This is a genomic window from Serratia proteamaculans, from assembly GCF_946227095.1.
Lineage (GTDB): Bacteria > Pseudomonadota > Gammaproteobacteria > Enterobacterales > Enterobacteriaceae > Serratia > Serratia proteamaculans_E.
In genome coordinates this window covers 230,686-286,294 of record NZ_CAMISV010000007.1, presented here as the reverse complement: position 1 = coordinate 286,294, position 55,609 = coordinate 230,686, and the positions used below count along the sequence as shown (strand labels likewise).

Genomic DNA, 55,609 nt, shown 5'->3' with positions numbered 1-55,609 from the left:
ACAAACTTATACTTGGCACTTGTGGGTATACCGGTGCTTTCAGTGATATATGAATATATTTGGGCACAAGCCAGCCCCGGAGCCATGCCAAGCAGTAACAACATCCATTTCAAGTAAACAGGCTGCATTGCGTCATATCCTTTTCCGTGTTGTCGGTTTGCCAATGCCATAAAGGCCCGACAGGTCCATCATTCATATTCCAGATTAAAGGTTGCGATGGCGTGGAAAGCCCCGCGGCCAAGGGTTTTATCGGCGAGAGCATCAGGCTCTCCCTGAATATAGGCCTGCAACCGAATCACGGTGTTGCCGTCCTGAAGTGGATATTTGCCGCTGGCCACATTCAACGGCAAAGGCTCGCCCTGAACGGTTTCCATACCGATGGCGATCCCGCTAGCCTGGCTCCCGGCAGTCAGCGCCAACAACCCCGGTAGCGCAACGCTTTCCGTACCGCTGAAGGTCACCTTCAGGCTCTTGCCCAGACTGAGATCACAATCCGTCAATTGCAGTTGGAACGGAGCCCCCTGCGTGCGGGTGTTCAGGTACAGATACTTGTCAACCAGGGTCCCGAAATCCACCATGATGCTTTCATTTTCCGGCAACAGGGTACAAGGCTCCGCCACCAAATTACCGCGGTACTCGACGCTGAGCTGCGGCGGTGAAGCAGCCAGCGCGTCGTTCAAGAACAGCCCTAGTGGCAAGCCCACCAATAACCTGCACCACGTTTTGTTTATCTTCATCCTTATCTCCTACGGATATTCCAGCTGAAAAGTCGCCGCTGCGCTAAAGGGACCTTCCCGCAAGTTCGCACCGGCTTTTTTGACCGGCGCAGCGATAAGCTGTGTTGATCCCAGATAGGAGGGTATAGTCAGCGTGCTGCCCAATTTAAATGGCGTCACCACCCCGTCTTTTTGGTGTTGCAACCCAATGCCGAAGTCTGCAAGGTTGCTCTGTACCGCCGTAGGGTCAAATGCCGTTGCGATCCCCAAATATCGCAGCAGCTTATCCGTACTGGTGCCTTCGCATTCATAGGTCAGGATGAAGGACCGCTTATAGTTTTCGCCATTCACTTTATTGACCCCGACCTGACCAAAATCGATCTCGATCCCTTCTTCACCGTCGACAGTGATGGTACAGGGGGGGGTATCCAGTAAGGTTCCGCGAAAACTCATATTCTCGGCCGCCGTCGTCGATGCACCAATCAGCGCCATGACCAACGCCCCGGCGACTCTCAACCTGTAGTTGATGTTCATTGATAGTCCACCATCAACGTTGCCATAGCGGAAAAATCACCGCCGCTCAGCACCGCACCGGCTCGCTTTACCGGTACGGCTTGCAGGGTGGGCGTTTTCGGATAAGTGAAATCAATCCACTCATTCACCGCCAATGCATTGTTGTTGGCCTTGAATGCAATGCCCAAATCTGTCTCACTGGTCTGTAACGCTCCGGGTTGAAACGTCGTCGAAAGGCCCTGAATTTTAAGCTTCATCGCCGCATTGCTGCCCTTGCACTCCAGTTCGAACTTCACGTCCTGGATATAATTGTTGCCGCCGATTCGCGGTACGATCACTTCCCCAAAATTCACCTCAATCATCTGTCCGCCGTGGATCACGCAAGGTGAAACTACGACGCTGACTCCCACGCTGATAAGGCTATTCGCCTGCGCCGGTACCGCTGTCAAAATAAACACCCCAAACCCAGCCAGCCAAACTGACGCCCGGCGTTGTTTCATTATGTACGCCATGTCGCCACCTCAGTCATAACTCAGCCGAAAGTCCAGCGTCGCCCGGTAAGCGCCAGCCACTAACGGTGCGGCTGTCCGCTCTGGCGTGACGGTATAGGTCAGCGCATTCTGCCCCGGCATCAGTAATAGCGGCTCACCACGGCTACCGAGGCGAACATCGCGCCCACGAAAGTCCTGCACGCGAAGCCCAAGCCCGGATACGCCCTGCGCCTTCACCAGTTGCGGGTTGTCCAGATCCGACGGTGCGCTAAAGCCTACCGTCACCGCTGGCTGGTTATGCGCCCAACTGACCGCACCGGTGCGGTCATCTCGCTGACGGGTCGAAGAGCGCAGACAGTCACGTAACCTCAGTTCAACCGCCTGCGGCCGGCCGCGATCGCCGGTCTGCTGCAAACGGCCGGTACCGGTGTCCTCCAGCCAGATATCCTGCCGCGCACTGGTCATCTCCAGTCGACAAGCACTTTCCGTCAGCGCGCCATACACCAGCAATACGCCATGGGCACCTTCCACTTGGTCGTTATCCGCCACCATCGCCGTTGCCACCAGGCTCATCGGCATCATTAGCACTACTCCCCCCATAAGGGCGCAATAGCGCCATTCGCGACGATACCGGAGAGGGGCTTTTTTTTGCTTTTGTTGCATCAGAGTGACTCCCATCAGTCAGGTCGGTGAACCCAGGGTTATGAAATCTTTTTCTTTTCCGGAACCACTTTGCAACTGCCGCCGTTGCAGTTGAAGGTCAACTGTGGGCGGCCGCCGTAATCGTTGATGTAGGTCAGCACCGGGCTGCTGCCCAGGCTGGCCGCACTGACGGCCAGCGTCGCCTGCCCCTTTGGCACGATCATAAAAGGTTCAAACCCTTTCACGCCCTCGGTATCCTTTTGGCTGCCGGCATCGATCAGGGTGATGTAGTACGGCGTGGGGTTATTGACCAGATAACGGTCCCCCTGACGTGTCAACGTCAGTTGCTCCTGCCAAGGGGTCGCCATATCCGTCCGACTCGGCATAATCGCCGCCGGACGGTAAAACAGCTTGATACGAGTTTGCAGCGCGATCTGCAGCGTATTCGGTTTCTCGCTTCTCGGTGGGATCTCACGCAGATTAAAGTAGAACAGCGTCTCGCGATCCTGCGGCAGCAGTTTGGCCGCCGGTAACGCCTGTACCTTTATCTGACTGGGTTTACCCGGTTCGATACGCTGCACCGGTGGCAACACCACCAGCGGGCTCTGAATTTTGTTGCCCTGAGCGTCTTCCAGCCAGCCCTGCGCTAAATACGGCAACTGTTTGTTCTGGTTACTGAGGTTCAGGCTGACCGCATTCTGGCTACCGTCAAAAATGACCCGGGTACGATCCAGGGCTATCGCCGCCAAAGTCTGTTGCGACAGTGTTGTGCCCAGCAGGGCAACCGCTATCACCGTTGTTTTTATTGGGGTGTTTTTCATGTTGTGATTACTCCAAAAATTCGGGGCGGCAGATTTATTCAACGGCCGTTGCCCGGGTTACGGTCGTTAGCGGATGGCAAGGCAGTAGCAGCGTGTTCATCAGCATATTGGCCGGCAACAAGGACGGCAGTTGCACCTCACACTGCGCGGCACCATTCCAGTGGACCGTCATGGTTTCGCCGGGGTTGATACCGCTCAGATAGACGCTACCACCGTCGTTAACGATGCCGGTCTCCTGCTGGCGGTGGTTCAACACCGTCGCGCCAAATGGCGGTGCGCTGCCATCCGCCAGTTTGACGATCGCCATCGCCTTTTCACCGGCGATAACGTCAAATTTACGGTAGCCAATCGCCCCTTCGGTGAGGGTAGCCTGCACCACCGAACGCGTTGCCTCAGCGTTGTCACCCAGCTTGTTCAGATCGATACTGGCTTTGTTGCGGTAGTAGCTGTTAACGTCCGATACCACCGCTTTGCCAAATACGTTGGTGTCGATAGTGCTGCCGTAGCCGCGCACCGGTACGTCCGCCACACCGTTGGTATCCAGCAGTAAACGGGTACCGCCCATGATGCCGGCGCGGTGTAGCGCACCGCCTTCCGGCGTTAACGTCACGCCCCCCTGTGCAGACAGGCCCACAGCGCTGTAACGCCCTTCCTGGTAACTGGCATTGGCACTCAGACGAGCCGTGTCGCCATCATGGTTGTAATAACCACTCATGTTAGCGCCGCTGCGCGCGTTGCCGGCACTCAATTGGTAGTTATTGTGCTCATCGACCCGGTTGTAGTAACCCACCCGATGGGTGTTGTCATTACGGTTTACCGTGGTGTTATAACTCAGCGTCGTCCCATTACCCCAAGGCATCGACAGTGACAGGTACATGCCGTCGTCATGAGTTTCGTTATAACGATTGCGATAGGCCGACAGCGAAATGCTCAGATTTTTAAAACGACCGATATCGAAGTAGCGCGACATCGTCAGGTTATAACGATCGTTGGCCGGGCGATCCCAATAGGTCTGGTGGCTGTAATTGAGATAGCTGCTTAACCCCAAATCACGGAATTGTTTGTTAAAAATGATGCTGTACATTTCTTTGTTATTGCCTACCCGTTGGCCGTCGTAACGCGCATCCAGGTATTCGCCCATACTCATAAAATCCTCTTCGGAGAAGCGATACCCGGCAAAGGTCACCTGGCTGTCCAACTCATCGAAAGTTTTTGAATATCTCACCTGATAGGAGCCACCACTCAGCGTCTCACCCTGTTGCGGCATACGCGCCCGCGATTGTGTGGCGTCAAACGATAATGCGCCGAACATCATCAGATCGCGGCCAACCCCAAGCGACAGCGCGTTATAATCACCGCCCAGTAGTGCACCGCCGTACAGCGACCACCCGTTGCTGACCCCCCATGAAAACTCCCCGGTGCCAAACAGCGGTCCGCGGGCATGGTGTTGCCAATCTGAAGGTTTACCGGCGGCCAGTTTGAAACGCAGCGATCCTGGTCGCGTCAGATAAGGAATGCTGGCGGTATTCATCCTGAATTCCTGTACGCTGCCGTCCTGCTCTTCTACCCGCACATCCAGTTCACCGGAGATGGCATCGTTAATGTCCTGAATCCGGAAAGGCCCTGCGGCCACCTGAGTTTCATACAGCACCCTGCCCTGTTGGCTGACGGTGACCTTGGCATTGGTTCTGGCGACTCCGACCACCTCTGGGGCATAGCCGCGCAGGTTAGGTGGCAGCATGTTGTCGTCCGTCACCAGGCTGGCGCCTGAAAAACGAAAGCTGTCAAAGATGCCAGAATCCAGATAATCCTCACCAAACGTCAGGCGCGAGCGCAGTGCGGGGAGAGCTCGGTAGGCATAATAGCGGCTCCAGTCCAACGTTTTGTCCGTGGGTTGACCAGAACCGGTCTGATGATTGAGCTGGCCCTGCCAGTCCGCACGCAGCCGCCAGGCACCGAGATTGGCGCCTGCGGTGCCGTTACCGCTGACGTTATATCCACGACTGCCATCCTTTTGTTGCTGCTGGCTCTGGGCATTAACGTTGTAATCGAACAGCAATCCCGGAATACCTTCATCCCAACGCGACGGTGGGTCCCAGTCTTCCGAACTGTATTCCAGATAAGCCTGCGGTACGCTCAAATAGAGCGCTGACGTCGCCAGGTCGCCCCGTGACTCCATACCCTTCAGGCTGGATACCTCCAGACATTCCCCCTGATGCCACCAGGAGAGGGATGGCATGGCATCCCCCTTCAGACCCAGTTGATCCACCAGTTCTTTTGAGATACAGGCCTGGCTGCCGTCAGGATCATTTTCCGGGGCATAAAACGGAATTTTTTGTTCCGGTAGTTCATTTTTATTGATATGCACTACCATGCTGTAACTCCCCGGCATGATGTATCCACTGCGGGAGAACTGGCTCAGATCAATATTTTCACGGTCGTTTACATCCAAAATATCGCTATTAAACCGAATGCCTGCCTCGGCATACGCCACCGTAGATGAATGCGCCAGTGCCAGCGTGATACATAACTCCAGTATCTGAAAACGAAATAGCTTCCCAGCAGGTGATAACATCATATCCCTAACCTTCTATGGTATAACCCTGGTCATAAAACCAACCAAAAACTATAGCAATCAGTAATAATCCAACTTAAAACGCACAGACGAAAAATACCTTCCTGCGTGCAAAGGCTTATTATTAGAAACCAGTTTAATGGTGTAATTTAGCAGCATGCGTGTGGTGATAATTTCATTAAAAGGCAAAGGCGAACCTGGTATGGCAACATTACCTTGGCTATCGATAATTTTTAGCCCAACGCCCTTGGCTTCGCCGCTCACGCCAAATAAATCACCATCGACATCGCCATCGAAAGTAACCTGGAACTGTTTCCAATCGGGTAAATTTGGCGTAGGACGCTCAAGCGTGCAGTTGGTGAGTTCAATGGTGAATGGACGCGTATTTCCCTGTCCATCGCGTGCGATGTTTCCTACCGGTACCGCATCCATATCAATAGTCTGTTCACGGCTCCCCGCAGAAATAGCGCATGCCGTATCGATAATGGCACCTTGCATATTAACCCGCCCTCCGCCTTGCGCCTTGGCGGCGACCTGTGGTACCGCGGAAATAAAGCAGCTTATTAATATGCAGGGAGGCACTAACAGGTGAGTAAATAGATTCATTGAATATCCCTGACTCATACTTTTCCATCCCAGGAAATGCATGCGGGAAAACCCGCATGCAATAGACACTTCACCAATGATTAGTGCTTATTGGTAGTCGAGCTTAAAGTCAGCGATAGCAGTGAAATCACCCGGTACTACGGCAGTCGATGCGCCATCACCTTGCAGATAAGCAGCAAATCGCAGGGTATTGTTGCCGTCGTTCAGCGTCTGAGGCGGTGTTGCTGTTTGCAATTTAATCAGATTGCTTGCCAGGTCTGTAATAGCAATGCTGGCACCGCTGGCGGTACCGATAATGCCCAGCAGGTCTGGGTTAGCTGCAGAGCTGTCACCGTCAAAGGTGGTGGTGACGGTTTTTAGCGTGGTGGTATCACACTGCTCCAGCTTGATATCAAACTGACGTGGCACTGATTTACCGCCATTTTTCAGAGCGACGTTCGAAATCTGACCCATTTCCACAGTTTGGTCAACGGACTCTGGGGCAATGGAGCAAGGCGCATCAATAATTGAACCGGTAAAGGTCACTGTGCCATGACCCTGATCGGCGGCATGCGCCATAGAACAAACACCAAAAGCCAGAGTTGCTGCCAGCATGATTTTGTTCAGTTTCATATTTAGATTATTCCTTTAATATTGTGTTAAAGCGCAGGTATGCTCCCGTTCTTTTAACAACGATTTGTACATTCCAAAATAAATAGGACTAACATTCGTAACCTAATCAAGTTGCAAAGTTAGTTAAAATAGTTAGAAAAATCTCATGACAATACGATTTCATTTAGTTGACAAATGAAACTCATGCCTTCCATGAACAACAGGAAACAAACACGTTTATATCCACAATAGATATTCATGAGAAATCAATAAAATTAAAACCAACCTCATCACATCTACTTGTTTCGGCTAGAGCATTCTTACAAAAACACTCGCAATTTGAAAAGTGATTTAAGTCAAAATAATAAAATTCGAAACATCCCCCCAAAAAGTCTATTACAAATATACTTTTGCGAGACAACAGATCGTAAAAATAACAGCTACAGAACATTATTCCGAATAATTATATTTTCACAATATTAATGATCGCGATTTTGTAATTTGCGCTATAATAATTCGGAATGGAATGGATATTGTTCCGATCTGGCCTGGTGAGAACCAAAACCGGCGCCGTACCGCAGACAGGGAGATATAATATGAAACGCAGCCACTACTTACAGCAGGCTGAACATCTGGCAACGGAGTTGCACATCCTGAAATTTGAACATAACCGACTGATGCTGCAATATCAGACGGAAGCAGACCTGTGTCGGCAACTCAGAGAAAAACTCGCCGACAGCCGGCCTGGTTCTCTAAAAGTATTTTACCGTTATATCAAATCGCACCTGAAGTTTAAGTGAGGTCGCCATGGTAAAGCACCGGTCAAAACAACAAGAACTGCAAACTCTGCAACAACATTTATTAAAAACGCTGGATATGCTCAGCCCACCCGCCTGCGGAACGCAACTGCCGCCCCCTGCCGAATGGCCCAGTACTCGTCAACTGGCTGAACCTAATGATATTAATATTTATAAAGCACGAGTATTACTGTTGAATCTGGTACAGAGCGGAAAAATTCAGGTCACCGATGGCACAATCAATAAATCGCTGCGCTGGTATCCCTCAAGTAAACCGCTTTAAACGCTTTTATTTCTGCGTCAACACCACTTTAACCCACCGTGCCGGAGCTCTCGGGTTGCCGGCACAGCCTGTCTTCTTAAACAACCTGACGGATAGCTTATCTCTGTTCCAGGGGAAAACATAAATAAATTTTATGTTTAACAGGTATTTTACTCAACGTAATGAAAGGGGCCGTCTGACGACTCATCGTCGAAGGCCCCTGTCAAAGTCACCCTGCTTAATCCCGCCCTGGTGAAGGTTGATAATGAATATATTCCCGCCGCAGAACCATAAACGATCGCTCAAAAGTAATCACCGTCTCGCCGGTGGATTTGATCCCCAGGGTTTCTACCGTGACGATGCCTTTATTCGGTTGGGATTTTGAAGGCCGTTTTGCCAGGATTTTGCTGGTGACATGGCTTTGTTGAATAAATCGAACTTTTGGCCGTAGTCAGGATCAAATCACCACACTCCTGATCCTGCAGCGACATCACGTGGCAAAACAAACGTTCAAAATCACCAACTGGGCTACCTATAACAAGGCACTCATCCATCGGGGCTCACTGACATTCTGGCTTGATGAGTCGGCCATTCAGGCCTGGTATGACAAGCCCAACACGTCTTCACCTGGTCGTCCTCAACGTTATTCTAAGCTCACTATTTCTACGGTACTGATGCTCAAACGCGTTTTTCGCCTCACGCTGCGCGCCGCGCAGGGATTTATCGACTCCATTTTTACCCTGATGAAGCTCCCGCTCAGGTGCCCGGATTACTCCTGTGTCAGCAGGCGGGCTAAGTCCGTCAACATCCCGTTTAAAACCCCCACGCGCGGCGAAATTGCCCATCTGGTTATCGACTCCACCGGATTAAAAGTCTTCGGTGAAGGGGAGTGGAAGGTGAAAAAACACGGTCAGGAAAAGCGTCGCGTCTGGCGGAAACTTCACCTGGCGGTGGATGCCGGTACTCATGAGATTATCTACGCTGACCTGTCCCTGAATAATGTGACTGACGCAGAGGCATTCCCGGGACTTATTCGTCAGACCCACCGGAAAGTTAAGATCGCTTCTGCCGATGGCGCTTATGACACAAAACTTTACCATGACGAGCTGCGGCGAAAAAAATCAAGGCGCTTATCCCGCTGCGAACCCGGGCGGGTTACTGGCCGGCGGAGTATGCGGACAGAAATCAGGCGGTGGCCAGACAGAGGCTTACCGGGAGCAATGCTTACTGGAAATGGAACACGGCTTATAACCGGCGATCGGTGGCCGAAACAGCGATGTACCGGGTTAAACAACTGTTCGGTGGGCACCTGACGCTGCGTGACTACGATGCGCAGGTTGGTGAGGCTATGGTCATGATCCGTGCCTTAAACAAAATGACGTATGCAGGGATGCCAGAAAGTGTGCGGATTGCCTGAGGAGGTCAGTGATGTGAGGCGCTTTTATCTGAATCCGATTAATTCAACAAAGCCTGGTGGCATACAGCGTATCACCGACAAAAAGCGGATCTTTCAAACGTACTTTTTCCCACCCCAGATTAGCCACGGCTCTGGCGGACAAGGCTTGCACGATCATGCCGCTGACCAACGCCAGGGTAATGCTGCTGTTCACCAATACGCGGTCATATTCAACCTGAGCGCCGTAGGCCTTATCGAAATGCAACGGATGCTGGTTCATGGTAAGCTAGGTGTTGTCGGCTTCTGAAAGTGTGCGCCCCGGCCAGTGTTTGATGGTCATGCCAGGCTCGAAGTCCTCGTAGTCGCCACCGTGTTCTTCAATGTACTCATTTTCGCCAACTCGTCTTAGCATGGTCTCTTCTCTGTGGATGGGTAGAGTGCGATCGCGGCGGCCGTGTCTTCAGTCGCCAGCCCCACACTGCGGAACAAGGTTATCTGCCCTTCGCCTGCAGCAGACTCGCCAAGAATGACGGCGCCGAGTTCATTAAGATCTTCAGGCTGGAGGTAACCCTGCGTGAGGGCGGTTCGAACCGCCCCCCGCGTCTTCCCTGGCGGCAGCGGCGGTTTCCACCACCACAAACGCTGTTTTCAGCAAGGTAGGATCAACCTCAATAGCCTCTTCATAGGTGCCGCCGATAATATTCGGATGTGCCCCCGACATTACCCAATCGGCCTCAATCAAGGGTTGGGAAGATGAGGTTGAAGTAGTGGTGCAGATGATACCGACGTTCGGTGATGGTGAACTCCCCCCACCAGTATCCTACTCCTGCCGGCGGATCCATGACTGGAGCGTCTCGGGGAAAACTCATTGTTCTTATCATCCTATTTACCTCTTTCAAGAGGTTTAATCTCCAGGGATACCGGGATGGTTCACTCCGCTGTCGCTACCAAGATGTGCAAGGAAATTCCATCGTATTACCAGCGCAGGGTATATTTGCAGAGCAACGAATCACCCTTAGTCCCACCTCACGCGTTATTATCGGCCAACGTTACAGGCGATCCCAGGCGGTACGTTTTTGTTCCAGAGCCATTCTCCGTGCGTCTAAGTCATCACCAGATCCACTGCCGTGATGCATTCAATACGGTATTCAAGGCAATAAACCCAAAACCCATAAAACCGTCAGCAGCAAAAACTCGTTATGCCATGCACCGTTCTACTCATCGTTAGCTGGCTGTAAATATCCCCCCTACAGTCCTACCCACGACTCGTCCCAATGGAACGATATCCATCGTCATAACATTTGGTATGATCTTTTGCCAGGTAGTCCATACGTTTCAGCAATGAGGTGACTTGCTCCATATAAAGGGGGGAATTTCTGTTCAGGTGAAAACATCCTTTTTCAGTCATGTTTACTAATGTTCTGTATTGCTGCCAGTTTAAGCCTATGGCACTACACCATGCCTGCTGAATTAACGCCGCTAAACTGTCATCTGAATCAAATTTCCCGGCACCATGGTAGAAATCCTTATTCAGCAGGAGTAAGGCGTGATAATGCTTACGGTGATTACACTCACCAATTTCACGCACCCACACATAACGTAATTGATTAATCCAGTTACGCCTCCAGCGTCGATTCTTCTTTTGACAATCCACTTTCAGCTTGGCCTTCAACGACTCGATAAAACGGGTAACCTCTTTATTCGACAATTCATATCGATAACCTTGAGGAAAACGCAAATCAACTCGCAAAGCTAAAGTGCGTGGAAACTCGCTCACAGCATCATGAATAACATCATAAAATGCCTGTTGATATTGAGGATTAAAGGAATACGCGTTCATTTTAAACACCATATTAAGCAACTCTCTCATTTAGCCAGACTGGTTTAATGAGCTATGTCATTTAGTAACCACTCATCCAAAGCATAGGCCTACACCTGCTTCAATGAATATCACACAACTATTTAATCAGACCATATACAGTGAGTATCACCAAGCAGCTGCCATTAACCACATGTCATAGTTAATACATCTACCAATCATACTCACGATACATTTATAGATTACCAACAGAGTAGATTTATAGGGTAAGTGGATAGGGGTATCAAACATATATAACTATACCGGCACCCCATTGTTTATTAATCATCTAATAATATACGCCACCACTGGCAAAAACCATGGAAATATTGAATACACGAAATAATTTCACTCTGAAATTAGTTTTGCGTTATTTTTCTATAATCCTCGGTCCAATCCTGCGACAATCGCAACGGTAGCAACGCATTAGTACACAAAACCCGTCTTTTTTGTAAACGAATTGTTATGGAAGCGACGATATTCACACACAACTCTTGCACCATTGCGTGAATAGTCAATTTCTATTGCCTCTTCCCTTTCAAGACTATCAATCACTCTGTCCAACAACTTTCCTTTCCGTAATGCGTTAGGCCCAAAGCGCCGTATATTATTATACCTGACATGATTTCGTCCTGTTCGTGAATACTCACGATGCAACCACGACAATAGCAACGCTTCATAATAGCCATCTTCATTACCGAAAATATTTACAGCCTGTTGCATGTACCATTCACACAGCAACCCGGCACTCTCCACATAATGCCTTTTTACTGGGCATTCGCCCTCCGAAAAATAACTTAATAGGGCAGCGAGTCGGGCAACGTTATTCGCCAACTTAGACGCAAAATCATTCATATTAGCGTACTCTTCATCTGGACCGATACGGCTCTCTATTTGATTGTAAATGTCTTCCCATGCATACTGAGCTGAAGGTTCGAATGATAGACACATCCGCTGAGTTAACGCATCATGTTCCACACCCTCCGTTAATATTTCATTTATACGCTGATAAAAATCATCTAAAAACCTTCTTTCTCTGGAATACTCTTTAATAAAACGCTCGCCCTGCGTGGTGAGGCGTTCATCAATCAATACCGGTAAGCAGCGCGCAAAAAAACCACTTCCACGCGCTCGTTCCCCCTGCCGTTTTAAATACAGATCAAACGGTTTTTTCTGCACCATAACTGACAGCGTGATACGCCCATTTTCTATCGTAAAGCTTGGTGTCGTTTTACGTTCAACATGAAAGCTGACACCATCCCACATTGAGTTAATAAAACTCAAATCATTCATTACCTTCCTGTCCAGAACATTAGCACCTTCATCAGCAATCAGCCCAGCATGTGGTGAGTGGTTATGCATCGCAATCTGCAAGGCTTCAGGTGTAACATTATTATAAATACGTTTAGGGGTTTTCGGTGGCTCAGGCTTTTCAGCCACTAACATCCGTAAACGCTGTGACAACGCATCGGTGCATTGATCTTTTATGGTTTTCTTCCTGATTAGGTTTAAAATCGCCTTTTGCTTTTCATGCCAGACTTTCTGCTCAATATCATAGTCTTTCCCCTTATCTTCAGATTGATTGATTGAACGCGTGTCATGCTCGTATAAAGGTTTGAGTACCATTCTGTCCACCGTTGTTTTTCTCTCACCAGAGTTCGCTATCACCAATAAAAACAGTGATACCGGAGAAACCACTGTATCATTAACCTTGATATCTATCAGGCCCTGACAAGATAATGACAAAGCACTCACCACCGATGATGCAATTAATGGAATTGGTGCCTGAGTACATTCGTTTACATCTAAGATGGTTTCACGCAATAGCTGCGGGAACGCATTTATTGGGAAGCGATTCATGATATTACCTGTTGGTTACGTTGTTTCAGAAGTTGACAATAAATCGCAATACCGGTCGCAAGTCAATATGAAAAGCAAAGAATCAAACCAATAAGAAAGCGTTGAATTAAATTAGTTCGCCTTATATTTTATTGGCAGATTTCATACGTGATTGGACTGTTCTGGAGTCGCGATTATCGATCATCCTTCTTTCTCATGAGGAAAAGAGACGAAAATCCCACAGGGGTAAATCATTTAAAGAAATCACGGTTATATACCACCTCAACGAATCCCTCCCTCCGTTTACTTCATCAGGCTATCTCCTCCGTATGTTTTTTGTATCGACATCTTTATGAAGCATCCCTCGGGCTATTCCCTTATCCGTCACTATCTGCGGTATTATCCGCACTCACTGCGACAGCAGTATTATTGCGTCCTCCTTATTAAGCGGCATTTTCAAAAAAATCTCACGCCTATATTCCCGGTATGCATATCCTACAGAACCACTGGTTTCTGCCTGTCCGCTGATTTATTTGGAGATATTGTCATGCCTTTCCTTTCTTACCGGATTCTTAAGCAACGGCGTCGGGCTGTCTTTTTTTCCTGGCAAACCCTGCGCAGTATTCTGCGCGCGCTCGGTACGCTGTTGACCCTGGCCGTACGTCTCTGGCTCATGCTACAACCCGGCGGGACATCGTTTCCACCGGCCCCTAAATCGGCCACTTCCCCCCGGCCCGGCCGTACACGGACCTGACAGGAGAGATGGGATGGACGGTACGTATCCTGTTCATCTCTTAGCTACCTGCAGCAGACAAAAGCATGTTAGTTCAAGGCGTTAAACGTTTCGGTATCCACACAGTTGCAGATAAGTGGATTGATCGTTTTCAACGATCGGTTTCGCGTCATTGATCTGCACAACCAATTATCTTTGCCCTTAGCACACCGTTAAGATCGGGCAGTGTGCCGTTTGGGCGCGGTCCGACGCCCAAAGGGCGGGCTGTTGGCCTGCCAACCTTTAGGGAAAGCCCCCCACGCCCCTTCACTGACAAACCTATATTCAGCATTAGCAATCAATGATGGCATCTGTTCATTTCACCCATATAAGGAGAATACGTTTCATGGATACCCCTTCACACAGCTCTGCTTCACGCCTCTCTCCAGCCCTGTTTGGCTGGGGCGTCGGTGCCTTACTTTTTTCCCTCCTGGTAGTGACGCGCAACTCGTCCGCGCAGGTGCTGGGTGCCGGCACCGGAGCGCTAATACTTGCCGTCATCGTCGGTACCCTGTTGGGCAGTCTCGGTGCATTGCTGGGGCAAGCATTACGCAACCTGGCAAGACCCGATGCGGTGTACACCACAGGGGGCTTTTTTAGTCTGGTTGGATTGCGCCTGTTCTGGGCCTGCGGTCCCCAGATTATCGGTCTGGCCGGTGGCGTGTTTTTGGGTATTGCACTGGTCCTGCACTGAAATGAATCAGCAAATGTATACGCGAGTGTTCTGTCTGGCGATGCTCTGCAGTCTGCTGTCGGCCTGTGGCGATGCGCTCAACCGCCTGAAAGGGGATTTTCTGAAAAGCTGTCTGCAATCTAGTGTGCCCGATTCGATTTGTCGTTGTACCTGGGACGGCATAGAGACCCACTACGGTAAAGAGACACTGTTGCGCATTGAACAAACACAACAATGGCCTGAGGGGTTCATGCAAAAAAGCGCCCGTCTCATGGCACGATGCCAAAGAAGTGAGAGCACGTACTCCAATGATGAATAAGGAAAGATAATCATGAAGATAAAAACCTGCCTGATAGGGGCAATCTGTTTCGGGCTCAATGCTTCAACCTGGGCCTTTGGTGAGGTGAACCACTGGTCCAGTGGCTGGGGACAAGGTACGACGGAATATGTCGTCAAGGGCAAGGGGCAGTCACAGTTTTACATCGGCTGTAACCCGGACAAAGCCATGCTTGTGATGTTTACCGACCCGACCGGCCAGTCTGTTGACAACTATGATGGGCTGACCCAAACCAGAACGTTTTCTGTTTCAGTAGATGGCGGTGAACCGATCGCCTTCAATGATGTGGTCTCGCGGGTTGGGGTAGACAACGTATACGTTGCCTGGGAGAAGTTGCGTAAAGGTAAGGCCGTGACGGTTACCGGTGACAAATTGCAGCCCGCCCATTTTACCCTGAACGGAGCCGGTAAGGTGCTCCCGGCCTTTGGGCAATCCGACTGCAAAATCGGTGCGGCTATCCCGGACGACTAAAATTGACAGGATCCGTCAGCAAGATGCTGCACGCTATTGCCGAATAATATTAATCAACGTGATGAACACAGGCCTCAGCCCTGCGAATGCAGGCTGAGGCCTGTGTCGTTATACCGTTGATGCATCCCCTCGTATTACTCCTCTGTTTATCCTCCTCCTACAACGCCGAGATCAGGACGCTACAGGTAAGAATAAAACCTTTAACGTCAAGCATGTAAGAAATTTCTTAGTAACCCTCTATTTTGTAGAGGATTGATCGTTTTCACCGATCGGTGGGATCTTATTGATCTGCACAACCAATTATCTTTGCGTAGCTTCCGCCGTTAAGATCGGGTTGGGTACCGTTCTGATCGCGAAGGTTTTAATAGTCCGGCGAAAAGCACATAACCGCATGGCTGCTTATAAAGACAAAGCCACCGCTATATTATTGGAAATACATCCGCTATCAGGTTTCTGGCTATTAAGGAGGTCATGCTGCGATAAATACCTGAGCGTATTCCCACGCATCATCGGACGTGGTGCACCGTTATTTTTCTCCTCACTGACGATTTCGACACCGGCTCGGAAGGGGATCCTTTGCATTTTTTCTGAGACGACAAGTTATGACAAACGCTCCATACAACACGCGCAACACCCCATCCCAGGCGACATTACCTGACAGCCGTGTTCCCAACGCGCTATTGCATCGGGAAATCGTGCAGCGAATTTTGGTCATTAAACTGCGCCATTTCGGTGACGTGCTGTTGATGACGCCCTTGCTCAGTACGCTGCGCGCTAATTACCCCAACGCGTTGATAGATGTGCTGGTGTATGACGGTACGGAGGCCATGCTGGCCGGCAACCAGGATGTGTACCTGGCCTATACCGTGGACCGTAACCTCAAACATCAGCGTCTCAAGGCACAATACCGCGGTGAGCAGGCGTTGTGGAATAGCTTGCGTACGGGCCACTACGACCTGGTGATTAATCTCTCCGACCAGTGGCGGGCAGCGCTGTACTGCCGTTTTCTCAAACCGACCTTCAGCCTGGGATTTCGGTACCCCAAACGCCACAATCGGCTGTGGCAGGCCTGCCATTCGTTACTGGTTGACGTTGCCGACACCTCGAAACACACCGTGCTGAATAATCTCGACATTCTGGTGCCGCTGGCATTACCCACGATAATCACCACCGTGACGCAGACCTGGCGGCAGCGCGATGTCGATGAGATTGATCGGCTCAGCCGACGCCATCATCTGACGGATTTTGTGCTGATACAGCCCACCGCACGCTGGGCCTTCAAGACCTGGACGGTGGAAGGGTTCAGTGCCGTTATCAATCATCTTACAGCACAGGGCCGAACGGTGGTGATCACCGGCGGACGCTCGCCGGATGAAGCTGCAATGATCAGCGCCATTATGGCCGGTTGCCTGTCACCACAGCGTGTAGTCAATCTGGCCGGGCGTCTGGACCTGCCGGAGCTTGCGGTGTTGATTGACCGGGCCAGGCTGTTTATCGGCGTAGATTCGGTTCCCATGCACATGGCCGCCGCGTTGAAAACGCCCTCGGTAGTGCTGTTTGGGCCGAGCAACCGGGCGCAATGGGCACCCTGGCAGGCACCGCATACCTTGTTGTGGGCAGGCGATTATTGCTCATTGCCACCACCGGACACCGTCGATACCGACACACCTGAACGCTACCTCGCGGCCATTCCGGTCAGCAATGTTATACGGGCGGTGAGCCGGCAACTGATCTTGTCAGCCGCGCCCGTCGTTACGTCGGCATTCCGTTAACTTCATCACGGCGGCCCGCCGTGCTTCGTTCCCCTTCAATGAGTACGTTACAATGATATCAGTCCCTGTGGTTTCCTCTTCTTCACTGACGCAACCTCAGCAACGGTTGTTTGCCTTCACGGCCTTTTTACTGGGGGCGTCACTCCCCACCTCCAATCCCCTGATGAATATCGCGCTGGGGTTGGCCCTGGTCTGTTTGCTCTGGCGGCGCGATACCCGACAGATTGGGGCTCTTGCCAGTCACCCCCTGGTGTGGCTGCCGGCACTGATGTTTGCGCTGCTGGCGTTGTCGCTGCTGACGCATACCCATGACTATGGCCCCAAAATGGTCGGTAAATACCAAAAGCTGCTGTATGTCTTGCCGCTGGCGTTGTTTTTTCTGGCTGACCGTCGGTTGCTCACCCATTTTGTCAGCGGATTTGTGTGGGCGAATGCATTGATACTGGCCATCAGTCTGGCGGGCGGTCTCGGTCATGTCACGCTGGGCGGCCTTAATCCCGATAACCCCACGGTATTTAAACTGCAAATCACCCAGAACGTGTTTATGGCATTTGCCGCCCTGATATGGCTGTCGCGCACATTTGAATACAGAGGTTTGCTGCGATGGGGGTATGCGGGGTTGGTGCTGTTGGCAACAGTGAATGTGTTGCTGATGGTACAGGGACGTACCGGGTATGTCGCGCTGGCGGCCGGTATGGGCACCTGGTTACTGCTTACGCTCCGACGCAAGCAGCTGATTACGGTGCTCGCCTGCGGCACACTGGCCATTGCCATGCTGGTGATGACCCCCAATCGCGCCATGGAACGCCTGACACTGGGGGTACAGCAAATTCAGGGCTGCGTCCTGGCCTCTGCCGAGTCGGCTTATCGGGCCTGCGACAACTCCATGGGACAACGTACCGCTTTCGCCCGCGAAGCTATTCACTTGATTAAACGGGCCCCGCTGCTGGGTAACGGCGCCGGTAGCTTCTGGTACGGCAATGCGGATACCGATTACGGTGTACATAACCCGCACAACGAGTATTTGCTTCAAACAGTGCAAACCGGATTGCTGGGGCTGATGGTGTTTCTCACCTGGATGTGGGGCTGCTATCGCGCGGGCTGGCAGTTGCCGACACACTGCCGCACTCTGTTTGTCGCGGTGCTCAGCAGCTACATGGCCTGTCACCTGTTCAACGCCTTCCTGCTGGACTCATCCGAGGGACACCTGTTTGTCATTATCGCCGCGTTGCTTGCGGGTTTTACCATCGGAACGCCACTGGCTGAGAACGGAAGTGGTTTACATCACCGGGCTGAAGGCCGTGAGTGATCCGCTAAGCGAGTTATAAGTCCCCCTGGACAAGCTCATATCCCAAAAATAACGCCCCTGAGTCAATACAGATTAACGCCCTGCTCACCTGAGTGGGGCGTTGTATTTTATGCCGTTGATCCCTCGCGCCTGGCCTGACAAGCCGGTGCTTTTTATTGAACGTAAGGTAAGGATAATTCCTGTGAAAGATAAGACTGCCAACAGTACACCCTCGACTTCCCCGATAAGTAATCTCCTCACACTGACTGCTACTCTCGTCCCCGACGCTGAGCGTCAGTCATTTTGGCTACAGCATTTTGGCGACATCCCACAATGGCTCCGAATCGAGTCACCGGTATTCGCCTGGCTCGACCTCTTGTGCGAACACTACTGCGGAGATTATTGGGAATTTTACACCCTCAGTAACGGTGGGGCATTTATTATTCCGTCCACCGAAGGCGAGTACGTACTCTTTAACGCACTGAACGGGAATGGTGCCACTGTCGGTCATGAGGCCGCCGGCATCATCGCCTGCCTGATAACCTACAACCACCATGCCTGCAGTACAGAATGTGACGCGATGACGGAACACTACTACCGACTGCGGGATTACGCCCTTACTCATCCTGAGTCTAACGCCATTATGCGCATCATCGACTAACCCTTCATACTCCCTACGGAAACACCGATCATCATGATGAATACAACCCTATCCCCATCAGTGACGGAACTGCCGTTACCCACGCAACGTACCATTCAGCGCGCGTTAGCCTTGCTGGAACAGCATCTAAGGCAACCGGGTGTTTCTTTCACCTCCGCAAATGCCGCTCGCGACTGGCTGCGCCTGCGTATGGCAAGGTTGGAGCGCGAAGTCTTTATGGTGCTTTACCTCGACAATCAACACCGTCTGCTGACCCATGAAACCTTGTTTACCGGCAGCATTAACAGTACCGAAGTCCATCCCCGCGAAATCGTGAAATCGGCGCTGAAGCACAACGCTGCAGCGGTTCTGCTGGCGCACTGTCACCCGTCGGGACATGCAGACCCCAGCGATGCCGATCGAAACATCACCCGCAGGATACAGGAGGCGCTGATGCTGGTTGAAGTCAGGGTATTAGATCACTGTATTGTCGGCGGCATGACGGTGTATTCGTTTGCCGAACACAGCCTGCTATAAGGAGAAACTTGATGACATCAATCAACACCCCAGCCTGGGGACTAAAACGCAACGTCACCCCACAATTTGGTGCCCGTCTCGTGCAGCAAGGTAACCATCTGCACTATCTGGCTGATCGTGCCGGGATCAGCGGTACCTTCAGCGAGGTGCAAACTCGTCATTTGGATGAGGCTTTTCCGCAGTTTATTAACCATCTCGAACTGATGCTGCTGTCCGGTGAGCTCAATCCCCGCTATCAGCACTGCGTCACGCTTTACTGCAATGGACTGACCTGCGAAGCCGACAGCCTGGGGTCACATGGCTATGTGTATATTTCGGTGTATCCAACGCAAATGCCTGTCACGTAAAGCTTGCACTTAAATAAATCCACTACCCACCTTGCTTATTCAAACCTCGAGATAATCCACATGAAGACTTCACCTTTCCCCCCTAAACGGGAGGTTTACTCCTGCCCATCACCCGTTGCCATCTGGCGGGATCTGCTTACGTATCTGCTGGCACAACATTACGGTCTGACTGTGAACGACACTGTGTTCAGTGATGACACAATCATTCAGGAACATATTGAGGCCGGTATATCACTGGCTGATGCCCTGAATTTTATCGTGGAAAAGTTCGACCTGGTACGCACTGACCGTCGGGGATTCTCATGCACGGAACAATCACCGTTTATCACTGCCATCGATATCTTGCGGGCCCGTCACGCCACCGGACTAATGACACGCAACGGATATCAGGTCATCACGCAGGCTATCCAGGGGGAAAAGCGACCATGAACCCACACAGGCTGCTTGCCGGCGTACTGTTCACCGGTATCCAGTGCAGTACGGCCCATATCACCGACGACGATAACAGGGTGCTGTATCACGCTTCACACCAGCAGGGGGACTATGGCGACAGCGAGTGGGTACATTATACAGGCACCGGGTATCTGATAAGACTCATGGCGTGGCGGCATCCGGTGCTACGGCTTAAACGATTGGGACTGTCGAAAGAATTCCGTCGGTTAATGATTACCCTGATGAGACAACACCACATCACCGTCCTGCATCTGGATGCGGCAGGCGAGATCCTGCCGGGCTTTGCCCTATTCGATTGGTAATCCCTGACGCTAACACCGCCATTTCCTCGAGCAACACTCTTAACAACCCCGCATAGAGCCCGCCCTTTAAACCGGCGGGCTTTTGCTTTTATGGAGACAAAACATGCAGACTGAACCTGAAGTATTAACCGACCATACCGATATGATTTGCTCCACCAGCATTGAGCGTATCGTCTCTGGACGAAACACTGCGCTGATGCAAATTGAGACCCTTATCCACCAGCTTGATGAAATATCGACGCTGACCAGCAGCATCGGCGGTGGAACGGCAAAAGAGTGGGCGATGCGACCGGGTCACCGCTACGACTGCTGGTTTACAGAGAAAGTGGAAACCGCCATGAAAGCCATCACCCGCAACATAGATCGTAGCATCTGGCAGGATCTGATGCTGAAATCTGGAATGATTTCGCTGATGGACGCACAAGCCCGTGACGAATGGCACAAGAACCTGGATGAGGAGGAACTACCGGAGATTAGCGAGGCCAATATTCTGGCGACTTTCGAGCAGTTGCATCAGAGCAAAGAAGAAGTGTTTGAGCGGGGCGCTATCAACGTGTTCAAAAATCTTAGTTGGGACTACAAATCGAATAGCCCCTGCATGTTCGGGAAAAAGATTATTGTGGATGGTGTCGTAAAGCACGACCAGTGGGGGTTTGGACTCAACTGGGGCTGGCAACGTGACAGGTTAGCCGACCTTGAACGCATGCTGATGATACTCGATGGTCAACCTATTCCCGACAACCGCGCCGACGTTACTCGCCGTCTGGGCGATCATATCCATGAGGAGCGGCACAGCACCCGCTATGAGGATGAGATGTTTGCGATTAAGTATTTTCAGAAAGGAACGGCGCACATCACATTCAAACGCCACGACTTAGTTCACAAATTGAATGACATAGTAGCAAAGCACTATCCAAATATGCTGGCTAAGTGATAACTTGTTCTGCGGAAAGTTGTCTAATATAGGCCAGAAAGAATCAAAGCAAGCCAGTCATTAATGGCATACTGATTGGCATACTAGAATATGAATCAATTAAAAATAACCATAAAATTCAATGATATAATAAGATTAAGTGGCGGAGAGAGGGGGATTTGAACCCCCGGTAGAGTTGCCCCTACTCCAGTTTTCGAGACTGGTCCGTTCAGCCGCTCCGGCATCTCTCCTTCAAGTACTTGCTATCATGCCCCTTTTTGCGGCATTTTTACAGGGTTAGCCTCCTGCCGAATGTTCAAGTGACGACTTTACGAGCAACGCGATGATTAAATGGCCGTGGAAAACGCATCAACCGCAGGCGGAAACGCTTGCCCAGTGGCAAGACGCGCTGGCAATTCCCCTGCTCTCTCCGCTGGATGAGCGGGAACAACAACGGCTGATCGTCGTTGCTGGGCAGATTTTACAGCAAAAACGCATTGTCCCCTTGCAAGGGCTGGTGCTGACCTCGCAAATGCAGGCGCGCATTGCCCTGCTGTTCGCTTTGCCGGTGCTTGAGCTGGGGGCCGAATGCCTTGACGGTTTCAATGAGATCCTGCTCTACCCTACGCCGTTTGTGGTGGAGGATGAATGGCAGGACGACTTCGGCCTGGTTCACTCCGGGCCGGTGGTGCAATCAGGTCAGAGCTGGGAGCAGGGCCCTATCGTGCTCAACTGGCAGGACGTGCAGGACTCTTTCGATCTCTCCGGCTTTAACCTGGTGATCCACGAAGCGGTGCACAAGCTGGATATGCGCAACGGCGGCAGCGCCACCGGCATCCCCCCTATCCCACTGCGCGATATCGCCGCCTGGGAGCATGACCTGCACGCCGCGATGGAAAACCTGCAGGATGAGATCGACATGGTTGGCGAAGAGGCCGCCAGCATGGATGCCTATGCCGCCACCGACCCGGCCGAGTGTTTTGCGGTGCTGTCTGAGTATTTTTTCAGTGCGCCCGAGCTGCTGGCCAACCGTTTCCCGCTGCTCTACCAACATTTCTGTCGCTTCTATAAACAGGATCCGCTGGCACGCTTGCAGCGGTTGCAGGACGAAGATGGCGTAGAATTGCCATAAGCCGCCCCGCATTGCTCAGATGCTGAGCAGTCGCACCGAATCGACAACTTTAGCGTTGACACATTCTGGGTGGCTGGATATGATGCGCCCCGTTCAGACAATTCCTCTGTAGTTCAGTCGGTAGAACGGCGGACTGTTAATCCGTATGTCACTGGTTCGAGTCCAGTCAGAGGAGCCAAATTCGAAAGACCCGCTTAAGGAGACTTAGGCGGGTCTTTTGCTATCCAACGTTTACGCCTGCCATTTTTGTCTTCTCTCATCCTGTTGATCTTCCATTTTTTCTCACCTATAGTTAGGCGCCATACTACATGCAGGTCCCATCGTGAAACTCGAAAAAAAATACCTGTCTCTGCTCCAGGAGGCTCAGCGACGTCAGCTTCCTAACCAGGATAATATCCGGCTGTGTTTTCAGACACTTTCACTCGCCTCCGCCATCGACCGTGACTGCGCCTCACTACTGGCACCTCATGCCCTGTCTGAAGGCCGCTTCGTCATGCTGTTCTTGCTTGATGCAGCCTCAGAAGGGTTGGCCCCCAATGAGCTGGCCGAAAAAGCAGGAGTCACCCGTGCTACGGTCACGGGTCTGCTAAACGGCCTGGAACGTGAGTGCCTGATTGAGCGCCAGACCGATGCCAGTGACGGCCGTGCATTACGGATCCAATTGACGCCTCATGGACAACAGGTTGCCAGGACGGTTTTCGAACAACATAGCCACTGGATCGCTGGCCTGTTCGGAAACCTCTCCACTGCAGAGCGAACTCAGTTGGCTCTGTTACTCGATAAAGTCGCCGCCAATGTAACGTCTGCCAAAAAGGAATAATCGATATGAGCCATTCTGTCACTCGTAAAGGGGCAAGCCGAGCTGCAGACATTACTCCCGATATTTTGGATGCGCTATCCCGTGGTGAGCTGCAGAGCGCCACCCTGGTTGAAGTACTGGCGCTTGACCAAAGGTTATTGCTAGGTACCGTTTTCCCAGCGCTGTCACCACAAGCACGGCAAGCCGCCGCAGAAGCTTGTAAGCTGGGTATCGTCAAGCGAATGGAGGGGATTGCCCGCGTTTTGTTGAGCGATCTCGGTACCACTGGCATCAACCCATGTCTGTCGCACAACTCAGACACGGTGCGCGGCTGGGCCTGTTTCATGATCGGGACACAGTCTGGAACATCCTTAACCGAGAGGTTGGATGCCATCCGCCCGCTGGCTGACGATGCCCATTTCGGTGTCCGTGAATGGGCTTGGCTGGCAGTTCGTCCGCATTTGGTGAAAGCGTTAGATGAGGCTATCGAACACTTGGCGACGTGGGCGCGATCCCCCTCTGAGTATCTTCGCCGTTTCTCCAGCGAAGCATTACGGCCCCGCGGCGTCTGGTGTGCCCACATTGCCATACTTAAACAACAGCCTGAACGGGCATTGCCAATACTCTCGCTCTTAAGGGCTGATCCATCCACTTACGTTCAGGATTCAGTGGCTAACTGGCTTAACGATGCTGCCAAGGACAGACCCGAGTGGGTCGCAGATTTGTGTCAACAATGGCTGCAAGACTCTCCGTCCACCGCTACCCGGCGTATCTGCCAACGTGCCATGCGCAATCTGAAATGAAGGCAATTCAGGCACCCCGGATGGTTTCGCGCCAGACAAAATCGGCATGGTACAGCCGGGTTTCACCCGGCATCTCGTGGCCCAACGTCGGCATCATGCTCTCCTCCTTTTTCTCTTCCGCCATCAGCCAGGCAACCGAATCCTGAGCAAATAACGCCACCGGCTGGGTAAAGGTGGTGAGGTTGTAAGAGGACCAGGCCGCCTGGGGAATATCGTCGTAGCCCGCCACGCAAAGATCTTCCGGAATACGTAGCCCAAAGCGGTGGCGCGCCTCATCCATAAAACCGCAGGCCAATAAATCCGTGACGCAGAACACCGCATCGGGGCGCTCGCGACGGGTCAACAGCCGGTGCGCCAGGATCTGACCACTCTCATACGACGTCGTGCCAAAGCGCTCGACGCTTACCTGCAGCCCCGCCGCTTCCGCCGCCTGCAGAAAACCGCGTTCACGCGCCATCAGGCTGGGCGTCCCGGCCAATGAGTTGGCAAAAGCGATGCGTTGGCAGCCCGCTCGGGCAAATGCCATTACCACCCGGCCGGCCGCCTCTTCGTTATCCAGCCGGATACTGAGTGAGCCGGGCAAGGTGTCATTACGGTTGATCAGCACCAGCCGCTGGCCGTGTTTATGGCACAGGCGGGCAATGGCGCTGTCCGGCATGCCGGAAAGCACAAAGGAAGCATCCGCACGGAAGTTGATCGCCTGCTGCAACGCCTGGGAGACGCTATCATCGGAGCGATCGGTGTTAATCAACATGGCGATTTTGCCCGCATCCTGCAAATGCTGGGTCAGCAGGCGCACCAGGCTGGCCCGATAGGGGGTCGCCAGCTCCGAAACGATCAGGCAGACGATGCCGCTGCGGTTACGCACCAATCCCCGCGCCAAATGGTTAACGTGATAACCCAGTTCTTCAGCCGCCCGCATCACCCTTTCGCGGGTGGCCGCCGACACGCTGGCACCGGGCGTATAAGTCCGCGAAACCGCCGAGCGGGAAACTCCGGCCAACTCCGCCACGTCTTTCGCACTGATCATCGCCTTGTCCATCGCCATCTTCACATCCATTCGTTTCGCATTCTGAGAAAAGTTTGCCGCATTTTGCAAAGCTGTGCAAATTTTTGTCGGTCAAAATGTTTCATTTTTGTGACGCGTAGGTTGAATTGTTTCACTGCGCGATTGACAGCGCAATTTATATCCTCTAGTTATTTGCACACACGTGCAAAAAGAATAGGCGACAACGTATCGCCACCCTACACAACCAAGGAGAACACCATGCATCGCGTTACTCTGATGGCGGTCCTCGCCGCCGGCTCTGCACTCTCTGCCCTGCCTGCTCACGCCGCCGGGAAACTGAATATGATCTGCTCCGCCGACGTCGTGGTCTGCGAGCAAATGACCAATCTGTTTGAGAAACAACACCCGGATATCAAAGTCAGTATGGTGCGCCTCTCCGCCGGGGAAGCCTATGCACGTATTCGTACCGAAGCCCGCAACCCACGTACCGACATTTGGTGGGCCGGCACCGGCGATCCGCATATGCAGGCCGCCGACGAAGGGTTAACCCAGGCCTATAAATCCCCGTTGCTTGATCAACAGCACGACTGGGCGCGTAAACAAGCGGAAAGCGCCGGCTACCGCACCGTCGGTGTCTACGCCGGGGCGCTGGGCTGGGGGTACAACACCAAGTTGCTGGCAGAGAAAAAACTCAAGGTTCCGGCCTGCTGGAGTGACCTGCTGGATCCGGCCTACAAAGGCGAGATCCAGATGGCCAACCCGAATTCGTCCGGCACCGCTTACAACACCCTCGCCACGCTGGTGCAAATCATGGGGGAAGAGCCGGCCTTCGACTATCTGAAAAAGCTCAACGCCAATATTTCACAGTACACCAAATCCGGCTCAGCACCGGTGAAAGCGGCCGCACGCGGCGAAACCACCGTCGGTATCGTGTTTATGCATGATGCCGTCGCGATGCAGGTCGATGGCTTCCCGATCAAGGCGGTCGCCCCCTGCGAAGGCACCGGCTTTGAAATTGGCTCGATGTCGATCGTTAAAGGCGCGCGCAATCTCAGCCAGGCCAAGGTGTGGTACGACTGGGCGCTCAGTGCCGATGCCCAGTCACACATGAAAGACGCCAAATCCTTCCAGTTACCGTCCAATCGCAACGCGGCGATTTCCGAATATGCTCCACGCTTCGAGAACATCAAACTGATCGATTACGACTTTAAAACCTACGGCGCGACAGAAAAACGCAAGGCACTGCTCAGCCGCTGGGATAAAGAGATCGGCGCCAGCGCCCAATAATTCACGACCTTTTCCTCCCGTATGTGACGCGCTCTGCAATAAACCGGGCGAGGTAACTCTCGCCTGTGCAAAGCGCGGTAACGGAAATATGAACTCTCGAGGTTACGATGAATGCTCAAAACCGCCGCCTTGACGGGGCCCTCGTGCTGGGCGCACTGGCCGTGTTATTGCTGCCCTGGTACAGCCAGGAAGCCGGGTTCTTCGACTTTGGCTGGCTCGGTACGCTGTGGCAGGATCAGGCCAGCGCACCGGCGCTGTGGCAAATAATCACCTTTCAACGGCCCTGGCTGCTGATTGCTCTGCTGATGCTACTGGTTTGCGCACCGGCTCGTCTGTTGCCGGTAAGCCGCCTGCGTTCGCAATTGCTGATGGGGGCCAGCGTCATCGGCATCCTGTTTTTGCTGTTCGAAGGCCATGCCATTGGTTACAGCGGCTGGAACTGGCAGTGGAGCGAACAGCTGTTTGGCGCGCTCAGCGACGGCCAACCCGCCTTTGGTGCCGGCGCTATTTTGCTGATCACCACCTTTTTGCTGCTGTTCTCTTTTGCGCTGGCCGAACGCGGCGTGCTGAAGGGGGACGCCTTTGTGGTGGCCGCCATTGTGCTGCTGGTCGCGCTGGTGACCACCTTCGTGCTTTATCCGGTGCTGAGCATGTTTGTCGCCTCGGTACAGGACGTGGATGGGTCGTTTAAGCCTGACGGGCTGATCGCCAATATGCAGGATCCGGCCATCTGGAGCCTCGGTTGCCTGAAAGGCGGCAGTTGTGGCACCGCCTGGCGCACCCTGACCCTGGCACTGATGACCGCCAGCGGCTCTACGCTGCTCGGTCTGGCTTTTGCGCTGGCCGCCACCCGCACGCCGCTGCCGTTCAAAAAAGGGCTGCGCCTGCTGACCGTACTGCCGATCATCACGCCACCGTTTGTGATTGGCCTGGCGCTGATGCTGCTGTTTGGGCGCGCCGGGGTGGTCACCGAACTGCTCGCCAGCCTGTTTGGCATCGAGCCCGGCCGTTGGTTATACGGCCTGACCGGTATCTGGATTGCTCAGGTGCTCTCCTTCACCCCGATTGCCTTCCTGGTGTTGATTGGCGTGGTGGAAGGAGTGAGCCCCTCGCTGGAAGAAGCCTCACAGACGCTGCGCGCTAACCGCTGGCGCACCTTCCGCTATGTTTCACTGCCGCTGATGGCGCCCGGCCTGGCCAACGCCTTCCTGATCAGCTTTATCGAAAGCATGGCGGACTTCGGTAATCCGATGGTACTGGGTGGCAGCCACGGCGTACTGTCGACCGAGATCTTCTTCTCAGTGGTCGGGGCGCAGAACGATCCAAGCCGCGCCGCCGTGCTGGCCATCATCCTGCTGTGCTTTACCCTCAGCGCCTTTATTTTGCAGCGCCTGTGGCTGGCAGGGAAAAACTTCGCCACCGTCACCGGCAAAGGGGATTCCGGCACGCACTGCGGGCTGCCACGCGGCTTGCGTTATGGCGTGTACGCGTTGGTGATCCCCTGGGGTCTGTTCACGCTGGTGGTCTACGGCATGATCCTGATCGGCGGCTTTGTCCAGTCATGGGGGTTGGATAACAGCCTGACGCTGGGGCATTACGCCCGCGCCTTCGGTTTCCAGTGGAACAACGGCCAGATAGCCTGGACCGGCGTCGCCTGGAACTCGTTCTGGACCACCCTGGAGATCGCGCTGATCGCCGCGCCGCTTACCGCCATCGTTGGCCTGCTCACCGCCTGGCTGATCGTGCGGCAGAAGTTTGCCGGTCGTCAGACCTTTGAATTTATGCTGATGCTCAGCTTTGCCATCCCCGGCACGGTGATCGGCGTCAGCTACATCATGGCTTATAACCTGCCGCCACTGGAAATCACCGGTACCGCGCTGATCCTGGTGGCCTGCTTTGTGTTCCGCAATATGCCGGTCGGCGTACGCGGAGGGATCGCCGCCATGAGCCAACTGGATCGTAGCCTGGATGAAGCCTCGCTGACGCTGCGCGCCAGCAGTTTCCGCACCCTGCGCAAAGTGATCCTGCCGCTGCTGAAACCCGCCATCAGCGCAGCACTGGTGTATGCCTTCGTGCGGGCCATAACCTCGATCAGTGCGGTGATCTTCCTGGTCAGCGCGCAGTACAACATGGCCACTTCCTACATCGTTGGGTTGGTCGAAAACGGGGAATACGGCGTGGCTATCGCCTACTCCTCGGTGCTTATCGTGGTGATGCTGGCGGTGATCCTCACCTTCCAGCTGCTGGTTGGCGAACGTCGCCTACGCCGCGCCATCACTGCCACTCCGCCGGTGACGCCACCCGCGGCCTTACATCAGGAGAATGCCCTATGACCGCCATTCGTTCCGGCTCGGTGGTGTTTGAAAACGTCACCAAACAGTTCGCCGATTTCACCGCCCTGCCCGGCCTTTCGCTCACCGTCGAACCCGGTACGCTGGTGACGCTGCTCGGCCCTTCGGGCTGTGGCAAAACCACCACCCTGCGCCTGCTGGCCGGTCTGGAGCACCCGACCTCGGGGCGCATTCTGATTGGCGGCAAAGACGTCACCCATCTGCCGGCCAATGAGCGCGACGTCGCCATGGTGTTCCAGTCTTACGCGCTGTTCCCGCATATGAATGCACTGGACAACGTCATGTACGGCCTGCTGGCCAGCGGGCTATCACGCAAAGAGGCGCAGAATCGGGCGCGCGAGGGGTTAAAACTGGTGGGTCTGGAAAATATGGGCCAACGCCTGCCCGCCGAACTGTCAGGCGGCCAGCAGCAACGCATCGCCGTGTCGCGCGCGCTGGTCCTGGAACCCCAGGTGTTGCTGCTCGATGAGCCCTTATCCAACCTTGACGAACGGCTGCGTCGCCGCGTGCGCACCGAGATCCGCGATTTACAACAGCGTCTCGGTTTCACCGCGGTATATGTCACCCACGATCAGGAAGAGGCGCTGGCGGTCTCCGATAAGATTATCGTCATGAAAGAAGGGCATATTGCTCAACAGGGTGTGCCTCAGGAGCTGTATCACTCGCCGGCTTCGGTGTTTATTGCCGACTTTATGGGTGAGGCTAACATCCTGCCCTGCGACATTGAGCGTGTAGACAACGGCGAAGCGCTGATCACCCTCGGCAGCCGTCAGTATCGGGTACCGGGTGCCAAAGCGCGTCCCGGCGCTGCGCAGCTTTCGGTGCGGCCACAGTTTATTACCCTGCAGCCAGAGCAGAGCGGCGCATTAAACGGCGAAGTGACCCACAGCGCCTGGCTGGGGGACCATATCGAATATGAAGTGAAAACCGATCTCGGCGCGCTGTTTATTGTCGATGTGCAGATGGAACGTCAACTGACACCGACCACCCGCGTGGCCATTGATTTCAAATCTCAGGGACTGGCGCTGATTGCCCAGTGAACCTCAATACCTTAAGGAGCAAAGATGAATGAGTCCATTTCCCAGCGTTTGACGCTGGCCGAACAGGCAGCACGTGCAGCGGGCGACAAAGCGCTGGACTATTTCAACCGCCGCGAAAGCCTGGTGATTGAAACCAAACGCGATGCGCAAGACGTGGTATCCATTGCCGACCGCGAAGTTGAACTGCTGATCCGCGAGCAGATAGCCCGCCAGTTCCCGGACGACGGCTTTCTGGGGGAAGAGTTTGGCCTGCAGCCCGGTGATTCTGGCTACACCTGGGTAGTGGATCCGATCGACGGCACCAGCCCCTTTGTTAACGGCATGCCGAACTGGTGCGTGTCGATTGCGGTGATCCATCAGGGTGAGCCGGTGATCGGGGTGATCGTCGCCCCCTGCCAGCAGGAGTGTTTTGTCGCGGCGCGCGGCGCAGGGGCGACCCTCAACGGTAAAACGCTACAGGTGGATCCACAGCGCACCATGCAAAACCACGTCACCGGCTTTGGTGCCAACAGCTATGTGAAACCGGAACGTGTTGGCGAGATCGCTGCCCAGATCACCGCCGTGGGCGGCAATTTCTTCCGCAACGGTTCTGGGGCCATGATGTTGGCCTGGGTGGCCGCAGGACGACTGGTGGGTTATTACGAACCTTATATGCATGCCTGGGATTGTCTGGCGGGTTACTGCCTGGTCAACGAAGCCGGCGGCTGGACCCATGCGTTTAATACCGAGGGGGAACATTTGCTGCACGGCGGGCCGGTGCTGGCGGTCGCGCCTGGGGCCAAACAAGATTTAATGCGCATCGCGCAGCTGTAAATTGGCTGGATTTCAACATCGGGGCGCAGCCTGCAGCGCCCCTGCTCTTTATCGTTTATAAGCCGCGTTTATCCATCAGTACCGCCAGATCCACCAGCCGGTTAGAAAAGCCCCACTCGTTGTCATACCAGGCCAGGATCTTGACCAGCTTGCCGCCAATGACCAGCGTGGAAAGCCCATCAATCACCGAAGAGCGTGGATCGCCTCTGTAGTCGCTCGACACCAACGGCTCATCGCTGTAACCAAGAATATCCTTGAGAGGGCCGGATTCGGCTGCCTGGCGGAAAGCGGCGTTGATCTCTTCCACCGTCACCTCACGTTTCAGCGTGACCGTCAGGTCAACGATAGACACCACAGGTACCGGCACCCGCAGCGAGTAACCGGTCAAACGGCCTTCCAGCTCCGGGATCACCTTGCCGAGCGCTTTGGCCGCGCCGCTGGAGTAAGGCACAATCGACTCTGCTGCGGCGCGGGCACCGCGTAAGTCTTTTTCCGGTTGGTCATGCAATGCCTGACTGTTGGTGTAAGCATGGGTGGTATTCATCAGGCCGTATTCAATGCCGAAAGCCTGGTGCAATACCTGAGCAGCAGGAGCCAGGCCGTTAGTGGTGCAGCTGCCGTTGCTGACGACAAAATGTTTGGCCGGATCGTATTGCTGGTGGTTAACGCCCAGCACCAGGGTAATGTCGTCGCCCTTGGCCGGTGCCGAGATAATGACTCGCTTGGCCCCGCCTTTAGTGATGTGCACTTCAGCCTTGGCTTTGTCGGTAAAGAACCCCGTCGCCTCAATCACCACCTCGACACCCACGCTACTCCATGGGATGGCCGCCGGGTCTCTTTCGGAGAAAACATGAATCGGACGACCATCGAGCAGTAACTGGTTTTCACCGGCTTCAACCTGGGCGGCCAGAGTGCCCGAAAGCGAATCGTATTTGAGCAGGTGCGCCAGGGTTTTGCTGTCGGTCAAATCGTTAATCGCCACGACTTCAAAGTCATCGCGACCTAGCGCCGCACGCAAAACATTCCTGCCGATCCTGCCGAATCCATTAATGCCTACTTTGACCATGATCTACTCCTTCGTTATTGGCTCTGCTGCCAATTTAAGCCTGAGGGATGCGTGTCGTAAATGACGTTTACAGATCAATTTAGGCCAAAGTACGCGAATGAAAACGTTCGCGGTACTCGGTCGGGGTCAGCTGCAAATGCCGTTCGAAGACACGTCGCAGATTGAGGCTATTGCCGAAACCGCTGGTGAGGGCAATTTGCTCAATGCCTGCCGAGCTCTGTTCCAGACGCTGTCGGGCGCTGTGCAAACGCCCTTCTTCGACAAATTTGGCCGGAGGAATACCGGCCTCACGCGTGAACACGCGGGTAAAGTTGCGCGGACTCATGGCAACCCGTTCGGCCAGTTTCTCAACGGAAAGGTCTTCCGCCAGATTTTCCAGGATCCAACACTGGAGATCGCGGATGGGGCCGGGGGTTTTAGCCTGATTTAGCGGGTAACGGCTGAACTGCGCCTGGCCGCCGGGCCGACGCAAAAACATCACCAGGTCCTGCGCCACTTCGCGGGCCTGAGTAAAGCCGTAATCGTCTTCCACCAGCGCCAGCGTCAGATCGAACCCGGAGCTGACGCCGCCGGAGGTCCAGACACTGCCGTCCTGCACATAGATCGGCCCATTTTCGACCAGCACTTTGGGGAAACGAGATTGCAAGGTGTCCAGCAATCGCCAATGCGTGGTGGCACGGCGTCCATCCAGCAACCCGGCTTCGGCAAGCAACAAGGCTCCGCCGCAAACGGAGGCCATTCGGCGCGCTTGGGGTGCGGCACGACACAGCCAATCCACCACAAAGGCACTTTCTTCCTCGGTCGCCCCTTTGCCGGTGACGATAATGGTGTCGCGCGGTTGTTCTGGATCCAGATCGCAAAGGCGGTGGTCGGCCAACAGGTTCAAGCCAGAGGATCCATGCACCACCCGGTGAGACTGGGTGGTCACTATCGCCATCTGGTAAAGCGGCGCGTCATCGGGCCTCAAGCGGTTGGCTTGCATCAGGATGTCGGCGATCCCCGCCGACTCAAACAACATGCCCCCTTCAGGGACGATAATTAGAAATGTATGCATGTCGTTAAAATACAAATTGAGCAAAATAAGTCAAGCCCGCCGCAGAAACCTCAGGCGGGCTTTTGGCTATGGCCGGATTAGCGCCAGTCCAGCGCCGGGGCGATATGGGTCAGGATCGACTCAATCACATGGACGTTATAATCAACACCCAGCTGGTTTGGCACGGTCAGCAGCAGGGTGTCCGCCTCGGCAATTGCTTCGTCCTGCGCCAGTTGTTTGATCAACAGCTCCGGCTCGGCGGCATAGCTGCGGCCGAATATCGCCCGGGTCTGATCGCCGATATACCCCACCTGATCGCCGTCCTGCCCGCTATTGCCAAAGTAGTTGCGATCCCGCTGGTCCATCAATGCAAAGATGCTGCGGCTGACCGACACGCGGGGTTCCCGTTTATGCCCGGCGACTTTCCAGGCTTCGCGATACGCGCGGATCTGCTTCGCTTGCTGTACGTGGAACGGCTCGCCGGTTTCATCGTTTTTCAGCGTCGAGCTTTGCAGGTTCATCCCCAGCTTCGCCGCCCAAACGGCCGTAGCATCTGAGCTGGCACCCCACCAGATGCGATCCCGCAGCCCGGCGGAGAATGGCTCCACCCGCAGCAGGCCCGGTGGATTCGGGAACATCGGCTGCGGGCTAGGTTCGGCGAACCCTTCACCGCGCAGCGCATCAAGCAGTACTTCGGTGTGGCGGCGCGCCATATCGGCTTCTGTCTCGCCTTCGGCCGGGGTATAGCCAAAGTAACGCCAGCCATCAATCACCTGCTCGGGAGACCCGCGGCTGATGCCAAGCTGCAAGCGCCCGCCTGAAATCAGGTCGGCGGCACCGGCGTCTTCCACCATATACAGCGGGTTTTCATAACGCATGTCGATCACGCCAGTGCCGATCTCAATGCGCTGGGTTTTGGCGCCGATGGCGGCCAACAGCGGGAATGGCGAACCAAGTTGGCGTGCAAAGTGATGTACGCGGAAATAGGCCCCGTCCGCCCCCAGCTCTTCTGCCGCGACGGCCAGGTCGATGGATTGCAACAGTGCATCGCCAGCCGAGCGGGTGCCAGATTGCGACGAAGGCGTCCAGTGACCAAAAGAGAGAAATCCAATTTTCTTCATGGGTAGTGTCCTTAGAGTGGATTATGACCGGATTACAGTGACAAACATGCCCCCCTGCAAGCCAGAAAAATTGTCTCGGACCGCACTAAACGAACCGTTTTTGGCTAGGAAAAACCTTAGTGCCCGGCGCCCGTGGCCACTGCCCGGGCATTGTAATCAAAAAGTAAATATCGTATAACAGGCTCCTCCGAGGGGCGTCCTGTAAAGGGCTGAGATGGCGTAAGCCGAACCCTTTGAACCTGATCTGGGTCATGCCAGCGAAGGGACGGGTCGGCAATAACACCATCAGTTATTGCCCGTTCTTACCTCAGCACGCCCGGATCTCCACTTAACTTTTGGAGGTCCCATGTTTATCCCCCAATTCGACGACGGTCTTTACGGACGGCTGCGCCAACAGGCTGGTAGCCACTGGCAGGACTATGTCGCTCATCCCTTTATTCAGCAACTGGCTGCCGGTACCTTGCCGGAACCCGCTTTCCGTCGCTATCTGACCCAGGATTATCTGTTTCTGATCCACTTTGCCCGCGCCTACGCGCTGCTGGTCAGCAAGCTGCGCACCCTGCCGGAGATGCGCGCAGCCACCGCCTCGCTCAATGCGATTGTCGCCGAACTGCCTTTGCATCTGGCCTATTGCGCCGACTGGGGGCTGAGCGAGCCGCAGATTGCCGCCGAACCCGAGGCAGCGGAAACCCTCAACTATACCCGCTATGTGCTCGATATCGGCCACGCCGGTGATGCTTTGGATCTGCTGGCGGCCCTGCTGCCCTGCGTCGCCGGCTATGCCGAGATTGGCCTGCGCCTGCTCAATGATCCCGCCACGGTGATGGAAGGCAACCCTTACGCCTCGTGGATCCGTAACTATGGCGATCCGGCCTATCTGGCCGGGGTGCAGGCCGCGCTCGACCTACTGGAAAACGTTGGCCGCCAGCGCGGGGCTGAGAGCCGCCTGGCCGAGCTGTCGGTGATTTTCACCACCGCCACCCGGCTGGAGTCCGCCTTCTGGCAAATGGGGCTGAATGCCCAATGAGTATAGGCAATGCTCAGCACGATGGCGTCCGGCCGGGTATTCAGGTGCGGGATTTAACTCTGCGCTTTGGTCAGCAGGTGATTTTCGACCGGCTTAGTTTTGATATCGCAGGCGGCAGTTTTGTCGCCTTGCTCGGTGCCAGCGGCGCGGGAAAAACCAGCCTGTTGAAGATTATTGCCGGGCTGGCGAAACCCACCTCCGGTACGGTCATCGGCAGCGATGGCCAGCCGATTGCCGGGCGCATCGCCTACATGGGGCAAAAAGATTTGCTCTATCCGTGGCTGACCATTGACCAGAACATTAGCCTCGGCGCGCGGCTACGCGGTGAAAAGGCCGATCGCCCCTGGGCGGAGCACCTGCTGGAACGCGTGGGGCTGAGCGGTTATGGCAACGCTCTGCCTGCCGCGCTGTCCGGTGGCATGCGCCAGCGCGCCGCCATCGCCCGTACCCTGTATGAACGCCAGCCGATTGTGCTGATGGATGAACCCTTTTCGGCGCTGGACACCATAACCCGCGCCATGATCCAGACGCTGGCCGCCGACCTGCTGGCGCAGCATACCGTGTTGCTGATTACCCACGATCCGATGGAGGCCTGCCGCCTTAGTCATCGCCTGCTGGTGCTGTCGCGCTACCCCGCCGGTATCGACGATAGCCATATCATCGAAGGCCTGCCGCCGCGCGCACCGGACGATCCTCAACTGCTGAAAAGCCAGAGCGAGTTACTGCTGCAACTGGTGAGGGCTGCCGGATGACGCCGCAGGTAGAAAGCCGCCTGTCACGCATGCGCCGCAGCCTGACGGTGTTTGCCGGTCTGTTACTGCTGTGGGGGCTGGTCACTTTGGGCGATATTCCCGCCTTTTTGCTGCCGTCCCCCTCTGCGGTAGCGCAGGCGCTGTGGAATGACCGGGCCTATCTCGCTTATCACACGCTGATCACCGCCGCCGAGATTGTCTGCGGCCTGCTGGCCGGGGTGTTGCTCGGTGCCGTGCTGGCGCTGTGCATGATTTATTCCCCACGGCTACAACGCTGGCTGATGCCCTTGGTGCTGACCAGCCAGGCAATCCCGGTGTTTGCGCTGGCCCCCCTGCTGGTGTTGTGGTTTGGCTTTGGCATGAGCGCCAAGGTGGTGATGGCAGTGCTGGTGATCTTCTTCCCGGTCACTTCAGCCTTCTTCGATGGGCTGCGCCGGGTCAATAACGATTATCTCGATCTGGCCCGCACCCTGCGCGCCTCCCCCTGGGCCCAACTGCGGCACGTGCGGCTGATGGCGGCGCTGCCGGCCTTTGGTTCCGGGCTGCGGATGGCCGCCGCCGTCGCCCCGATTGGCGCGATTATCGGTGAATGGGTGGGCTCGGCTGAGGGGCTGGGTTACGTGATGCTTAACGCCAACGCGCGCATGCAGACCGACGTCTGTTTCGCCGCGTTGTTTATTCTGGTGCTGATGACCGTCTTGCTTTGGGTGACGGTGGACGCGCTGCTGCTGCGCCTGATCAACTGGGCGCCGGAACATGACTGAAAATAAGGGATCCACCATGATTAAAAATACCCTGTGCGGCCTACTGCTCAGCGCCACGCTGGCCGGGCAAGCCACCGCCGCTGAAAAACTGACGCTGGTGCTCGACTGGTATATCAACCCCGACCACGCGCCGATTATGGTGGCCGAGCAGATCGGTGCCTTCAAGGCCGAAGGGCTGGACGTCAAGATCGTGCCGCCTTCCGATCCGGCGCTGCCACCGCGGCTGGTGGCGGCAAAACAGGCCGATCTGGCGATCACCTATCAGCCACAGCTGCATTTCTTCGCCGATCAGGGCCTGCCGTTGGTGCGCGTAGGCACCCTGATTAATTCACCGCTGAATACCGTGATTACGCTGGATAAAAGTATCACCACCCCGGCGGGTCTTAAGGGCAAAAAAATCGGCTACTCGGTCAGCGGTATCGAACAGGCCACGTTGGCAACCATGTTCAAACATGAACACCTCAAGCCTGACGACGGCAAGTTGATCAACGTTAATTTCCAACTGACCAGCGCCCTGATGGCAGGCCAGGTTGATGCGGTGATTGGCGGTTATCGCAATATTGAAGCGCTGGAACTCAAGCTGCAGGGCAAGGATCCGGTGGTGTTTAACGTGGAAGACTACGGGGTTCCGGCTTACGACGAGCTGATTATTGTCGCCAATCGCGACGCGGTGACCGAGCCGAAAATCAAAAAATTCCTCGTGGCACTGAAAAAAGGCAACGACTACCTGCAGGCCCACCCGCAGGAAAGCTGGTTGGCGTTCGCCAAGGCCCACCCGGAACTGAATACCGAGCTGAACAAACAGGCCTGGCAAGCCAGCCTGCCATTGTTCGCCCGCGATCCAGCCAGGCTGGATAAAGCCCGCTATCAGGCCTACGAACAATTCCTGTTCGACAATAAGCTGATCAAGAAAATCACCCCGGTAGAGCAGTATGCGGTGGAGCTGCACTAAGAGACCCAACCCGCTGCAGAGAACTGCAACGGGTTTCAATTTTTCTCCAACGTGGCGATCTCAGACTTCTCCAGATCGCCACAAGGTATTATCATCAGCTTATTCTGGGAAAAAAACGGTGCCAAGATGGCAACATTCACCCGCACAGAACTTGCTGAACTGAACGTATTTTCCACTATTTGCCGGAAAAAAAGCTTTAGACTCGCAGCAGCCGAGTTAGGCGTGAGTACCTCAGCCTTAAGTCATACCATGCGCTCGCTCGAGGAGCGGCTGGGTGTTAAATTATTGAACCGGACCAATCGCTCAGTGGTCCCTACACCAGCCGGAATAGCTTTGGTCAGCCAACTTGATCAGGGGTTTGAATATATCAGATCCGCCGTTTCCCAGCTGGAAGAGTATCGCAACGAGCCGATTGGACATTTGCGTTTAAATATACCCCGTGATGCACTTGATCTACTCATGACTCCCGTCATGGAAAGCTTCGCAAAAAATTACCCGAAAATCGCCCTGGAAGTGGCCGTTAACAATCATCAAGTTGATATTATTAATGAGGGATTTGACGCAGGTATCAGATATGGCGAAATCATTCCCAAAGACATGATCGCCGTCCCTTTAACGGATAAGCTTAAATGGGTCGTCGTCGCCGCCCCGGAATATATTAAGAAGCATGGTTTACCGACATCTCCAGCAGAATTGAAGACACATCACTGTATTAATATGCGGTTGGGAAACGGTTCTATTTATCATTGGGAACTGGGTAATGATAATGAACGTTGCGAGTTAATGGTACCCGGGCAATATATTTTTAGCGAAACATCTATGATCATCAATGCAGCGCTAGCGGGGTTAGGACTGGCGTACTGTCTGGAAATGCAAATTGCCCCGCATCTGCGTAACGGTACATTGCAAAGCGTTATGCCTCACTGGGCGCACCTCAGCGAACCCTTTATGATGTATTACCCCAGTTGCCGACAGCTGCAACCGGGGTTACGCCCACTAATCGCGCTAATCAAAGCACAACAACATCGGCTGTAGTTGATATAGATTCAACGCCCCGTCAAAAAACATTCAACGCATTTTGTTGTACTCTGGCTGTGTTGCAATTAGAGAGCCTTCGGAACCCATATTATCGCCGTATCTCGATTGTTTTCGATTGAACTCTTATCCCATCCATAATGTACAGGAGACAGTAATGTCTGATCTCAATAAATTAACCCTGATTGATGGAAATGAAATTCCAGCAGTAGGCTTTGGTGTCTGGCAGTCAAAGGGGGATGCGTTGATTACCGCTATTCAATGTGCGATTGAATCCGGCTATCGATTAATTGATACCGCTGCGATTTATGGCAATGAGGCTGAAGTGGGTGATGCAATAAAAATGGCGGGCATAAGCCGTGAAAATCTTTTTGTCACCACCAAACTGTGGAATGACCGACATGACGATGTTGAAAATGCCTTCAATGAGAGCCTTGAGAGACTGAAATGCGATTATGTTGATCTTTACTTAATCCATTGGCCGGTATCCGGACAGGGTAAATTTGTCGACGCCTGGAATAGCATGATAAAGCTCAGAGACAGTGGAAGAGTAAAGAGTATCGGCGTCAGTAACTTCAGCCTGAAACAAATCCGCCAGCTAGAATCTGCAACTGGCGTGATCCCCGCAGTCAATCAATTACAGATTCATCCTTTTAACCAACAAAAAGAGCTTGTCGATTGGCAACGCAGTAAAGGCATAATAACCCAAGCATGGAGCCCACTCGGTCATGGTAATGAAAACTTATTGAGTGACCCTGGCATTGAAGCAATAGCAAAAAAACACCTTAAAAAGCCGGCTCAGATTATATTGCGCTGGCTGTATGAAAATAAAATAGTTCCGCTGCCAAAATCAGGTAACCCAACAAGAATAAAGGAAAATATTGACATATTTAACTTTAGGTTGTCCCCGCAAGAACGGTTGTTCATGGATGAATTAGACCGTGGGTTCAACGTAGGCAACGACCCAGAGTCGTTCAACTAGCGGTAATACTCGCCGTCTGTTTCACGCCGAGGGGGCCAGGGTCACATCCCCCTGCCCGCTGCGCTGCAGGGCCTGCTGCACCAGTCCGTTCGCCTTGCACCGCTCCACAAATTCGCGCACATAGGCCGCTCCGGCTGTTTTTTCTCGCGGCACCGCCATCGCCTGGTGTATCGCGGTGAAATGCCCGGCCAGCACCCGGTAAGCCGGATTTGCCGCGGCGGCGGCGAGCAACGGCTGACGCACGCCTGCCGCCGCATCCAGACCCTGCTCGAGGAACAGGGTTATCGCCTCGGCGGAGGTCTCTGCTCGCACCAATTGCGCATGCTTTAAGGTGCGCGACAAATACAGGTCATAGGCCGCGCCCTTGCCCACCGCGATACGCACCCCGGGCCGATCCAACTCGGACACCTGCTGCCAGGGTGACGTCTGCGCCAGCAAATAAGTGCCTTCAATGATCACATAAGGCGCGCTGAAAGCGATTTGTTCCGCCCGCACCGGCTCGATAGCCATAAAGGCCACATTCCAGGCCGCGGTTGCCAACGCGGCGAAAACCTTGCCCGCCGCGTCGTAAGTCACCAATTCCAATGCCACGCCCAGTTCATGCGCCAATGCGCTGGCCAAAACCACGGATACGCCCTGCGGCTCGCCATCCGGCCCCGTCTGCGCCAAAACCGGATTGCCAAGATTGATAGCCGCACGCAGGACCCCCTGTGGGGCCAGATCATCAAGTACGGCTGCGGGAATAGGGTGCATGCTGTTCTCCTGAACAAAACGTCAATACGCCACAACGACGTGACTCACTAATGTTATAGCCCAACGCCAGATGAGCAACTTTCAGCCGTTGTTACCCCTACAGACGTGATGGATGTCACAGTATTGTCACAAAAATGACCAATCGCACCCTGCCACACCGGACCACTGCAAACACGCATTGACCCTGCCGCGATCAATGCGCTATACCCTTCCTCTTTCGCGCTGTGCGCGGGTCGGCCGCGTTTCTCAGGGCAGTTAAGATTTTCTTTTAATCAGACAGGGTACGGTGGATGGTTTCAGCATTAATTTCGTTTGCACTTTTTTTAGCCTCAATTCTCATCTACCGGACCCGGGCCGCCGCCAACCGCTGGTGGCTTGCCGCCCTGCTGACGCTGCTGGGCAGCTATCTGATCCTCAACGTGGTGCTGATCGCCAGTAACTACTTTACCGGCGACGGCATTACCGATGCGGTGATCTACACCCTCACCAGCAGCCTGAAGGGTGCCGGCGTCGGAAAATATCTGCTGCCATTTATTGGCCTGTTGGCGGTACTGGCGCTGATCTTCGCCGTGCTGACCTGGAGCCTGGTGCGCCGCAAGGCCAAAAGCAGCAGTGTAATATATAGCGTGATCGCCGTGCTGCTGGCGCTGTTTTCCGTCGGCACTACCCCGGCCTTTCAGGATATTTCTCTGCTGGTCAGAAGCCAGATTAGTGGCGACACCGCCGACTTTGATACCTACTACAAAGCCCCGAAGAAGAGCGTGCAGGGCAAAGCACCGAACCTGGTGTATATCTATGCCGAAAGCCTGGAGAGAACCTACCTGGATACGGATGTTTTTCCCGGCCTGACCGATGAACTGAATCAGCACCGTGAAAACAGCATCGACTTCAGCAACACCCAGCAGTTGCCGGGCACCGGCTATACCATTGCCGGGATGGTGGCCTCGCAGTGCGGTATTCCGCTGTTTGCCCCCTTTGATGGCAACGCCTCCAGCGCGGTGTCCACCTTTTATCCGGAAAACGTCTGCCTGGGTGACGTGCTGAAATCCGCCGGTTACGACAACTACTTTTATCAGGGCGCCGAACTGGCCTTTGCCGGTAAGGACACCTTCCTGAAATCGCACGGTTTTGACCATGCCTACGGCTTCAAGGAATTGCGCGGGCAGATCGGCGACCCAAGCTACAAAAATGACTGGGGTTGGTACGACGATACCGTGCTGGACCTGGTGTTCGACAAGTTTGTCGAGCTGTCGAAACAGGATAAAAAGTTCTCGCTGTTTGCACTGACCGTCGACACCCATCACCCGGACGGTTTCATCTCCGCCAGTTGCAGCAAAAAGTCGTTCAGTTGGCAGAACAAGGAAAACCGTTCGCTGAGCGCGGTGGCTTGCAGCCAGCAGCACATTGCGGCGCTGATCGACAAAATCAAAGCATCCGACTACTTCAAAAACACCGTCATCGTGGTGTCCTCAGATCATCTGGCGATGAACAACACCGCCTATGACATTCTGACCAAACAGAAACGCCGCAACCTGTTCTTTATCATTGATGGCACCCACCCGCAGACCGCGCTGCATAACGAAAAGCGCAGCACGCTGGATAACGGTGCCACGGTGCTGGATGTGATGGGTGGCGATAACTACATCGGCCTCGGCCGCAGCAGCCTGTCCAGCCCAACGCTGGCCACCGTGTTCCTGAATATTGATGAAAAGATCAACGCCTGGAAACCGGCGGTGGTAAAGCAATGGGGCTTCCCGAACAGCATTAGCAACTTTAGCCTGGATAACCAGGGCAGCCGTTTTAGCTTCTCTGGCATCACCTTCAAGGTGCCGTTTATCCTGAAGGTGACGGACAACAAAATTGAGCCGATGTTTAACGTCTACCTGTCCACGCCGCTGAAGAAACAGCTGGCCAGTCTGGGAGCAGGTGAAAAATTTGTCTGGGTCGACAAGTGCTATGAAATCGGTCGGGTGTGGGCGCCCGAACTGGCGCTGAGCACCGAGACCTGCGTCGCCTCCGGCAGTCTGGCCGCCCCACCGCAGATTGTGCAGGCCAAAGCGGGCAGTTATCGCGGCAAGGTCAACTTTACTGCGCCAGAAGCGGACAGCGTTGCCGCTTACCAACAGGCCATCGAGCGGTTGAAAGTGGACGACAGCGCGGTTAAATATCACGCGGATGCCATCGCCTTTATGCTGCCGGGTATGCCGGAACAGGTGAAGGCCATCACCGGCGTTTCCAGCGTCGAGGATTGGGGCCGCTGGTCGGACGCCAATCTGGCCTCCACGGTGAACATCGACTACGTTGACCCACTGCCATCCGCCTTCGATCTGGTGCTGCGCGCACGCGCTTACGGCAAAAATGTCGGTGAGCCGATCTCGGTACGCGTTGGGGATCAGGAGCAATTTGTGACCCTCACCGAGCAGGACAGCACCGTGACCCTGCGCTTCGACAACCCCGGCGGTGCGCATAACGTCAGCATCACGCCACCGGCACCGACCGAGCCGCAGGAAGGCGCCAGCGGGGGCTTTATACCGAAAAAACTGGGTATTGGCCTGGTCTCGCTGAAGGTCGAACAGGCCGCCCCCGCTTCCTGATCATCACCTTGTCGGGGCGAATTTATTCGCCCCCTACAGCAAATCTACCGGGAGCAAATTTGAACGCTGCGTTTTCTTTCCTCCGGTTCTATTTCTGCAAAGCTTTTGCGGCCATCTTCAGCTAACCTGTTGCTGTGAATTGATATCGGCATCCGCATGCCTCCCGCCGCAGAGCCGGGAGAACCCAGGAGAGAGTATGAGCAGTCAGCAATCCGGCACCGGCCTCACCCCCGCTCAGGCGATTGAACAACTGGAAGCGTTGTATGAAGCCTCGGTTGAAGCGCTGCGCCAGGCGGTTGGGAATTTTATCAGTCATGGCGGGCTACCCGACGCACAGACCCGCGCCGCAGGGCTGTTTGTTTATCCTGAACTGCGAGTCAGTTGGGATGGCAAATCCTCCGGTCAGACCAAAACCCGCGCCTTCGGCCGCTTCACCCATACCGGCTGCTACACCACCACCATTACCCGCCCACAGCTGTTTCGCCACTATCTGACTGAACAATTGACCCTGTTGGCGGGTGAATACGATGCGCATATTGAAGTGCGGCCATCACAACAGGAAATTCCTTTCCCTTACGTGATCGACGGTTCCAATCTGATGTTGGATCGTTCGATGAGTGCCAGCCTGGCGCAGCATTTCCCTACCACCGAATTGGCGCAAATTGGTGATGAAACCGCTGACGGTCTGTTCAACGCCACCAGCACTTTCCCGCTTTCACACTTCGACGCATTGCGGGCCGATTTTTCACTGGCGCGGTTGCGGCACTACACCGGCACCCCGGTGGAGCATTTCCAGCCGTTCGTGCTGTTCACCAACTACACCCGCTATGTGGATGAATTTGTCCGCTGGGCCTGCGCCGAGATAGCCGATCCGGCCAGCCCTTATATTGCGCTGTCCAGCGCCGGTGGCATCTATATCACACCGGAAACCACCGCGCCGGACCAGGCCGTGTCCGATCTGGCCTGGAAAAATCACCAGATGCCGGCCTACCACCTGATTTCCCGTACCGGCCAGGGCATTACCCTGATCAATATCGGCGTCGGTCCGTCCAATGCCAAAACCATCTGCGACCATCTGGCGGTGCTGCGCCCGAGCGCCTGGCTGATGATCGGCCACTGTGGCGGCCTGCGCGAGAGCCAGTCGATTGGCGACTACGTGCTGGCTCACGCCTATCTGCGTGACGATCACGTGCTGGATGCAGTATTGCCACCGGACATCCCAATTCCGAGTATTGCCGAAGTACAGCGTGCGCTGTATGACGCCACCAAAATGGTCAGCGGCATGCCGGGCGAAGAGGTTAAGCAACGCCTGCGTACCGGTACCGTGGTCACCACCGACGACCGTAACTGGGAGCTGCGCTACTCGGCTTCAGCACTGCGCTTTAACCTCAGCCGGGCCGTGGCGGTAGATATGGAAAGCGCCACCATCGCCGCTCAGGGTTATCGGTTCCGGGTGCCTTACGGCACGTTGCTGTGCGTCTCCGACAAACCGCTGCACGGCGAAATAAAACTGCCCGGCCAGGCCAACCGCTTCTATGAAGGCGCAATTTCGGAACACCTGCAGATCGGTATCTGCGCGATTGATCTGCTGCGTGCAGAAGGCGATCGTTTGCACTCCCGCAAGCTGCGTACCTTTAACGAGCCGCCTTTCCGCTAATAACAGCCCCGCCGTTACTGCCGGTCATTTTTTTGGCCGGTCGTGGCGGGGTCAATCCTTTCAGATCGTAACTCAGCACGGTGAACGCCTCTACCCCACGCGGCAACGGCAGCGAGCCATAGACCGACTTGGCCAACGCATAGGCCTGCACTTCGCTGCCTTCACCGAGCAACGGCAGGGCTTCGCGCACTACCGCCGGCATTTCGTCAGTGACCGTTAAAACCAACTGCGGCAACTGACTGACCGTACGCCCATCGGCGATGGCTTCAGTCAACGACAGCATGACCGGCGCATCCGGATCGGTAATTGCCTTGCCCTTTTTCACCACGAAATAGGTAATGCCATCCACCTGTTTCACCGGCGTGCGCCCCCGGCTTTTCCTGGCGATTAACGCTTCGCCGTCACTGACCTGTTTGCCCACCTGCTGCTGCAACTTAGTGGCGAACTGGAGGTAAGTGGCATCCATGTCGGCCTTTTTCATCTGCATACTGCCTTTCAAGCCGTCGCTGATACCGGCCAGCACGCCCTGTTGATCCAGCGTCAACCCGGCGCTGGTGTAACTCTGCAAGCGCTCACGCAGGTTGGCGGCAATGCTTTGCCCCACCACATAATCCTGCTTGCCGCCGGCGGTGGTCAGATCGGCCTGCGGCCCGGCAGGTTTGGCGCGTAACGCGGCCAAAGCAGATTGTGACGCCGCCAGCTCCGCCGTACGGGCGCTAAGCTGTTTCTGATTATCCCCGTTCAGGGTCAACTGGGACTGCAGCGCATCCAGTTGCCGCTGTTGTACCCGCAGTTGGCCATCTCGTTCTTTAAGTGCTTGTTGGCTAGTCACAAGATGCTCCGCCGCCGAGCGTTCTTTAGCTTGCTGGATCTCCAGTTGCTGTTGCAGGGCGGTTTTATCGGCCGCTAGCGTGGCGCGGGCCGATTCACTGCTCGCCAACTGCTGATCATCCCGACGGCCTGCCGCCAGTTGCGCCTTGAGACCGGCAATTTCCGCCTGCAACGCGCTGGTCTGGCGGCGGGCGGACTGCGCCTGGCGTGCCGCTGCCGCAGCGGCTGAGACCGACACCGGCACAGTGCCACGATCCTTTTCAGCTCGCTCTTTTTGCTGTTGCGACTCAATCAACGCCCCCAGACCATAGCCGTTATCCTGCTGTGGGCGCGCCAGCACATCGACCGAAGACAGGGGTTCCGGTGGGGTGTAAGCCGCCGTCGCCGCACCGACGAAGCACAAAGGCACCAGCAACAGGGTGCGGGCCGTGACTGACCACGCCTTGATCATTGCCCACGCCCCTGCGGGATATCCGCCTGCGCCATCAACGATTGTGACAACGCATTACGGATGCCCCAGCACAGTCTGGCCATACCGTACTGATAACGCGGCGTCATGATGTCATTGATGTCGTTGCTGATGCCCGTTTGGACCGCCATATAGCGCCGACCGCTGGCCACCAAATGATCCATCTCGCTGCGATAGCGGGCATACTGCGCCGCATTCACCGTTTTCAGCGCGGCCAGTTCGTTATTACACTGTGTGACCTTGCTGTCTTTCTCCAAGGCCGGTGGCACTTCCGGTGTGGCATTGGATGTCGCAGCAATCGCGGTGACTTTCATCGGCACCGCCGCTATGTTGGGTGCGTCCTGCGGGCGTAGCCGTGACTCCGGCGAGGTGGTACAACCGCCAAGAAGAAGAAAACTGCCGACCATTCCCATCATCACACTGCGACGCAGGGCGCCGGACCTAAAGTAAGTATTCATATTCTGGTTAAAGCCCTTATAAACTCTCGATAATTAACGTTCTGCTTTTTGCCACCCGGCATCGGAATAAGCGACGCTATGCACTGGCGGCGGTAAACAACATGACGGCAACGGGTACCCGACCAGGGTCAGGCGGAAAAACTCATCCATCAGCGAGAACAGCAACATCATTTCCCGCCCGCCGCGGATATGCAGACGCTTAAAGACATCCACCTTGTGGCCGCTGACCGTTTTTTCATGGATTTGCAAGCGCCGGGCGATGTCCTGCTGCTTCACGCCCTGACGCAACAGGCGCAACACTCCCCGCTGACGAAAGCTAAGATCAATATCGGCCTTGGGTAACGGCGGCAGGTAAAGCGCCCTCGCCAACGAAGGATCCAGCAGCGATGACAGCAGCTGCCGCAAAAGCTCGCGCGCCATATGTGCATCCAGCACCGTCAGGCTGGGAATGCGCTGAGTCATCGCCGCAAACAGCGGCTGCAGCTCATCGGTCAGCACCACCTGCCGGCAAAACGGTGACAGATCGGCCACCTGTTTGAGGATCGACAGCGCCCCCTGTAATGAAGCGACGCCATACGAATAGGCGTAAATCACCAGCATCGGCAATTTGCTTTGTTTAACCGTGTGGACTACCTCGGACAGCGAAGACACCACGACCGGCACTACATTGGCAGGAAGCAGTTGACTGGTTAGCGCCAGCAACCCCTGTCGCCAAAAACCGTCGCGCGAATAAATCACCACCTGCGTAATGGCATCGGGTGCCGGACCGTCAGCGACGGTGGGTCGATAGCTGAACTCCATGATCTTGCTCCATGATTAACGGCTTCCCTGTTCACCGCAGGTCTGGCCTGCGGCGGGTTATTCTGGTTTTTATGCGGGTTATAGCTCGGACACCACCAGCGTTCCCGAAGCGCTAAAGTCACCGGTGGCGATATCCAACGCTTTAGTCGCCGGGTTGCGCAGCACCGAGAAGCCGAGGGTTTTGCTGCCTGAACCCGTCACTTTCATGGTGAACGACTCCCCCAGCTTGGCAGCGACCCCACCGACGGTGACCTGCACGCCCAGATCGGGATTGCTGGTCGCCAATTGTGATGTCGACCAAGAGGTCGCAGTCATATTGAGTTTGACGGAGAAGTCGTGGCTCTTGGCTCCAAGGCAGGACAGGGTCAAGGCTTTGGTTTTTTCGGTCCCGCCGGTGGTAGGGATATCCATACGTTCCACCGTGCCAAAGGAGATATCCCAATCGCTTGAGCTCATCACCATGCAGTGGTCCGGAGAGAGAGGCGGTTCATGTGCGGTGCCGCATAACCCCCATGTAGTTTTATGCCCCCACCAGCGCCCATTTTGGTCTTGGTATTCAATGCAGGCCGACGACTCACCGGGTAAAAAAGGCCCTTGTACCAGCACTGGTCCGGTGGAGCGTTTGATACAATCAACCCAGGGTTCCCCCGCTGTACAGGCCCATGATCCCCCTTTCACTACCAATCGTCCGGCAATTCCTCGAGGACATAAAGCACCTCCGGGGCCAACACCTCCCGAGCAGGCAAATAGACCAGCGGTTAGCGTGGTCACCTCCGGTGGCACATAACCCTGGATATCGCCTCCATCCGGGTGATAGGCAAGGAACATCCCTACCGTCGTTTTGGTTGATGTCCATACACCATTAACTAACGTGCCCCATGGCCCTCCCGAAACACACCCATTGAGTGCACCAGTGGCTCCAGGAGCTCCCTTGCATGTATAGTCATATCCGTAATACCCAGCCCAACTGCGGCCACCCCAAAGTGCGGCGGCCAGCAGTACTATCGCAACGAATATCCGCCGCCATGCTCCATAATTGTTCTGTAACACCATGCTCTCTTCTCCATATCCCCTCCCCCTAACATCTGATGAATCAGCGGTAAGGTTGCAGTCCCTGTTGTTATCGTGCCCGGTCGTTCCGAACACCTGCATTGCCGCCATCACGGATAATCCAGCGCAAAGGTGGCTACCGCGGTAAAGTCCCCGGTCACAATCTTGTGATCCTTTATCGCCGTTGGCTCACCCTGCACATAGTTCATCAGCGTCAGCGTGGTGGTATCCTGGGTTAACGCCATTAACGGCGTGGCCTTGTTGATCGGCAGCGCCGTGCCGTCCGCCATTTCCATGCCAATGGCAATACCGCCCGCCCCCCCGGCGTTCACCGCCAGCAAGCCCGGCAATACCAGCGACTCGGTGCCCTTGAAGGTCAGCGATACCGTCTTTCCCAGCGACAAATCACAGCCCAGCAGCCGGATAAAGATCGGCTTGCTGTGGGTGCGGGTGTTGAGGTACAGGTACTTGTCGATCACCGTGCCAAAATCTAGCGAGATATCGGTGGTTTTCGGGTCCAACTCGCAGGGATCGGCCACCAAAGTGCCGTCAAAGCGCAGGTTATCGGTGGTTGCCGCCTGCACGCCCATCGCCATTAACAGGGTCAGCAGCAAAGCCGGCATACGCGCCCCACACCACGAGTTTGTTCTGTGTTGTCGTTGCATCATTCATACTCCGCCAGCAGGGTTGCGGTGGCCGTGAACGGATTTTCAACCAGCGTCACGCCAGGATCCTTGACCGGTACCACCTCCAGCTTCGGCGGGTTCTTGTAAGTCACCTTCATCCGGCTGTTGAGGGTAAAGGGCTTGCCATCCTGTAAAATTCGGACCCCCAGACCATTGGCGCTGGTGCTCACCGCGGCCAGATCAAAACTGGTCGGCGTGCCTTTCACCGACAACATCAGCGACACGCCGGCATCCGGATCGTCACAGAGCAGGCTGTAACTGACCTTCTGCAGATAACGGCTGCCATCCACCTTGTTGATGCCCACGTTGCCAAAATGCACCTCGATATCCCGGTCACCATTGATGTGACAAGGGCGCTGTTTCAACACGCCGTGAAAAGTCACGCCTATCTGGTCGCCGGTTTGTGTCGCTCCGGCCTGAAAGCTCAGCACCATCACCAGCATCGCCGCCGACAGCCCTCTATATTGGTTCATCCCACTGCCCTCAGTTAAAGCCGACAATTAAGGTCGCGGCCCCGTTAAACGCCTGACCATTCTGAAAGCTGGCGTCCTTTTGTTTCACCAACACCGCAGCAAACTTCGGCGGGCTGGCGGGGTCGATGTCCACCCACTGGTTTAGCGCCATGGCTGTGTCATCTTTCTGCAGACTCAGCCCCAGCCCCTTGGCGTCGGTTTTCAGCAGCGTGCCGTCAAAATCTGCGGCGGTGCCCGTCAGCTTCATTTGAATGGCTTTGCCGCCCGGATCGCCCTTGCAAACCAGGGTGTAGGGCAGGTTTTGTTTGTAAGCCTTGTCCTTGATGTCGTTGATGATCACGTCGCCAAATTCGACTGCAATAGGATCGGTTCCTGTGAAGGTGCAACTGCCGTTCGCCACCACCGTGCCGCTGATCTTCACATTCACCGTCGAATCATCCATCTTGGCTAACGCAATGCCAGACAGCAGCAATGACGCCAGCGCCCACACTCGCGCGACCTGACTGCGTCGCCGCCTGAAGGTGTTTTGCATCATTCGCGCCTCAGTCATAATTCAGCCGAAAATCCACGCTGGCGCGAAATGCCCCCGGCGCCAACGCCGCCCGGGTGCGCTCCGGCACCACGTAATAGGTCAACTGGTCGTTGTACGGCGTCAGCAATTGCGGTGCGCCGCGCGACCCCAGCCGGACATCACGCCGTTGGCTGTCCAGCAGCCGCAGGCCCAGCCCTGACGCGCCGCGCGCCTGCACCAAATCCGGGTTGTCATCATCCATGCGGGCGGCAAAAGACACCGACACCACCGGCTGAATGCTGTCCCAGGTCAGGCTACCGATGCGATCATCGCGCTGACGCCCGCCAACCGGCAGGCAGTCCCGCAATTGCAGTTGCACTGCCACCGGCTCGCCCTGGTCGCCCGGGCGCAGCAGAGTCGCGGTTGGGATCACCCCCATCTCCACCTGCTGAAACAGCGACGTCATATCCAGTCGGCAGGCCCCGGCCGACAACGCGCCGCTAATATGTAACTCGCCGTGTGCGCCTTCTACTCCCCAGTTATCCGGTGCGGCCTGCGCCGACATCACCGTGCTCATCAACGCCAGCGCGGCAATCCAGGCGGGCGGGGTTCGATCAATCCTGTTCATACACTTCTCCTTGTTGATTGCCGCGTTCCGTGCCGCACTTAGCCGGCCTTGCTGCTGCGCACGCTGCAGGTACTGCCGTTACAGCCGAATACCAGCTTTGGCCGACCGCCGTAGTCGTTGATATAGGTCAGTACCGGGGCAGCACCCAGCGCTGCCGCCGACCCGCCCAGCATCACATTAGCCTTGGGGGCAATCATCACCGGGTTAACGCCCGGAATGTCTTTGCCGTCCAGGCTGGCTGAGGCACTCGCCAGGGTGATGAAGTACGGCGTCGGATTGTTGACCTGGTACTGGTCACCCACCCGCGTCAGCGTCAGTTTTTCCTGCCACGCCTTGGCATCTCGTGTCACCAGCGTCGCCGGGCGGTAAAACAGTTTGATGCGCGTCTGCAGCGCGATTTGCAGGGTGTTCGGCTTACTGCTTTTTGGCGGGATCTCGCGCAGGTTGAAGTAAAACAGGCTTTCCCGATCCTGCGGCAGGCTTGCGACTTCAGGGCTGGCCTGGATTTTCACCTGGCTTTTCGCCCCCGGTTCAACGCGCTGCAATGGGGGTAACACCATCAACGGCGAAGTCACTTTGTTGCCTTCAGCATTCTCTATCCACCCCTGCGCCAGATAGGGCAATTCCTTGTTCTGATTGCTGATGCTCAGGCTGATGGATTTCTGGTCACCATTGAAGATGACGCGGGTACGATCCAGCGAAATGGCGGCCACCGCCTGCTGAACGCCCAATACGCCGGTCAATAAGGCGGTAGTCACCGCCAGGGAAGTCTTTAATTTCATTTCTGTACTCACTGTTATTGGCTTTCAGGGGCCGGGTTATGATTCAACCGGCGTCAGAGCGGGTGTCTCTGCGGTTTTTGCCGCCACCGTGCCTGACACCGTCTGGCACGGCAGTAACAGGGCCGATGTTGGCAGCGGACTAGGCAAACGCACCCGGCATTGGGTCTGTCCGTCCCAGCGCACGTCCATGCCTTCTCCCGGGTTGAGTCCGGTTAGCCAGACGCTGCCTTCGTCATTGACGATGCCGGTCTGATAGTGGTGGTCATTCACCACTACGGCACCAAACGGCGGCGAACTGCCGTCGGCCAGTTTGATCACCGCCATGGCTTTCTCCCCTGCTACTACGCTGAACTTGCGGTAGCCGATCGCCCCTTCGGTCAGGGTGCCCTGCACCACCGACTGGTTGGCGTCGACGTTATCCGGCAGCTTGTTGACGTCCACCGACACGCTGTTGCGGTAATAACTGTTGATGTCGCTGACCACCGCCTTGCCAAACATGTTGGTGTTCGATGTCCCGCCATAACCCTGAACCGGCACGCCGCTGACGCCGGCGGTGTCGACCATCATGCGGGTGCCCCCCAGGGTGGTAACCCGATGCAATGCGGCCCCTTTTGGCGTCACCGTCGCACCGCCCTGCATCGACAACCCCAGCGAGCTGTACTGGCTCCCCTGGTAGCTGGCATTGGCGGTCACTTCAGCAATATCACCGTCATGGGTGAAGTAGCCGCTGGCCGTACCGCGCCCCCCGTTACCCACGCCACCGGTCAGGCGGTAGGTGTTGTTGTCGTCAATGCGATCGTAATAACCGACGGTATTGGTGCTGCCGGCCCGGGTGGTTTGGTTGTTGTAACTCATGGTCCCGGTTCTGCCCCAAGGCACGCTGACGCCCAGGTAAACCCCGTCGTCGTGACTGTTGTTGAACACCGTGCGGTAGGCCGACAGGCTCAGGCTGATGTTCTTGAACGAGCCAATGTCGAAATAGCGTGACAGCGACAGGTTGTAGTTGTTGTTGGCGGGTCTATCCCAATAGGTTTGATGGCTGGCGGTCAAAAACGCGCTCAGCCCCAGAGTCCGGAACTGCTTGTTCAGCGAGACGGTATACATCTGCTTGCTGTTGCTGTAATTACCGCCGTGGTAACGCGCGTCCAGATATTGCGACATGCTCATGTAATTACGTTCGGAGAAGCGGTAACCGGCGAAGGTCACCTGGCTGTCATACTCGTCAAAACGCTTGGAATAGTTCAGCCGCCAGGAGGTGCCGGACGGCGTCCCCTTGCCTGGTAACTCGGCGCGCGACTGCGTGGCGTCCAGCGACAACGCACCAAAGGCCAACAGATCGCGCCCCACCCCCAACGCCAGTGCTTTATAGCCGGCGGAAAACAGCCCGCCGCCGAACAATGACCAGCCGTTGCTGACCCCCCAGGAGAATTCGCCACCGCTAAACACCTGCCCTTCGCTGTTGTGACGGTAGTTTGACGGTTTGCCGGCCACCATTTTGTAACGCACCAGGCCCGGTCGCGTCAGGTAGGGCACGTCCGCCGTGTCCACCTGGAAAGTTCGCACGCTGCCATCCTGTTCCTGAATGCGCACATCCAGTTTCCCCATGGTGGCGGAGTTCAAATCCTGAATGCGAAACGGCCCCGCCGGTACCTGGGTTTCATACAGCACTCGCCCCTGTTGGCTGACGGTCACCTTGGCGTTGGTTTTCGCTACCCCGGTCACTTCTGGTGCATAGCCACGCAGGTTGGGCGGCAACATGTTGTCGTCCGACACCAGGCTGGCACCGGTATAGCGGAAGCTGTCAAAAATGCTGGAGCTGAGGTAATCCTCACCGAACGTCAACTTGGCGCGCAGTGCCGCGATAGCGCGATACAGGTAATAACGGCTCCAGTCCCAGCGTTGCTGCGAGTTGCTGTTCTGGCCGGTAGTATGGTCATACTGCGCCTGCCAGTCAGCACGAAAGCGCCAGGCACCGAGATTGGCCCCGGTGGTGCCGTTGCCGCTCAGCGACTGATTGTTTTGCCCCTGGCTTTGGCGGACAGTTTGCGCGTTGACGTTATAGTCAAACAACATGCCGGCGATACCCTGATCCCAGCGCGACGGCGGATCCCAGTTCTCGTCGGTGTACTCCAGGTAGGCCTGCGGCACATTCAGATACAGCGAACCGGAACCCAGATCGGCCCTCGTCTGCATGCCCTTCAACGAGTCGAGCGCCAGACATTGCCCCTGGTTCCACCAGGCCAGATTGCGCTGCACCGAGGCTTTCAGCCCCAGTTGCTCCACCATGGCCGGTGTCAGGCAGGGGACGCTGCCCTTGGCATCGTCCGGGGGGGCCAAAAAGGTGATCTGCTGCTCCGGCAGTTCCTGTTTGTTGACCCGTAATACCAGCGCATACTGGCCCGGCATCATGTAACCGACGCGTGAAAACTCACTCAGATCAATGGCGGTTCTGTCTTTGACGTCCAGCACGTCGGTGTTGAATTCAATGCTGTCAGCCGCCAGCACCTGCCCGGTATGGCCCAGCATCAAACCCATCCACACCGCCAGGGGACGCAATATCCATTTTGCCCGTGGGGAAAACAACAACACGGCATGTTCCTTCATCAGTAATAATCCATTTTGAACCGCACCGTGGTGCGATAGGCCCCCGCGCGCAGTATCTGGTGTGTCCCCACCAGCCGCAGACTGTAGTCCAGCCGTGTATCCCCGGGCGTCAGCGCACCGGACGGCATCGGCACGCCGGACTGCGCCACGTTGCCGGCGACATCGGTAATTTGTATCCCCATGCCTTCGGCCTGCCCGGTGCTGCCAAACAGGGCGCCGTCAGTCACATCACCGGCAAAGGTCACGCGGAATTGCGTCCAGTCGGCACGGCCGGGGCGCATCTGTTGCAACGAGCAGTTAACTAATTGAATGCTGAAGGGGCTGGCCGGCCCCTGACCGTCGCGCATCATTTGACCGACCGGCAACACCGCCAGATCGATAGTCTGATCACGGCTGCTGACGGCAATGGCGCAGGGCACGTCGACAATCGAGCCTTGCATATTGACTAACCCCTGCCCCTGATGGGCAGAAGCCGCAACGGAAAACCCGCAAATAGCCCACAGGCAAGGCATGAAGCATGAAGACCTAAAGCGCAACATGAGGCGACCTCACTTCAATCGGGCTGGCGACAGAAAGGGACGGGCGCAATAGCGCCCGTACGAGGCTTACTGATAGGCCAGCGTGAAGTTGGCGACCGATTTGAAATCACCCGGGACAATCGTGGAATAGGTGGTTGAAGCTGGAGTACTGCCACTGGCGGCGGTGGTGGTGGACTCGCCTTGCAGGAAGGCGGCAAATGCCAGGGTATTAGTGCCGTCACTGACTTTAATGGCGCTAGTAGGTTCGCCGAGTTTAATATCGGATCCTCCCTGAGTTAACACAATGGATGCACCGCTGGCGGTACCGCTCAGCCCCAGATTATTGGCATTGCCTTTAGACGGCGCGCCAGTGAAGGTGGTGGTAACGGTTTTGTCGACCAGATCTGAGATATCGCAGCTTTGCAGTTTAATGTTGAAATTCTGTGGTGCGGATTTGCCCCCCTTCTCCAGTGCCTTGTTGGCCACACTACCCAGATTGACGGTCTGGTCAACAGACTCTGGCGCAATAGAGCAAGGGGCTTTGATGATAGACCCGGTAAAGGTTACAGAGCCGCTGCCCTGGTTAGCCGCATTAGCCGTAGAAACCATTGAGCCCATCGCCATGGTAGCCAGTACTGCTGCAATCAGATTTTTGTTCATGTTCATGCTTTGTAATCCCTTAAAAGACGTGATTTTCGATTCCGGTTCCCAATGAACCGGGAATAAAGTTGGTGATAAATTCCGGCAGACGGGCATCCCTCCGCCGCCACCAAATTCACCCCGAAACAAAAGCGGCTATGCCATCCAGGCAATGTTCCATTTTGTATCAAAGTGACACATTAATTATTAACGACTGTTTATTTTTATATTTTTAGAATTAAAATCTTTTTTATATTATTTAATCGGGATTTAAATTCATTAAAATGGCATAAGTAGCATTGGCAGGCGTGATTTTGACAGGTGTAACGAACATGTTCGGGGACACAACAGATCTAAGAGGTGGGTGGGGTTTATAAATAATGATTATTTATCAAAGGATTAGAAAGTGATTATGGGGGAGGCTTGACAAAAGACAGGGGCATTCTTAATATGGCGACACTTTGATACAAAATGACACATTTTTATTAAAGTAATCTACTGATTAATAATGAATTTCAACTATTCCGCTTTAACCCTTGCCCTTAAGTTTCTCGCCACATTTCGGCTCCAAATTTCA

At 55.0% G+C, this 55,609-nt stretch carries 60 protein-coding genes, 2 tRNA genes, 2 pseudogenes and 1 riboswitch (2 of these 65 running past the window's edge); of the genes and pseudogenes, 29 read left to right on the top strand and 35 right to left on the bottom strand.

Annotated elements, in window-relative coordinates; genetic code table 11:
• The 9 genes from OC597_RS26705 to OC597_RS16305 all read right to left on the bottom strand — a co-directional run.
• Window positions 1-86: the start of an MrpH family fimbial adhesin gene (locus OC597_RS26705; RefSeq protein WP_499090393.1), read on the bottom strand. It extends 721 nt beyond the left edge of the window; the window shows 86 of its 807 coding nt (coding positions 1-86); the start codon lies at window positions 84-86; the stop codon falls past the left edge of the window.
• Between the two features lie 102 nt (window positions 87-188).
• Window positions 189-737: a fimbrial protein gene (locus OC597_RS16340; RefSeq protein ID WP_112350374.1), complete on the bottom strand. Its 549-nt coding sequence runs from the start codon at window positions 735-737 to the stop codon at window positions 189-191.
• Between the two features lie 9 nt (window positions 738-746).
• Window positions 747-1,250 (bottom strand): fimbrial protein, encoded by a 504-nt coding sequence (locus OC597_RS16335; protein WP_261142586.1) that lies wholly within the window; start codon window positions 1,248-1,250, stop codon window positions 747-749.
• The gene (locus OC597_RS16330) at window positions 1,247-1,741 is read right to left on the bottom strand and encodes a fimbrial protein (protein WP_262209574.1); all 495 of its coding nucleotides are present in this window, start codon (window positions 1,739-1,741) and stop codon (window positions 1,247-1,249) included. The genes OC597_RS16335 and OC597_RS16330 overlap by 4 nt, the downstream gene beginning before the upstream one ends.
• Before the next feature lie 9 nt (window positions 1,742-1,750).
• Window positions 1,751-2,299, bottom strand: a complete 549-nt coding sequence (locus OC597_RS16325) for a fimbrial protein (RefSeq protein ID WP_262209606.1) — start codon at window positions 2,297-2,299, stop codon at window positions 1,751-1,753.
• A 122-nt stretch (window positions 2,300-2,421) separates the two neighbouring features.
• Complete coding sequence (locus tag OC597_RS16320) at window positions 2,422-3,183, bottom strand: fimbria/pilus periplasmic chaperone (RefSeq protein WP_112350371.1); 762 nt, start codon at window positions 3,181-3,183, stop codon at window positions 2,422-2,424.
• A 34-nt stretch (window positions 3,184-3,217) separates the two neighbouring features.
• Complete coding sequence (locus OC597_RS16315; RefSeq protein ID WP_262209572.1) at window positions 3,218-5,761, bottom strand: outer membrane usher protein; 2,544 nt, start codon at window positions 5,759-5,761, stop codon at window positions 3,218-3,220.
• A 57-nt stretch (window positions 5,762-5,818) separates the two neighbouring features.
• A complete protein-coding gene (locus OC597_RS16310; protein WP_262209571.1) occupies window positions 5,819-6,364 on the bottom strand; it encodes a fimbrial protein in 546 nt (181 codons plus the stop codon).
• Window positions 6,365-6,451: 87 nt separating this feature from the next.
• Window positions 6,452-6,976 (bottom strand): fimbrial protein, encoded by a 525-nt coding sequence (locus OC597_RS16305; RefSeq protein WP_262209570.1) that lies wholly within the window; start codon window positions 6,974-6,976, stop codon window positions 6,452-6,454.
• Window positions 6,977-7,551: 575 nt separating this feature from the next.
• Between OC597_RS16305 and OC597_RS16300 the strand changes: the two genes are divergently transcribed.
• Together OC597_RS16300 and OC597_RS16295 are read left to right on the top strand one after the other, a co-directional pair.
• Window positions 7,552-7,755 carry a hypothetical protein gene (locus OC597_RS16300; RefSeq protein ID WP_112350367.1) on the top strand — a complete coding sequence of 68 codons (204 nt, stop codon included), beginning with the start codon at window positions 7,552-7,554 and terminating at the stop codon, window positions 7,753-7,755.
• A 7-nt stretch (window positions 7,756-7,762) separates the two neighbouring features.
• Window positions 7,763-8,035 carry a hypothetical protein gene (locus OC597_RS16295; RefSeq protein ID WP_112350366.1) on the top strand — a complete coding sequence of 91 codons (273 nt, stop codon included), beginning with the start codon at window positions 7,763-7,765 and terminating at the stop codon, window positions 8,033-8,035.
• Between the two features lie 217 nt (window positions 8,036-8,252).
• Here the strand turns inward: OC597_RS16295 and OC597_RS26660 are convergent, their stop codons facing one another.
• Window positions 8,253-8,444 carry a hotdog family protein gene (locus OC597_RS26660; RefSeq protein WP_410071722.1) on the bottom strand — a complete coding sequence of 64 codons (192 nt, stop codon included), beginning with the start codon at window positions 8,442-8,444 and terminating at the stop codon, window positions 8,253-8,255.
• A gap of 133 nt (window positions 8,445-8,577) precedes the next feature.
• Between OC597_RS26660 and OC597_RS16290 the strand changes: the two are divergent.
• Window positions 8,578-9,431, top strand: a pseudogene (locus OC597_RS16290) (IS5 family transposase).
• A gap of 43 nt (window positions 9,432-9,474) precedes the next feature.
• On the opposite strand, the gene OC597_RS16285 reads toward OC597_RS16290, so the two are convergent.
• From OC597_RS16285 to OC597_RS16260, 6 genes are all read right to left on the bottom strand, one after another.
• Window positions 9,475-9,690 (bottom strand): MaoC/PaaZ C-terminal domain-containing protein, encoded by a 216-nt coding sequence (locus OC597_RS16285; protein WP_262209568.1) that lies wholly within the window; start codon window positions 9,688-9,690, stop codon window positions 9,475-9,477.
• Window positions 9,691-9,696: 6 nt separating this feature from the next.
• Window positions 9,697-9,822, bottom strand: coding sequence for a hypothetical protein (locus tag OC597_RS16280; RefSeq protein WP_262209566.1), 126 nt, complete (start codon window positions 9,820-9,822; stop codon window positions 9,697-9,699).
• The gene (locus OC597_RS16275; protein WP_262209564.1) at window positions 9,816-10,049 is read right to left on the bottom strand and encodes a hypothetical protein; all 234 of its coding nucleotides are present in this window, start codon (window positions 10,047-10,049) and stop codon (window positions 9,816-9,818) included. Before OC597_RS16275 ends, OC597_RS16280 begins: the two co-directional genes overlap by 7 nt.
• The gene (locus OC597_RS16270; RefSeq protein ID WP_262209562.1) at window positions 9,964-10,152 is read right to left on the bottom strand and encodes a hypothetical protein; all 189 of its coding nucleotides are present in this window, start codon (window positions 10,150-10,152) and stop codon (window positions 9,964-9,966) included. The genes OC597_RS16275 and OC597_RS16270 overlap by 86 nt, the downstream gene beginning before the upstream one ends.
• A 513-nt stretch (window positions 10,153-10,665) precedes the next feature.
• Complete coding sequence (locus OC597_RS16265) at window positions 10,666-11,250, bottom strand: inovirus Gp2 family protein (RefSeq protein WP_262209560.1); 585 nt, start codon at window positions 11,248-11,250, stop codon at window positions 10,666-10,668.
• Between the two features lie 444 nt (window positions 11,251-11,694).
• Window positions 11,695-13,128: a YfjI family protein gene (locus OC597_RS16260; RefSeq protein ID WP_262209558.1), complete on the bottom strand. Its 1,434-nt coding sequence runs from the start codon at window positions 13,126-13,128 to the stop codon at window positions 11,695-11,697.
• A gap of 1,097 nt (window positions 13,129-14,225) precedes the next feature.
• On the opposite strand from OC597_RS16260, the gene OC597_RS16255 reads away from it, so the two are divergent.
• The 10 genes from OC597_RS16255 to OC597_RS16210 all read left to right on the top strand — a co-directional run bounded on the left by OC597_RS16255 (window position 14,226) and on the right by OC597_RS16210 (window position 21,633).
• Window positions 14,226-14,573, top strand: coding sequence for a hypothetical protein (locus OC597_RS16255; RefSeq protein WP_126481729.1), 348 nt, complete (start codon window positions 14,226-14,228; stop codon window positions 14,571-14,573).
• A 310-nt stretch (window positions 14,574-14,883) separates the two neighbouring features.
• Window positions 14,884-15,360, top strand: a complete 477-nt coding sequence (locus tag OC597_RS16250; protein ID WP_262209556.1) for a YfjT/YkfB family phage-associated protein — start codon at window positions 14,884-14,886, stop codon at window positions 15,358-15,360.
• A gap of 602 nt (window positions 15,361-15,962) precedes the next feature.
• Window positions 15,963-17,132 (top strand): putative lipopolysaccharide heptosyltransferase III, encoded by a 1,170-nt coding sequence (gene rfaQ / locus OC597_RS16245; protein WP_126481725.1) that lies wholly within the window; start codon window positions 15,963-15,965, stop codon window positions 17,130-17,132.
• A gap of 52 nt (window positions 17,133-17,184) precedes the next feature.
• Complete coding sequence (locus tag OC597_RS16240) at window positions 17,185-18,441, top strand: O-antigen ligase family protein (protein WP_262209555.1); 1,257 nt, start codon at window positions 17,185-17,187, stop codon at window positions 18,439-18,441.
• Window positions 18,442-18,622: 181 nt separating this feature from the next.
• Window positions 18,623-19,081 carry an antirestriction protein gene (locus OC597_RS16235; RefSeq protein WP_126481721.1) on the top strand — a complete coding sequence of 153 codons (459 nt, stop codon included), beginning with the start codon at window positions 18,623-18,625 and terminating at the stop codon, window positions 19,079-19,081.
• Between the two features lie 36 nt (window positions 19,082-19,117).
• Window positions 19,118-19,597, top strand: a complete 480-nt coding sequence (gene radC, locus OC597_RS16230; RefSeq protein WP_126486314.1) for a RadC family protein — start codon at window positions 19,118-19,120, stop codon at window positions 19,595-19,597.
• Window positions 19,598-19,608: 11 nt separating this feature from the next.
• Window positions 19,609-19,944 (top strand): type IV toxin-antitoxin system YeeU family antitoxin, encoded by a 336-nt coding sequence (locus tag OC597_RS16225; RefSeq protein ID WP_012006197.1) that lies wholly within the window; start codon window positions 19,609-19,611, stop codon window positions 19,942-19,944.
• A gap of 60 nt (window positions 19,945-20,004) precedes the next feature.
• Window positions 20,005-20,373, top strand: coding sequence for a TA system toxin CbtA family protein (locus tag OC597_RS16220; protein WP_012006196.1), 369 nt, complete (start codon window positions 20,005-20,007; stop codon window positions 20,371-20,373).
• Window positions 20,370-20,699, top strand: coding sequence for a DUF5983 family protein (locus tag OC597_RS16215; RefSeq protein WP_410071719.1), 330 nt, complete (start codon window positions 20,370-20,372; stop codon window positions 20,697-20,699). The genes OC597_RS16220 and OC597_RS16215 overlap by 4 nt, the downstream gene beginning before the upstream one ends.
• 103 nt (window positions 20,700-20,802) lie before the next feature.
• Window positions 20,803-21,633: a DUF4942 domain-containing protein gene (locus OC597_RS16210; protein ID WP_262209553.1), complete on the top strand. Its 831-nt coding sequence runs from the start codon at window positions 20,803-20,805 to the stop codon at window positions 21,631-21,633.
• 140 nt (window positions 21,634-21,773) lie between these two features.
• Here OC597_RS16210 and OC597_RS16205 read toward each other — a convergent pair.
• Window positions 21,774-21,863, bottom strand: a tRNA-Ser gene (locus tag OC597_RS16205).
• 92 nt (window positions 21,864-21,955) lie between these two features.
• On the opposite strand from OC597_RS16205, the gene mtfA reads away from it, so the two are divergent.
• From mtfA to OC597_RS16185, 4 genes are all read left to right on the top strand, one after another.
• Window positions 21,956-22,744 (top strand): DgsA anti-repressor MtfA, encoded by a 789-nt coding sequence (mtfA, locus tag OC597_RS16200; protein ID WP_262209552.1) that lies wholly within the window; start codon window positions 21,956-21,958, stop codon window positions 22,742-22,744.
• A gap of 102 nt (window positions 22,745-22,846) precedes the next feature.
• Window positions 22,847-22,922: transfer RNA gene (locus tag OC597_RS16195), tRNA-Asn, on the top strand.
• Window positions 22,923-23,066: 144 nt separating this feature from the next.
• Entirely contained in the window at window positions 23,067-23,564 is a 498-nt protein-coding gene (locus OC597_RS16190) for a MarR family winged helix-turn-helix transcriptional regulator (RefSeq protein ID WP_261284921.1), read from the top strand.
• Window positions 23,565-23,569: 5 nt separating this feature from the next.
• Complete coding sequence (locus tag OC597_RS16185) at window positions 23,570-24,346, top strand: DNA alkylation repair protein (RefSeq protein ID WP_261284922.1); 777 nt, start codon at window positions 23,570-23,572, stop codon at window positions 24,344-24,346.
• A 7-nt stretch (window positions 24,347-24,353) separates the two neighbouring features.
• Here the strand turns inward: OC597_RS16185 and OC597_RS16180 are convergent, their stop codons facing one another.
• Complete coding sequence (locus OC597_RS16180; protein WP_410071718.1) at window positions 24,354-25,406, bottom strand: LacI family DNA-binding transcriptional regulator; 1,053 nt, start codon at window positions 25,404-25,406, stop codon at window positions 24,354-24,356.
• A 207-nt stretch (window positions 25,407-25,613) separates the two neighbouring features.
• Here OC597_RS16180 and OC597_RS16175 point away from each other — a divergent pair, with 207 nt between their 5' ends.
• The 4 genes from OC597_RS16175 to OC597_RS16160 all read left to right on the top strand — a co-directional run bounded on the left by OC597_RS16175 (window position 25,614) and on the right by OC597_RS16160 (window position 30,846).
• The gene (locus OC597_RS16175; RefSeq protein WP_261424330.1) at window positions 25,614-26,642 is read left to right on the top strand and encodes an ABC transporter substrate-binding protein; all 1,029 of its coding nucleotides are present in this window, start codon (window positions 25,614-25,616) and stop codon (window positions 26,640-26,642) included.
• 107 nt (window positions 26,643-26,749) lie between these two features.
• Window positions 26,750-28,975: an ABC transporter permease gene (locus OC597_RS16170; RefSeq protein WP_261284924.1), complete on the top strand. Its 2,226-nt coding sequence runs from the start codon at window positions 26,750-26,752 to the stop codon at window positions 28,973-28,975.
• Window positions 28,972-30,033, top strand: a complete 1,062-nt coding sequence (locus OC597_RS16165; protein ID WP_262209549.1) for an ABC transporter ATP-binding protein — start codon at window positions 28,972-28,974, stop codon at window positions 30,031-30,033. Before OC597_RS16170 ends, OC597_RS16165 begins: the two co-directional genes overlap by 4 nt.
• 24 nt (window positions 30,034-30,057) lie before the next feature.
• Complete coding sequence (locus OC597_RS16160; RefSeq protein WP_261426258.1) at window positions 30,058-30,846, top strand: inositol monophosphatase family protein; 789 nt, start codon at window positions 30,058-30,060, stop codon at window positions 30,844-30,846.
• Between the two features lie 55 nt (window positions 30,847-30,901).
• On the opposite strand, the gene gap is transcribed toward OC597_RS16160, so the two are convergent.
• The 3 genes from gap to OC597_RS16145 all read right to left on the bottom strand — a co-directional run bounded on the left by gap (window position 30,902) and on the right by OC597_RS16145 (window position 34,066).
• A complete protein-coding gene (gene gap / locus OC597_RS16155) occupies window positions 30,902-31,912 on the bottom strand; it encodes a type I glyceraldehyde-3-phosphate dehydrogenase (RefSeq protein WP_099064789.1) in 1,011 nt (336 codons plus the stop codon).
• A 79-nt stretch (window positions 31,913-31,991) separates the two neighbouring features.
• Window positions 31,992-32,966 carry a GlxA family transcriptional regulator gene (locus tag OC597_RS16150; protein WP_262209546.1) on the bottom strand — a complete coding sequence of 325 codons (975 nt, stop codon included), beginning with the start codon at window positions 32,964-32,966 and terminating at the stop codon, window positions 31,992-31,994.
• Between the two features lie 77 nt (window positions 32,967-33,043).
• Window positions 33,044-34,066: an LLM class flavin-dependent oxidoreductase gene (locus OC597_RS16145; RefSeq protein ID WP_261256114.1), complete on the bottom strand. Its 1,023-nt coding sequence runs from the start codon at window positions 34,064-34,066 to the stop codon at window positions 33,044-33,046.
• A 180-nt stretch (window positions 34,067-34,246) separates the two neighbouring features.
• Window positions 34,247-34,349: riboswitch (TPP riboswitch) on the top strand.
• Window positions 34,350-34,412: 63 nt separating this feature from the next.
• On the opposite strand from OC597_RS16145, the gene OC597_RS16140 reads away from it, so the two are divergent.
• The 6 genes from OC597_RS16140 (at window position 34,413) to OC597_RS16115 (ending at window position 39,578) form a co-directional block, all read left to right on the top strand.
• Complete coding sequence (locus OC597_RS16140; protein ID WP_262209544.1) at window positions 34,413-35,093, top strand: TenA family protein; 681 nt, start codon at window positions 34,413-34,415, stop codon at window positions 35,091-35,093.
• Window positions 35,090-35,845, top strand: coding sequence for an ABC transporter ATP-binding protein (locus OC597_RS16135; protein ID WP_261284928.1), 756 nt, complete (start codon window positions 35,090-35,092; stop codon window positions 35,843-35,845). The genes OC597_RS16140 and OC597_RS16135 overlap by 4 nt, the downstream gene beginning before the upstream one ends.
• The gene (locus OC597_RS16130; RefSeq protein WP_262209542.1) at window positions 35,842-36,609 is read left to right on the top strand and encodes an ABC transporter permease; all 768 of its coding nucleotides are present in this window, start codon (window positions 35,842-35,844) and stop codon (window positions 36,607-36,609) included. The genes OC597_RS16135 and OC597_RS16130 overlap by 4 nt, the downstream gene beginning before the upstream one ends.
• Before the next feature lie 16 nt (window positions 36,610-36,625).
• Window positions 36,626-37,561, top strand: a complete 936-nt coding sequence (locus tag OC597_RS16125) for an ABC transporter substrate-binding protein (RefSeq protein ID WP_262209541.1) — start codon at window positions 36,626-36,628, stop codon at window positions 37,559-37,561.
• Window positions 37,562-37,687: 126 nt separating this feature from the next.
• Window positions 37,688-38,596: a LysR family transcriptional regulator gene (locus OC597_RS16120; protein ID WP_262209539.1), complete on the top strand. Its 909-nt coding sequence runs from the start codon at window positions 37,688-37,690 to the stop codon at window positions 38,594-38,596.
• 157 nt (window positions 38,597-38,753) lie between these two features.
• Entirely contained in the window at window positions 38,754-39,578 is an 825-nt protein-coding gene (locus tag OC597_RS16115) for an aldo/keto reductase (RefSeq protein ID WP_261424333.1), read from the top strand.
• 21 nt (window positions 39,579-39,599) lie between these two features.
• Here OC597_RS16115 and OC597_RS16110 read toward each other — a convergent pair whose 3' ends face one another.
• Window positions 39,600-40,331, bottom strand: a complete 732-nt coding sequence (locus tag OC597_RS16110; RefSeq protein WP_262209537.1) for a transporter substrate-binding domain-containing protein — start codon at window positions 40,329-40,331, stop codon at window positions 39,600-39,602.
• A 290-nt stretch (window positions 40,332-40,621) separates the two neighbouring features.
• Between OC597_RS16110 and opgB the strand changes: the two genes are divergently transcribed.
• Window positions 40,622-42,925, top strand: coding sequence for a phosphatidylglycerol--membrane-oligosaccharide glycerophosphotransferase (opgB, locus tag OC597_RS16105; RefSeq protein WP_262209536.1), 2,304 nt, complete (start codon window positions 40,622-40,624; stop codon window positions 42,923-42,925).
• Between the two features lie 196 nt (window positions 42,926-43,121).
• The gene (locus OC597_RS16100; RefSeq protein ID WP_261256102.1) at window positions 43,122-44,582 is read left to right on the top strand and encodes an AMP nucleosidase; all 1,461 of its coding nucleotides are present in this window, start codon (window positions 43,122-43,124) and stop codon (window positions 44,580-44,582) included.
• On the opposite strand, the gene OC597_RS16095 is transcribed toward OC597_RS16100, so the two are convergent.
• The 13 genes and pseudogenes from OC597_RS16095 to OC597_RS16035 form a co-directional block, all read right to left on the bottom strand.
• Complete coding sequence (locus OC597_RS16095) at window positions 44,560-45,864, bottom strand: FKBP-type peptidyl-prolyl cis-trans isomerase N-terminal domain-containing protein (RefSeq protein WP_261256100.1); 1,305 nt, start codon at window positions 45,862-45,864, stop codon at window positions 44,560-44,562. The genes OC597_RS16100 and OC597_RS16095 overlap by 23 nt on opposite strands.
• Window positions 45,861-46,340, bottom strand: a complete 480-nt coding sequence (locus tag OC597_RS16090; protein ID WP_261256099.1) for a YuaE family lipoprotein — start codon at window positions 46,338-46,340, stop codon at window positions 45,861-45,863. The genes OC597_RS16095 and OC597_RS16090 overlap by 4 nt, the downstream gene beginning before the upstream one ends.
• Before the next feature lie 33 nt (window positions 46,341-46,373).
• Entirely contained in the window at window positions 46,374-47,141 is a 768-nt protein-coding gene (locus OC597_RS16085; protein WP_261256098.1) for a helix-turn-helix transcriptional regulator, read from the bottom strand.
• Between the two features lie 78 nt (window positions 47,142-47,219).
• Window positions 47,220-47,597 carry a fimbrial protein gene (locus tag OC597_RS16080; protein ID WP_262209533.1) on the bottom strand — a complete coding sequence of 126 codons (378 nt, stop codon included), beginning with the start codon at window positions 47,595-47,597 and terminating at the stop codon, window positions 47,220-47,222.
• 704 nt (window positions 47,598-48,301) lie between these two features.
• Entirely contained in the window at window positions 48,302-48,814 is a 513-nt protein-coding gene (locus OC597_RS16075) for a fimbrial protein (protein WP_262209531.1), read from the bottom strand.
• Window positions 48,815-48,855: 41 nt separating this feature from the next.
• Window positions 48,856-49,350 (bottom strand): fimbrial protein, encoded by a 495-nt coding sequence (locus tag OC597_RS16070; RefSeq protein ID WP_262209529.1) that lies wholly within the window; start codon window positions 49,348-49,350, stop codon window positions 48,856-48,858.
• Window positions 49,351-49,360: 10 nt separating this feature from the next.
• Window positions 49,361-49,885, bottom strand: a complete 525-nt coding sequence (locus OC597_RS16065; RefSeq protein ID WP_261256089.1) for a fimbrial protein — start codon at window positions 49,883-49,885, stop codon at window positions 49,361-49,363.
• Between the two features lie 7 nt (window positions 49,886-49,892).
• The gene (locus tag OC597_RS16060; RefSeq protein WP_261284938.1) at window positions 49,893-50,489 is read right to left on the bottom strand and encodes a fimbrial protein; all 597 of its coding nucleotides are present in this window, start codon (window positions 50,487-50,489) and stop codon (window positions 49,893-49,895) included.
• A gap of 38 nt (window positions 50,490-50,527) precedes the next feature.
• Complete coding sequence (locus OC597_RS16055; RefSeq protein WP_262209527.1) at window positions 50,528-51,271, bottom strand: fimbria/pilus periplasmic chaperone; 744 nt, start codon at window positions 51,269-51,271, stop codon at window positions 50,528-50,530.
• Window positions 51,272-51,307: 36 nt separating this feature from the next.
• Window positions 51,308-53,875 carry an outer membrane usher protein gene (locus OC597_RS16050; protein ID WP_262209524.1) on the bottom strand — a complete coding sequence of 856 codons (2,568 nt, stop codon included), beginning with the start codon at window positions 53,873-53,875 and terminating at the stop codon, window positions 51,308-51,310.
• Complete coding sequence (locus OC597_RS16045; RefSeq protein WP_262209522.1) at window positions 53,875-54,315, bottom strand: fimbrial protein; 441 nt, start codon at window positions 54,313-54,315, stop codon at window positions 53,875-53,877. Before OC597_RS16045 ends, OC597_RS16050 begins: the two co-directional genes overlap by 1 nt.
• Window positions 54,316-54,480: 165 nt before the next feature.
• Window positions 54,481-55,059 (bottom strand): fimbrial protein, encoded by a 579-nt coding sequence (locus tag OC597_RS16040; RefSeq protein WP_261284942.1) that lies wholly within the window; start codon window positions 55,057-55,059, stop codon window positions 54,481-54,483.
• A 492-nt stretch (window positions 55,060-55,551) separates the two neighbouring features.
• Window positions 55,552-55,609: pseudogene (locus OC597_RS16035) on the bottom strand (tyrosine-type DNA invertase) (it continues 537 nt past the right edge of the window).

Excerpts from the sequence above, each read along its gene's own strand:
- OC597_RS16085 (WP_261256098.1), bottom strand. The coding sequence starts at position 47,141 with ATGGAGTTCAGCTATCGACCCACCGTCGCTGACGGTCCGGCACCCGAT.
- OC597_RS16310 (WP_262209571.1), bottom strand. The coding sequence starts at position 6,364 with ATGAATCTATTTACTCACCTGTTAGTGCCTCCCTGCATATTAATAAGC.
- OC597_RS16135 (WP_261284928.1), top strand. The coding sequence starts at position 35,090 with ATGAGTATAGGCAATGCTCAGCACGATGGCGTCCGGCCGGGTATTCAG.
- OC597_RS16170 (WP_261284924.1), top strand. The coding sequence starts at position 26,750 with ATGAATGCTCAAAACCGCCGCCTTGACGGGGCCCTCGTGCTGGGCGCA.
- OC597_RS16285 (WP_262209568.1), bottom strand. The coding sequence starts at position 9,690 with ATGAACCAGCATCCGTTGCATTTCGATAAGGCCTACGGCGCTCAGGTT.
- opgB (WP_262209536.1), top strand. The coding sequence starts at position 40,622 with ATGGTTTCAGCATTAATTTCGTTTGCACTTTTTTTAGCCTCAATTCTC.
- OC597_RS16070 (WP_262209529.1), bottom strand. The coding sequence starts at position 49,350 with ATGAACCAATATAGAGGGCTGTCGGCGGCGATGCTGGTGATGGTGCTG.
- OC597_RS16165 (WP_262209549.1), top strand. The coding sequence starts at position 28,972 with ATGACCGCCATTCGTTCCGGCTCGGTGGTGTTTGAAAACGTCACCAAA.
- OC597_RS16130 (WP_262209542.1), top strand. The coding sequence starts at position 35,842 with ATGACGCCGCAGGTAGAAAGCCGCCTGTCACGCATGCGCCGCAGCCTG.
- OC597_RS16215 (WP_410071719.1), top strand. The coding sequence starts at position 20,370 with ATGAACCCACACAGGCTGCTTGCCGGCGTACTGTTCACCGGTATCCAG.
- OC597_RS16100 (WP_261256102.1), top strand. The coding sequence starts at position 43,122 with ATGAGCAGTCAGCAATCCGGCACCGGCCTCACCCCCGCTCAGGCGATT.
- OC597_RS16295 (WP_112350366.1), top strand. The coding sequence starts at position 7,763 with ATGGTAAAGCACCGGTCAAAACAACAAGAACTGCAAACTCTGCAACAA.
- OC597_RS16265 (WP_262209560.1), bottom strand. The coding sequence starts at position 11,250 with ATGAACGCGTATTCCTTTAATCCTCAATATCAACAGGCATTTTATGAT.
- OC597_RS16040 (WP_261284942.1), bottom strand. The coding sequence starts at position 55,059 with ATGAACATGAACAAAAATCTGATTGCAGCAGTACTGGCTACCATGGCG.
- OC597_RS16325 (WP_262209606.1), bottom strand. The coding sequence starts at position 2,299 with ATGCCGATGAGCCTGGTGGCAACGGCGATGGTGGCGGATAACGACCAA.
- rfaQ (WP_126481725.1), top strand. The coding sequence starts at position 15,963 with ATGACAAACGCTCCATACAACACGCGCAACACCCCATCCCAGGCGACA.
- mtfA (WP_262209552.1), top strand. The coding sequence starts at position 21,956 with ATGATTAAATGGCCGTGGAAAACGCATCAACCGCAGGCGGAAACGCTT.
- OC597_RS16180 (WP_410071718.1), bottom strand. The coding sequence starts at position 25,406 with ATGGATGTGAAGATGGCGATGGACAAGGCGATGATCAGTGCGAAAGAC.
- OC597_RS16315 (WP_262209572.1), bottom strand. The coding sequence starts at position 5,761 with ATGATGTTATCACCTGCTGGGAAGCTATTTCGTTTTCAGATACTGGAG.
- OC597_RS16145 (WP_261256114.1), bottom strand. The coding sequence starts at position 34,066 with ATGAAGAAAATTGGATTTCTCTCTTTTGGTCACTGGACGCCTTCGTCG.
- OC597_RS16340 (WP_112350374.1), bottom strand. The coding sequence starts at position 737 with ATGAAGATAAACAAAACGTGGTGCAGGTTATTGGTGGGCTTGCCACTA.
- OC597_RS16140 (WP_262209544.1), top strand. The coding sequence starts at position 34,413 with ATGTTTATCCCCCAATTCGACGACGGTCTTTACGGACGGCTGCGCCAA.
- OC597_RS16225 (WP_012006197.1), top strand. The coding sequence starts at position 19,609 with ATGACATCAATCAACACCCCAGCCTGGGGACTAAAACGCAACGTCACC.
- OC597_RS16045 (WP_262209522.1), bottom strand. The coding sequence starts at position 54,315 with ATGCAAGGCTCGATTGTCGACGTGCCCTGCGCCATTGCCGTCAGCAGC.
- OC597_RS16175 (WP_261424330.1), top strand. The coding sequence starts at position 25,614 with ATGCATCGCGTTACTCTGATGGCGGTCCTCGCCGCCGGCTCTGCACTC.
- OC597_RS16305 (WP_262209570.1), bottom strand. The coding sequence starts at position 6,976 with ATGAAACTGAACAAAATCATGCTGGCAGCAACTCTGGCTTTTGGTGTT.
- gap (WP_099064789.1), bottom strand. The coding sequence starts at position 31,912 with ATGGTCAAAGTAGGCATTAATGGATTCGGCAGGATCGGCAGGAATGTT.
- OC597_RS16255 (WP_126481729.1), top strand. The coding sequence starts at position 14,226 with ATGGATACCCCTTCACACAGCTCTGCTTCACGCCTCTCTCCAGCCCTG.
- OC597_RS16160 (WP_261426258.1), top strand. The coding sequence starts at position 30,058 with ATGAATGAGTCCATTTCCCAGCGTTTGACGCTGGCCGAACAGGCAGCA.
- OC597_RS16330 (WP_262209574.1), bottom strand. The coding sequence starts at position 1,741 with ATGGCGTACATAATGAAACAACGCCGGGCGTCAGTTTGGCTGGCTGGG.
- OC597_RS16060 (WP_261284938.1), bottom strand. The coding sequence starts at position 50,489 with ATGAACAGGATTGATCGAACCCCGCCCGCCTGGATTGCCGCGCTGGCG.
- OC597_RS16220 (WP_012006196.1), top strand. The coding sequence starts at position 20,005 with ATGAAGACTTCACCTTTCCCCCCTAAACGGGAGGTTTACTCCTGCCCA.
- OC597_RS16210 (WP_262209553.1), top strand. The coding sequence starts at position 20,803 with ATGCAGACTGAACCTGAAGTATTAACCGACCATACCGATATGATTTGC.
- OC597_RS16075 (WP_262209531.1), bottom strand. The coding sequence starts at position 48,814 with ATGCCGGCTTTGCTGCTGACCCTGTTAATGGCGATGGGCGTGCAGGCG.
- radC (WP_126486314.1), top strand. The coding sequence starts at position 19,118 with ATGAATACAACCCTATCCCCATCAGTGACGGAACTGCCGTTACCCACG.
- OC597_RS16300 (WP_112350367.1), top strand. The coding sequence starts at position 7,552 with ATGAAACGCAGCCACTACTTACAGCAGGCTGAACATCTGGCAACGGAG.
- OC597_RS16125 (WP_262209541.1), top strand. The coding sequence starts at position 36,626 with ATGATTAAAAATACCCTGTGCGGCCTACTGCTCAGCGCCACGCTGGCC.
- OC597_RS16080 (WP_262209533.1), bottom strand. The coding sequence starts at position 47,597 with ATGAGCTCAAGCGATTGGGATATCTCCTTTGGCACGGTGGAACGTATG.
- OC597_RS16335 (WP_261142586.1), bottom strand. The coding sequence starts at position 1,250 with ATGAACATCAACTACAGGTTGAGAGTCGCCGGGGCGTTGGTCATGGCG.
- OC597_RS16240 (WP_262209555.1), top strand. The coding sequence starts at position 17,185 with ATGATATCAGTCCCTGTGGTTTCCTCTTCTTCACTGACGCAACCTCAG.
- OC597_RS16050 (WP_262209524.1), bottom strand. The coding sequence starts at position 53,875 with ATGAAGGAACATGCCGTGTTGTTGTTTTCCCCACGGGCAAAATGGATA.
- OC597_RS16110 (WP_262209537.1), bottom strand. The coding sequence starts at position 40,331 with ATGCACCCTATTCCCGCAGCCGTACTTGATGATCTGGCCCCACAGGGG.
- OC597_RS16065 (WP_261256089.1), bottom strand. The coding sequence starts at position 49,885 with ATGATGCAAAACACCTTCAGGCGGCGACGCAGTCAGGTCGCGCGAGTG.
- OC597_RS16090 (WP_261256099.1), bottom strand. The coding sequence starts at position 46,340 with ATGAATACTTACTTTAGGTCCGGCGCCCTGCGTCGCAGTGTGATGATG.
- OC597_RS16250 (WP_262209556.1), top strand. The coding sequence starts at position 14,884 with ATGAAGATAAAAACCTGCCTGATAGGGGCAATCTGTTTCGGGCTCAAT.
- OC597_RS16260 (WP_262209558.1), bottom strand. The coding sequence starts at position 13,128 with ATGAATCGCTTCCCAATAAATGCGTTCCCGCAGCTATTGCGTGAAACC.
- OC597_RS16095 (WP_261256100.1), bottom strand. The coding sequence starts at position 45,864 with ATGATCAAGGCGTGGTCAGTCACGGCCCGCACCCTGTTGCTGGTGCCT.
- OC597_RS16320 (WP_112350371.1), bottom strand. The coding sequence starts at position 3,183 with ATGAAAAACACCCCAATAAAAACAACGGTGATAGCGGTTGCCCTGCTG.
- OC597_RS16120 (WP_262209539.1), top strand. The coding sequence starts at position 37,688 with ATGGCAACATTCACCCGCACAGAACTTGCTGAACTGAACGTATTTTCC.
- OC597_RS16185 (WP_261284922.1), top strand. The coding sequence starts at position 23,570 with ATGAGCCATTCTGTCACTCGTAAAGGGGCAAGCCGAGCTGCAGACATT.
- OC597_RS16055 (WP_262209527.1), bottom strand. The coding sequence starts at position 51,271 with ATGAAATTAAAGACTTCCCTGGCGGTGACTACCGCCTTATTGACCGGC.
- OC597_RS16115 (WP_261424333.1), top strand. The coding sequence starts at position 38,754 with ATGTCTGATCTCAATAAATTAACCCTGATTGATGGAAATGAAATTCCA.
- OC597_RS16280 (WP_262209566.1), bottom strand. The coding sequence starts at position 9,822 with ATGCTAAGACGAGTTGGCGAAAATGAGTACATTGAAGAACACGGTGGC.
- OC597_RS16150 (WP_262209546.1), bottom strand. The coding sequence starts at position 32,966 with ATGCATACATTTCTAATTATCGTCCCTGAAGGGGGCATGTTGTTTGAG.